The sequence below is a fragment of the Streptomyces sp. MMG1121 genome, from assembly GCF_001280015.1.
GTDB lineage: Bacteria > Actinomycetota > Actinomycetes > Streptomycetales > Streptomycetaceae > Streptomyces.
On record NZ_LGDV01000194.1, the window covers coordinates 1 to 57,671 of the forward strand.

41 protein-coding genes (1 of these 41 running past the window's edge) are annotated in these 57,671 nt (G+C 68.5%); 31 read left to right on the plus strand and 10 right to left on the minus strand.

Annotation, left to right across the window (positions count from 1 at the left end):
* Nucleotides 1-811: 811 nt before the first annotated feature.
* The 4 genes from ADK64_RS22330 to ADK64_RS22345 all read left to right on the plus strand — a co-directional run bounded on the left by ADK64_RS22330 (nt 812) and on the right by ADK64_RS22345 (nt 6,819).
* Nucleotides 812-2,659: a DUF262 domain-containing protein gene (locus ADK64_RS22330; protein WP_234384670.1), complete on the plus strand. Its 1,848-nt coding sequence runs from the start codon at nt 812-814 to the stop codon at nt 2,657-2,659.
* On the plus strand, nt 2,643-3,701 hold the full coding sequence (locus tag ADK64_RS22335) for a CBS domain-containing protein (RefSeq protein WP_053661621.1): 1,059 nt from the start codon (nt 2,643-2,645) through the stop codon (nt 3,699-3,701). The genes ADK64_RS22330 and ADK64_RS22335 overlap by 17 nt, the downstream gene beginning before the upstream one ends.
* Before the next feature lie 1,826 nt (nt 3,702-5,527).
* The gene (locus ADK64_RS22340) at nt 5,528-5,857 is read left to right on the plus strand and encodes a transposase (protein ID WP_053661622.1); all 330 of its coding nucleotides are present in this window, start codon (nt 5,528-5,530) and stop codon (nt 5,855-5,857) included.
* The gene (locus ADK64_RS22345; protein ID WP_159046316.1) at nt 5,845-6,819 is read left to right on the plus strand and encodes an IS3 family transposase; all 975 of its coding nucleotides are present in this window, start codon (nt 5,845-5,847) and stop codon (nt 6,817-6,819) included. Before ADK64_RS22340 ends, ADK64_RS22345 begins: the two co-directional genes overlap by 13 nt.
* On the opposite strand, the gene ADK64_RS43290 is transcribed toward ADK64_RS22345, so the two are convergent.
* Both ADK64_RS43290 and ADK64_RS22350 read right to left on the minus strand, forming a co-directional pair.
* On the minus strand, nt 6,755-7,000 hold the full coding sequence (locus tag ADK64_RS43290; protein ID WP_078992781.1) for a DUF2283 domain-containing protein: 246 nt from the start codon (nt 6,998-7,000) through the stop codon (nt 6,755-6,757). The two genes, ADK64_RS22345 and ADK64_RS43290, sit on opposite strands and share 65 nt — an antisense overlap.
* A gap of 39 nt (nt 7,001-7,039) precedes the next feature.
* Entirely contained in the window at nt 7,040-7,801 is a 762-nt protein-coding gene (locus ADK64_RS22350) for an IS5/IS1182 family transposase (protein ID WP_053661623.1), read from the minus strand.
* Nucleotides 7,802-7,997: 196 nt separating this feature from the next.
* On the opposite strand from ADK64_RS22350, the gene ADK64_RS22355 reads away from it, so the two are divergent.
* The 4 genes from ADK64_RS22355 (at nt 7,998) to ADK64_RS22370 (ending at nt 12,964) form a co-directional block, all read left to right on the plus strand.
* Nucleotides 7,998-8,774 (plus strand): class I SAM-dependent methyltransferase, encoded by a 777-nt coding sequence (locus ADK64_RS22355; protein ID WP_053661664.1) that lies wholly within the window; start codon nt 7,998-8,000, stop codon nt 8,772-8,774.
* A 430-nt stretch (nt 8,775-9,204) separates the two neighbouring features.
* Complete coding sequence (locus ADK64_RS22360) at nt 9,205-11,421, plus strand: SUMF1/EgtB/PvdO family nonheme iron enzyme (RefSeq protein ID WP_234384671.1); 2,217 nt, start codon at nt 9,205-9,207, stop codon at nt 11,419-11,421.
* On the plus strand, nt 11,418-11,684 hold the full coding sequence (locus tag ADK64_RS22365) for a hypothetical protein (RefSeq protein WP_053661624.1): 267 nt from the start codon (nt 11,418-11,420) through the stop codon (nt 11,682-11,684). The genes ADK64_RS22360 and ADK64_RS22365 overlap by 4 nt, the downstream gene beginning before the upstream one ends.
* Before the next feature lie 17 nt (nt 11,685-11,701).
* Entirely contained in the window at nt 11,702-12,964 is a 1,263-nt protein-coding gene (locus tag ADK64_RS22370) for a hypothetical protein (RefSeq protein WP_234384672.1), read from the plus strand.
* Between the two features lie 184 nt (nt 12,965-13,148).
* On the opposite strand, the gene ADK64_RS22375 is transcribed toward ADK64_RS22370, so the two are convergent.
* Nucleotides 13,149-15,539, minus strand: coding sequence for a UvrD-helicase domain-containing protein (locus ADK64_RS22375; protein WP_063789935.1), 2,391 nt, complete (start codon nt 15,537-15,539; stop codon nt 13,149-13,151).
* Nucleotides 15,536-22,612 (minus strand): DEAD/DEAH box helicase, encoded by a 7,077-nt coding sequence (locus tag ADK64_RS22380; protein ID WP_053661627.1) that lies wholly within the window; start codon nt 22,610-22,612, stop codon nt 15,536-15,538. Before ADK64_RS22380 ends, ADK64_RS22375 begins: the two co-directional genes overlap by 4 nt.
* 158 nt (nt 22,613-22,770) lie before the next feature.
* Here ADK64_RS22380 and ADK64_RS47470 point away from each other — a divergent pair, with 158 nt between their 5' ends.
* Nucleotides 22,771-22,911 (plus strand): hypothetical protein, encoded by a 141-nt coding sequence (locus ADK64_RS47470; protein ID WP_234384673.1) that lies wholly within the window; start codon nt 22,771-22,773, stop codon nt 22,909-22,911.
* 193 nt (nt 22,912-23,104) lie between these two features.
* Here the strand turns inward: ADK64_RS47470 and ADK64_RS22390 are convergent, their stop codons facing one another.
* From ADK64_RS22390 to ADK64_RS22415, 6 genes are all read right to left on the minus strand, one after another.
* On the minus strand, nt 23,105-28,627 hold the full coding sequence (locus ADK64_RS22390) for an Eco57I restriction-modification methylase domain-containing protein (RefSeq protein ID WP_053661629.1): 5,523 nt from the start codon (nt 28,625-28,627) through the stop codon (nt 23,105-23,107).
* Between the two features lie 52 nt (nt 28,628-28,679).
* Nucleotides 28,680-31,760, minus strand: coding sequence for a DEAD/DEAH box helicase (locus ADK64_RS22395; protein ID WP_053661630.1), 3,081 nt, complete (start codon nt 31,758-31,760; stop codon nt 28,680-28,682).
* 184 nt (nt 31,761-31,944) lie between these two features.
* Entirely contained in the window at nt 31,945-33,288 is a 1,344-nt protein-coding gene (locus ADK64_RS22400) for a serine/threonine-protein kinase (protein WP_053661631.1), read from the minus strand.
* A gap of 190 nt (nt 33,289-33,478) precedes the next feature.
* Nucleotides 33,479-33,751 carry a hypothetical protein gene (locus ADK64_RS22405; protein ID WP_234384674.1) on the minus strand — a complete coding sequence of 91 codons (273 nt, stop codon included), beginning with the start codon at nt 33,749-33,751 and terminating at the stop codon, nt 33,479-33,481.
* A gap of 200 nt (nt 33,752-33,951) precedes the next feature.
* Nucleotides 33,952-34,368 (minus strand): hypothetical protein, encoded by a 417-nt coding sequence (locus ADK64_RS22410; protein ID WP_053661632.1) that lies wholly within the window; start codon nt 34,366-34,368, stop codon nt 33,952-33,954.
* Nucleotides 34,369-34,990: 622 nt separating this feature from the next.
* Nucleotides 34,991-35,668 (minus strand): HAD family hydrolase, encoded by a 678-nt coding sequence (locus ADK64_RS22415; RefSeq protein WP_053661665.1) that lies wholly within the window; start codon nt 35,666-35,668, stop codon nt 34,991-34,993.
* 114 nt (nt 35,669-35,782) lie between these two features.
* On the opposite strand from ADK64_RS22415, the gene ADK64_RS22420 reads away from it, so the two are divergent.
* The 22 genes from ADK64_RS22420 to ADK64_RS22525 form a co-directional block, all read left to right on the plus strand.
* Nucleotides 35,783-36,994: a helix-turn-helix domain-containing protein gene (locus ADK64_RS22420; RefSeq protein ID WP_053661633.1), complete on the plus strand. Its 1,212-nt coding sequence runs from the start codon at nt 35,783-35,785 to the stop codon at nt 36,992-36,994.
* 95 nt (nt 36,995-37,089) lie between these two features.
* Complete coding sequence (locus tag ADK64_RS22425) at nt 37,090-37,467, plus strand: hypothetical protein (protein ID WP_159046317.1); 378 nt, start codon at nt 37,090-37,092, stop codon at nt 37,465-37,467.
* Nucleotides 37,468-37,577: 110 nt separating this feature from the next.
* Nucleotides 37,578-38,420 (plus strand): DUF6415 family natural product biosynthesis protein, encoded by an 843-nt coding sequence (locus ADK64_RS22430; protein WP_159046318.1) that lies wholly within the window; start codon nt 37,578-37,580, stop codon nt 38,418-38,420.
* Between the two features lie 110 nt (nt 38,421-38,530).
* Nucleotides 38,531-38,992 carry an ATP-binding protein gene (locus tag ADK64_RS22435; protein WP_199829688.1) on the plus strand — a complete coding sequence of 154 codons (462 nt, stop codon included), beginning with the start codon at nt 38,531-38,533 and terminating at the stop codon, nt 38,990-38,992.
* Nucleotides 38,993-39,387: 395 nt separating this feature from the next.
* The gene (locus ADK64_RS22440) at nt 39,388-40,608 is read left to right on the plus strand and encodes a hypothetical protein (protein WP_234384675.1); all 1,221 of its coding nucleotides are present in this window, start codon (nt 39,388-39,390) and stop codon (nt 40,606-40,608) included.
* A complete protein-coding gene (locus ADK64_RS22445) occupies nt 40,605-41,531 on the plus strand; it encodes a lactate/malate family dehydrogenase (protein ID WP_053661636.1) in 927 nt (308 codons plus the stop codon). The genes ADK64_RS22440 and ADK64_RS22445 overlap by 4 nt, the downstream gene beginning before the upstream one ends.
* Entirely contained in the window at nt 41,528-42,664 is a 1,137-nt protein-coding gene (locus tag ADK64_RS22450; RefSeq protein WP_078992782.1) for a hypothetical protein, read from the plus strand. Before ADK64_RS22445 ends, ADK64_RS22450 begins: the two co-directional genes overlap by 4 nt.
* A gap of 373 nt (nt 42,665-43,037) precedes the next feature.
* Complete coding sequence (locus tag ADK64_RS22455; RefSeq protein WP_078992783.1) at nt 43,038-43,532, plus strand: ATP-binding protein; 495 nt, start codon at nt 43,038-43,040, stop codon at nt 43,530-43,532.
* A gap of 465 nt (nt 43,533-43,997) precedes the next feature.
* Nucleotides 43,998-44,360: a hypothetical protein gene (locus ADK64_RS22460; RefSeq protein ID WP_053661637.1), complete on the plus strand. Its 363-nt coding sequence runs from the start codon at nt 43,998-44,000 to the stop codon at nt 44,358-44,360.
* A complete protein-coding gene (locus tag ADK64_RS47480; RefSeq protein ID WP_234384676.1) occupies nt 44,348-45,211 on the plus strand; it encodes a hypothetical protein in 864 nt (287 codons plus the stop codon). Before ADK64_RS22460 ends, ADK64_RS47480 begins: the two co-directional genes overlap by 13 nt.
* Before the next feature lie 227 nt (nt 45,212-45,438).
* Nucleotides 45,439-45,993 (plus strand): SAF domain-containing protein, encoded by a 555-nt coding sequence (locus ADK64_RS22470; RefSeq protein WP_234384679.1) that lies wholly within the window; start codon nt 45,439-45,441, stop codon nt 45,991-45,993.
* Nucleotides 45,990-46,847 (plus strand): hypothetical protein, encoded by an 858-nt coding sequence (locus tag ADK64_RS22475; protein ID WP_234384677.1) that lies wholly within the window; start codon nt 45,990-45,992, stop codon nt 46,845-46,847. The genes ADK64_RS22470 and ADK64_RS22475 overlap by 4 nt, the downstream gene beginning before the upstream one ends.
* Nucleotides 46,841-48,193: a CpaF family protein gene (locus ADK64_RS22480; protein WP_053661638.1), complete on the plus strand. Its 1,353-nt coding sequence runs from the start codon at nt 46,841-46,843 to the stop codon at nt 48,191-48,193. Before ADK64_RS22475 ends, ADK64_RS22480 begins: the two co-directional genes overlap by 7 nt.
* A complete protein-coding gene (locus tag ADK64_RS22485) occupies nt 48,193-49,107 on the plus strand; it encodes a type II secretion system F family protein (RefSeq protein WP_063789937.1) in 915 nt (304 codons plus the stop codon). Before ADK64_RS22480 ends, ADK64_RS22485 begins: the two co-directional genes overlap by 1 nt.
* Complete coding sequence (locus ADK64_RS22490) at nt 49,104-49,994, plus strand: type II secretion system F family protein (RefSeq protein ID WP_078992784.1); 891 nt, start codon at nt 49,104-49,106, stop codon at nt 49,992-49,994. The genes ADK64_RS22485 and ADK64_RS22490 overlap by 4 nt, the downstream gene beginning before the upstream one ends.
* Nucleotides 49,995-50,029: 35 nt before the next feature.
* Entirely contained in the window at nt 50,030-50,224 is a 195-nt protein-coding gene (locus tag ADK64_RS22495) for a hypothetical protein (protein WP_053661640.1), read from the plus strand.
* Nucleotides 50,225-50,227: 3 nt separating this feature from the next.
* On the plus strand, nt 50,228-50,641 hold the full coding sequence (locus ADK64_RS22500; RefSeq protein ID WP_053661641.1) for a TadE/TadG family type IV pilus assembly protein: 414 nt from the start codon (nt 50,228-50,230) through the stop codon (nt 50,639-50,641).
* Nucleotides 50,642-50,691: 50 nt separating this feature from the next.
* Nucleotides 50,692-51,072, plus strand: coding sequence for a TadE/TadG family type IV pilus assembly protein (locus ADK64_RS22505; protein WP_053661642.1), 381 nt, complete (start codon nt 50,692-50,694; stop codon nt 51,070-51,072).
* The gene (locus ADK64_RS22510) at nt 51,069-51,518 is read left to right on the plus strand and encodes a TadE/TadG family type IV pilus assembly protein (protein WP_234384678.1); all 450 of its coding nucleotides are present in this window, start codon (nt 51,069-51,071) and stop codon (nt 51,516-51,518) included. The genes ADK64_RS22505 and ADK64_RS22510 overlap by 4 nt, the downstream gene beginning before the upstream one ends.
* Before the next feature lie 41 nt (nt 51,519-51,559).
* Entirely contained in the window at nt 51,560-54,364 is a 2,805-nt protein-coding gene (locus ADK64_RS22515; RefSeq protein ID WP_053661644.1) for a BTAD domain-containing putative transcriptional regulator, read from the plus strand.
* Between the two features lie 901 nt (nt 54,365-55,265).
* Nucleotides 55,266-56,345 (plus strand): AAA family ATPase, encoded by a 1,080-nt coding sequence (locus ADK64_RS22520; protein WP_199829691.1) that lies wholly within the window; start codon nt 55,266-55,268, stop codon nt 56,343-56,345.
* A gap of 91 nt (nt 56,346-56,436) precedes the next feature.
* A protein-coding gene (locus ADK64_RS22525; RefSeq protein WP_053661646.1) for a VWA domain-containing protein crosses the window boundary here: on the plus strand, nt 56,437-57,671 show its 5' portion. The gene runs 589 nt beyond the window's last position; the window shows 1,235 of its 1,824 coding nt (coding positions 1-1,235); the start codon lies at nt 56,437-56,439; its stop codon lies beyond the right edge, outside the window.

The window sequence follows — 57,671 nt, forward strand, 5'->3', positions numbered from 1 at the left end:
CGATCAGGGCGCGGGCGCGGGTGAGCTGCCAGTTTCTGGAGGCCTCGGGGTCTTGGAGGTCTTCGGTGGAACAGCGTCCGGCGAAGGCGAAGCGGATCACGTGTGGTCAGACCCCCGGCGATTGTGGTGTGCAGCGTGGTGCGGGTGTTATGTGGCGGTCTGTCGTACCTCGATTTGGGTGAGAAGGGCCAGCCGGTCGTGCCCTTTCTAGGCATCTCCGGGGTCGGGGCGTGACTGGTCGGGATTGGTGATCATCGCCTGAAGGAGTTGCAGGAGGGCAATAGCGACGAAGTCGGTAACGGCGGGTGGCTCTTCGGGGAGGGCCACGTGGATCTTCTGGGAGTTGCTTGGACTTGGGTACGGCTCGGATGGGGGCTGGGGCATGCGCTGCTGAGTGTCGGGGGCAGAGGGGCTCGTCGGTGCTGACACATCCGATATAGAGATGGTGCACGTCGTTTTTGCCGTCCTGTGCCAGCCGGTGACCGTTTGGGCAAGGCGGCCGACTGCGGATTTCGTTGGTCCCTTCCGGCTCGGACTGAACCCGGCGTACAGCCCGACTCGTCTGCCATCTGGGCCCTGACCAGGGGAAACGACCTGGTCGGGGCCTTGGTGCGTCTGGGTGGAGTGCCCGCCTGTACCTGCGGTTTCCTGGGAGTTCCCGGGCGATTGTGCACGGGGTGTGCACGCTGGCCGGTGCCCGCGCCCGGAAGCGGCGCAGAGTCCCGTCACGACCATGCGCCCCTTGCAGGCCTGCCACTAACATGTCTTCCCTGTGACGCAGAGGCGCGTCCTTGTCACTGGGGGGTATGGGGTGGCGCTCGACGGGCCCAGCCTGGGCAAGATGCTGGACGATGTTGCGGCGGGGAGGATCCAGCTCCCGGACTTCCAGCGACAATGGAAGTGGGACGACGATCGCATTTCTGCTCTATTGGCGACGGTGACGCTCGACTATCCGCTGGGTGTCGCCATGACTCTGGAGACCGGTGGCGAGGCCCAGTTCAAGGCTCGTCCGCTGCATGGCACCGAGGTCGGCCCGCTTGTCGTCCCGGAACAGTTGCTGCTCGACGGGCAGCAACGGCTTACGTCTTTGTTCCAGGCGCTCAAGTCGGACCGTCCTGTGGAGACGACCGGCGCGCGGAACAAGCCGTTCAAGCGCTGGTACTACATCGACATCGCCAAGGCGGTGGATGACAGGGCGGACCGGGACGAAGCGATCCTGTCTGTTCCGGAGGACAGGATCGTGCGCGGCACGTTCGGCCGTGGCACGGCCTGGGACCTCACAACTCGGGAGAAGGAGTGCGCGGGTGGCCTGTTCCCGTTGAACCTGATCTTTGAGCCGGAGCAGACCGGCAAGTGGCAGCGGAGCTACGTCAGTGCTGCCGACGATCGCTGGGACCTGTGGTCGGCGTTTCAGGCCCGGGTCATCGACACCGTCAAAGGGTTCAAGGTGCCGCTAATCCGGTTGCCGAAGGAAACGCGTAAAGAAGCAGTGTGCTCGGTATTCGAGCGGGTGAACACCGGTGGCGTCGTCCTCAACGTTTTTGAGCTGCTTACGGCGACTTACGCGGGGGACACGCAGTTTGCGGAGCGCAACGGGGGCGAGGACTTCAGCCTCATCGAGGACTGGCGGTCCATCAAGGGCAAACTGTGCTCGGACTACCCCGTGTTCGGGACCCTGGACAAGGATAGCGGTCAGGAAACCGGACTCACGAGCCTCGATTTCCTTCAGGCCATCGCCCTGGTGCGGACGTACCGACGCAAGCACGAGTTCTTGGCGGCACATCCCGGGGCGACGAACGCGCCGGCGGTGAGCTGCAAGCGCCGCGATCTACTGCATCTGCCACTCTCCGACTACACGCAGATTGCACCGAAGACGGCAGAGGCGTTGTCCTGGGCTGGCCGGTTCCTGGCCTCGCAGTACGTGTTCCGCGAACGCGACCTGCCATACGGATCCCAGGTAGTGCCCCTCGCGGCAATCGGTGTCATTCTCGGGGACGCGGTGCAAGAACCGGGCGTCCAGGAAAGGCTCGCACGCTGGTACTGGTGCGGTGTGCTCGGTGAGCTCTACGGGGGCGTCACGGACACCCGGTTCGTCCGGGACGTGGAGCAGGTGGTCGGCTGGATCCGAGACGGCGGTCAGGAACCCGACACCATCACGGAATCAACCTTCCAGGAACAGCGCCTGCACCGGCTCACCTCTCGCAACAGCGCCGCCTACAAGGGCATCCACGCACTGTTCCTTAAGGAGGGGGCGATCGACTGGCTCTTCCACGGAGAGCCGATCAACGAGCAGTCCCTGATCGGGCAGTACGTGGACATCCGCCAGGTCTTCGCGAAGGCCTGGTTCGAGCACAACGGTGTGGACGGCTCCTGGATGACCAGCATCGTGAACAAGACCCCACTGTCCTACCGGGCGCAACAGACCATGGGGACCAGTGCGCCCTCGGCCTACCTGCAGTCCTTCGAACGGCATACCGGCAGTCCGGGCGACTGGCTCGACGACATTGTCGGCACCCATCTCATCGACCCCAAGACGCTGCGTGCGGACGACTTCGAGGCCTTCTACCAGGACAGGACGGCAAGACTTCTGGAACTCGTGGAACGGCAGATGGGCAAACCTGCGGTCCGCGAGGGGGCAGGCGATGTCGATGCTGGATGACGCGACTGTCAAGGGGCTTGAAGGTGCTGCCCTGTCGATCCGAAGCCTGCTGGACCTGTGGGGTTTCCGGGTCCGAGACCACGCGTCCGTTCCGCAGATCCAACTCGATCTGAAGGGCTTCGGCCTGACCACGGTGCCTGACTTCGCGTCCGGTTCTCTGGACGACGAGGTTGCGATCGTCCCCGTCCCTCATGAGCAGGAGACGCCCGCCGACACCGTCGCTGCGGACAGCGGCACTGAACCGAGGCCGGCCGACGGCGCCGAGATCCCTGAGGATTTCGAGGATCTTGAGGAACCAGTCGGCATGTTCCCGCAGGCAGCTATGCGGGTCCACGACCTGCCGTGCGCTCACGGTGTCACCTCGATCGCGCCTGACGATCCTCTACCGCTCGCGATGGGGAGGATGGCCGAGCACGGATACTCGCAACTCCCCGTGATCGATGCGTCAGGGACTCTACACGGGGTCGTCACGTGGGCGTCGATCACCCACATGCATGCGACCGGACGCAAGCCCTGCCTGACCAGTGCGATCAGCGGCGAGTACGAGATCGTTAACGCCTCCGCGCACCTGTTGCCGGTGTTGCCACTCATCCGTGCCCATGAGTTCGTTCTCGTCCGAGCCGCGGATGGGAGGGTGAGCGGCATCGTCACATCCGCTGATCTGGCTGGCGAGTTCGGTACGGTCGCTCGGCCCTTCTTCACCCTGGGGGAGATCGAGCGGCGGTTGCGGCGTTGTCTGGGCCGGGTCTACAGCGAGGCAGACGTCCAGAAGGTGCACAAGAAGAAGAGTTCCGTCGACGAGATGATGTTCGGTGAGTACATCCGGCTTTTGGACAACGAGGAACGCTGGAACAAACTCGGCTGGCCTGGTGTAGACAGGGTTCACTTTATTGGGCTGCTCAGCCGCGTGAAGGACGTCCGTAACACGGTCATGCACTTCAATACCCCCTCACTCAGGTCTGAACAACTGGACCTGCTCGACCGCTTCGTAGGAATGCTGCGGCTCTACGATCCGGACTACGGAATGACCACAAGCGCGTGAAGGCGGATCGTTGTTAATGCAGAGGGCAGCAAAACTCGCTGCCCGGTCTGGCTGTCGGGCGGCCCGGGAACATCCGGCGCCTGACCCATTTCGTGGCTTCGGGGCAGGGAATATCGCCGTTGTCGACACTGCACAGAGCGCGGAGCGCCATCGGATGCATGTCCTGGGCCAATGCTGCATCGCGGACTGTCGGGCGGCCCGCCGAGGTGAACGGCGCCCAGAAAGAAGCGCGTCCGCGGGAAGCGGAATGGTATGTGTAGGTTCGGTCGTCCCCCCACGCGAACCTGACCTGCGCCGGAGCGGGCTTCCGAATGGTGTCGCGGATGCGGCGGCCGAGGCCCAACTGCCCCTCTGCGGAGCATGGAGCCAGCTCGGTGACGGCTCCGGAACGAGCTTCTCCCGGCCGATCGTGCTGCCGTTCCGGGTGATGATGACTTCGCTGTCGTCGATCGTGTAGCGGTAGGGTCGTTCCGCGCAACGCAGCCGTCGTCGCCTTCCTCCGCTGTCATGGCCAGGCCCGTGCTGGGACGTCTGATGAATTTCCCGTAGTAGTACAGGTGATCGCCCGGAGTCCGGCACAGGGTGATCTGCTTGTTGTCCATGCGGTAGGTGCGGACCAGTGTCGCTTCGCCGCCCGGCAGCGTCTTTGCGATACGGGCGGGACGCGAGTGCGCGGCCAGGCCGGACGTGGGGGATGGGCGGGCCTCGATGGCGGACGTGAGGGCGGACAGGCAGCTCGTCACCAGCTTGGGGACGAAGAACAGGACGCCGGCTGCGATGGAGCAGCCCTTGAGCCAACTGCGGCTGCGCTTCCTGTCGACAGGGACACGTACCGGCGCTGTCCGGGGGCGGGAGCCGCAGCCAAGGACCGGTCGTACGACACCCGCTGTAACCTGCGGAGATTTGCTCATCATTACCGTGTCGGCACGTCGATCGAAGACGCGTGTCGTTTTACTTGGTGACCCAGGTCGTCCGAACTGCTTGCTCCACCGGCGGGCCGGTGGAGCCCCTCCATCTACAGCGGGGAACCTAAGAGACCGGGACGACAGCGTTCGCGGCCCGTCGACGCCGTCCAGCCAGAGGGAGTGAGACGGTGGCGTGAACGTGAAAGGGAGCCGAGACGGGACAGGGAGCAGCCAAGAGGAGACAGGGGATGGCGAGCGGGAGAAGCCGGCTCTGCCGCCGGGCGATCGGGCTCGGACGTCTTGGGGTGACGGCGAAAGAGGTGATGCGGGAGCGCTTCCAGCGGTAGTTGGCTGCCGGACGGGTGTCCGGTGACGCGGAGCCGGATCGAGTGGCGGGCCGAACAACTACGGCTGGGTGGTGCTGGCCCGCTGGCGCCGAGTGGGCAAGACCCCGAGCACGGTGGACTGGGCGCATATGAACGGAATGCCGGCTCACTGATGAGGACCACCCGACTCGGATAGGTGCCAGGTGGTGGTCCGGCAGGGTGATGTGGAAGGAGACGTGATCACCGTCGGGGTGCAGGCGGATGACGAGCTGAGTGATCTCAAATAGGCGCCGCAACAGCTGCTCGGGCGCGTCTGTGAGATGACTCGCGAGGAAGGGCAAGGCGCTGAGGAGTCCAAGGATGGCGCCGGTCGCTTCGGCGGGGTCGGCCGCCGTGAAGTTGTGGAGCCTGGCGAGTGTGTTGGTGCGCTGGACTTCGAGGTCGTTGTAGGTGCGGCGAAGGGCAGTGGCGTAGGGGTCGTCGGCGGGGCAGTTTTGCGCCTGCTGCAGGAGGTTGTGCTGGCGGCGCGTGTAGTCGTCCAGCTGAAGGTCCCCTCGTAGCGTGGAGTCCGTGATTGCAGGGGATGTTGAGGCTCATGGGGTCCAAGCAGCAGAAGTACGACACAGAGTTTCGTGAGGGTGCTGTACGCATCGTGATCGAGACGGGAAAGCCGATCCCGGAGGTCGCCGAGGAGTTGGGCATCCATTCCGGGACGCTGCACAGCTGGGTGTCGCGGTGGCGGCGCAACGGCTCGGCTTCCTCCGACCGGCCCACGCCGGCCGAGGCGAGTGGTCGGCTGCGGGAGGCTGAACGTGCCGAGCTGGAGCGGCTGCGGCGGGAGATGGGCGAGAAGAACAAGCGGATCCGTGAGCTGGAGATGGAGCGTGATGTCTTCAAACGCTGCATGGCCTTGTGGGTGAAGTAGCTGCCACGGCCCCGGCCCGGCTGGCCGGGGTGATCAGCGACTGCAAGGCCGAGGACAACATTCCGCACAGCCTCGCGTGCCGCGTGCTGGGCGTGAGTGAGTCGTGGTTCTACAAGTGGCGGGACCGGCCCGTCACTGCCCGCGAGGTGCGGCGCGGCCAGCTGACTGACGCGATCAGGCACGTCTTCGACGGCTCGGGCGGCACCTACGGCTCCCCGAAGATCTGGATCACGCTGATGCGGGAGGGTTGGCGCGTCTCGGTGAACACCGTCGCCAAGACCATGGCCGAACTCGGCCTGGCCGGACGGAAGATCCGCCGACACCCAGGGCTCACCCGGCCCGGCCGACGGGCGGCGGCTCCGGACTTCGTGCGCCGCGACTTCGGCGCTGACGCGCCTGACCAGGTCTGGGCCGGCGATATGACGGAGATCGTCACGAGCGAGGGAAAGCTGTATCTGGCCACAGTGATCGATCTGTTCTCGCGCCGCCTGCTCGGCTACGCGATGGGCGCCCACCACGATGCCGAACTCGTTGTCGCCTCCCTGCACATGGCCAACGCCACCCGCGGCGGCGACGTTAGAGGCGTGATCTTCCACAGCGACAGAGGCTCGGAATACGTCTCCCGCCGCTTCAAGCGGGCCTGCCGCCGGCTTGGCGTGACCCAGTCCATGGGCCGCGTCGGCTCGTGTTTCGACAACGCCGTCAGCGAGGCGTTCAACAGCGTCCTCAAGGTCGAGTACGTCCACCGGCACACCTTTGCCACCCGCACCGAGGCCCGGCTGAAGATCGCCACCTGGATCACCGGCTTCTACAACACCCGCCGACTACACAGCGTGAGCCTTTTCCAGCCTGATCCGGTGGCTTTGCAGGGCAGCACTCGCCGGGCTGCTCCCGGGCTCAACTTCCCTCGGGATCGAGCCGCTCGGCGGCTTGGAGCACGTACTCGGGGAGCTTCGACGTAGCGGCCAGGACCTCGATGCCGATAAGACGGCCCTGCTCGTCGAAGTCGAGGTTGATCATGCCGTCGACATCGATCGGATCGCAGGGATAGGTATGTGCTGATCTCACGCTGACCTGCGGGTCGGTGAAGTATATGTACGCCGCGTTCGCGGTCTTGTCGTAGGTGACTTTGACGTCAGGCACGATGCTGGGGTCCCTTCTGTGTTGTTGATCCCGGTCTCGTCAAGGCGCTGCGAGTTGCAGGGCGAGGATGGCCTTGACGATCGTGGTGATGCGGGTCGTACTGCAACGGAGTTTGCGCAGGAGCCGCCAGGTCTTGAGGGTGGCCATGGCCTGCTCGCCGAGGGCTCGGATCTTGGCGTGGGAGGTGTTCAGGGCTCGCTGGCCTGCGGAGAGTTTGTCCCAGCGACCGCGGTAGGGGACGCGGATGGTGCCGCCGGCTCCTTGGTACGCCTTGTCCGCCCAGCAGCGGACGCCGGTTTGGGTCAAAGCGGCGGGGATGCCGTGGGTGCGGGCGGCCTTTATGTCGTGGACCGCTCCCGGTAGTGCCGGCGAAACCCAGAGCAGGCGGCCGAAGGGGTCGGTGATGACCTGCACGTTCATGCCGTGCTTCTTGTGCTTCCCGGAGTAGAAGGGGCGGTCGGCGGCGATGCGGTCGATCGGAAGCAGGGTGCCATCCAGGATCACGAAGGCTTTCGTCGCCGCGGTGCTGACCGCTTGTTCGAGCGCGGGGGCGAGGGCAGCCAGGACGTCGACGGCTTCACGGATGTAGCGGTAGACGGTGGCGAGGCCGACGTTGAACGCCGCGGCGAGCCGACCGTAGGTGTCGCCGCATCGCAGGTGCGCGAGGGCGAGGAGTGCCTGACGTCCCGCTGGCAGGCGTCGCCACCGGCTCCCGATCTCACGGCGGCGCTGACCCAGGTGACGGGCGAGGAACCGCAGGGTCGAACTGGACAGGTCGATCCCGGACGGGTAGACGAGCACGGAAACTCCTGGCGGACAACGGGTGATCTTGGTCGTGAACCCGTCTACCAGGAGCTTCACCGCGTTGTACAGACCTCCGCGGCCAACCAGCCACCCTCATCACGAGGTTGGAAAAGGCTCACTGTTGCCGCATGAACACGCGCGATAGCCTGCCTTGTGCCGTGTGCGGCACAACCAGCGACACACGAGGGGGATCGTGGAGCGGCGCGATGCGCGAGGGCATTACGAGGAGCTGGCAGCCGAGTACGACGAGCACTGGGTCTACGGTCCGCACTACGTTCCCTGGATGTCCGGCCGGATTGCCGAGGCACTGCGGCTCACGCCCACGGACAGGATCGCCGACGTCGGCTGCGGGACGGGCCTGTTTGCCAGGGAAGTGGCCAACCAGCTCAAGCCTCGACATCCCATTCTGTGCGTCGATCCCTCCGAGGCGATGCTCCGTCAGCTCGGCACGCCGCCTCCGGCTGATCTGAGTCCGGTCGTCGCATCGGCTGAGGACATTGCCGAAGGTCGTACTCGTCTGCCGTACGAGCGGCTCGACGCGATGTGGCTGAAAGAGTCGGTGCACCACGTGGCCGATCCGGCACACACGCTCCGCGGCTTGGCCGACCGGCTCACGCTCGGAGGCCGGCTGTTGGTGGTGATGCTCCCGGCCACCATCCAGTACCCGCTGTTCGAGGCGGCCCTCGCGCGCTTCGAGGAGCTGCAGCCGGACCCGGCCGTGATCGAGGGACATCTGCGGGCGGCTGGGCTGGAAGCCGGTCTCAGTCACGTCGAGCATGAGCTGCGCATCGACCGGGACAAGTACCTCGGCATGGTGCGCTCCCGCTACATGTCCCTGCTCTCCACCTTCAGTGACAGCGAGATCGACAAGGGCATCGAAGAGATGCGCCTGGCTCATCCGGAGCCCGTGCTGGCGTTTCCCGATCGGTTCGCGTTCATCCTCGGCCGGCGATGTGGGGAGTCCGAGTGAGCACGATGGTCGATGAACGGCTGCGACGCCTGCGGAGCGAACTCGACGACCACTCGCGGATCGCTGATCGACTGGGGCTCGATCTGGAACGGCCGTTACGGTCCCTCAACGACGGCTATCCCGAAAATGCAGTTGCCCTGGTCGGAAAGCTCACCGAGAAGCTTCTCAAAGAGTTGTGGCGCCACCACGATGTCGAGGGCGATCCTTCGACGAAGGCCCTGAACGATCTGGTCAAGCGCTGCCGTCCGTACATTCGCAGCAGCACGGTTCTGGACGCACTCGACGACATTCGACGGCTGCGCAACCGGTCCACACACGACGGATACGACATCAGCGACGAGGATGGGCTGCTAGCGGTCCGCAGGCTCGTCGACGTACTGGTTGGTTCACCGACACCGGAAGCGCGGCGCTCCTCGGCAGTGAGCCCGACATGGCCCCCGAGGTCGCCCGCCGCTGCGAGTTCCTCGCAGGGCTGTACGTCACCCTCGGCTACCGGCAGGCCAAGCGATTCGTCCTCAGCCCTGACACCGTGTACCAGCTGTTCTGCCGTGAGTCGGGGATGCGCCTGGAGTACGTGGAGTTGATGCTCTCCCGAGACGCCGACGACCTGAGCACTGTCCTAGCCTCCAGTGACGGGGAGCTGCTGCGCACCCGGCTGCCCAAGCTCACACGGTTCGTCGTCCTGGACGACGACGGTGCGGAGCCCGGCGCCCTCCACCGAATGCTGGGTCTGGACTTCCGGATCGTGCGCTACGACGGCTTCGTCGACACCATCGTCAACCTCGACACCCACCTCGCCGAACTCACCTCCCCCGGCGACCCGGCGGAGCCGCAGACCGCTGTAGCCGCGGCGGCGCTGACCATCGACCCACGCACCGGCGAGTCGACCATGGAGCAGTCCAGCGATGCGGCGAAGCTCCTGGCACGCCTGGCGTGCGGCAGTGCGAACGTCTTGGTCACCGGCCGTCCGGGGAGCGGCAAGAGCACACTTCTGCGCGCACTGGCTACCAACCCCGAGGTCCGCCGCTTCCGCTTCTACTTCGACCTCGGTCTTAAACCGAAGGACGAACCGTTCTCCGAGTACGCGGCCCGCCTCCTCGCGCCAGCCATGACGTCGGACCGCTCGCGCTCCTACGACCTCTTCCTCTACCTCATCCGTTCCGGGACCGCGCTATGCGTGCTGGATGCTGTCGACGAAGGCGTCGACGAACCAAGCTCTGCCGGCTTCCTACGCCTGTTCACCGATCTCGCGGCCGTCCTGTCCGCCGAATCAGCAGTCGTCATGAGTTCACGAGTGTCCTTCCTCGCGGACTCACCGCAGGTTCGTCAGCTGCTGGACAGCGGTGCGGGCCGTTCCGAGCAGCTGGTCGAGCAGATGTACGCCAACGGCCTCGACCCCTCCCGCGTACCGCACTTCCACGTCGTACGCCTGGCCGACCCCGACGCAACTCCGCTCGAGAAGCGTCTCACCAAGGCGCTGAACCTTCCCACGGGGAAGCCACTCGCCGACATCCTGAGCGCTCACATCACGCGGACGTTCACCGAGTGCGGGCAGCCCGATCTGGAGCAGCACCTTCCCGCCACGCTCGGACACGCCTTCCTCACCGACCGCACCGTGTTCTCCCTCCTCGACCTGCACCGCCAGCTGGGGGCCGACGCCTTCAAGCGCGGACGCCTCCATCTCGACGCTTGTGTCCTCGCACCGCTGCTGCGACCGGCCGGGCCCGAGCACGTCGCCTTCGTGCACACGGCGTACCAGGAACTCCTGGCCGCCAGGTTCCTGACCGAGCCGGCGAACCGGGACCTGGCAGCCGACCTTCCCGGCGGCGCCTTCCTCACCGAGCAGGTCCGCGCCTTCCTCGCCGGTGTGTCCAACAGCCCGGAGACCGACGACTGCGTGCTGCCCGCAGGGGCATACCTCGTCGGGCCCGCCGAACGGCTGCTGATCCGCCGCGTCGAGCGCCCCGTACGCTTCGACCGCCACGCCGTGACCGTCGCGCGCTACCGCCGCTTCCTCGACGCCCTCGACCCGGACGGCACCTCACAGTGGGACCACCCCGACCAGCCGGCCGGCGTCACACACCGCCCCTGGACCGACCGACTGCGGCGGCCCGACTACTACGAGAACCCGCGCTACGACGCCCACCCCGCCATCTGTGTCAGCTGGTGGAGCGCACACGCCTTCGCCGCGTTCGAGGACAAACGCCTGCCGACCTCCCTCGAGTGGGAAGCCGCTGCCCGCGGCACCGATGGGCGCCTGTTCCCCTGGGGCGATGCCCTCGACGGTGCCCGCGTCAACTGCGCCGACACGTGGGTCGGCCGGCCTGTGGTGACGTATCAGGCGTGGTATCGGGACTTCGCAGGTGACGCTGTACGGCGGGCCGGGGCGACTCCCGTGGACGAGCGACCGGGCAACCGCTCCCCGTTCGGCGTCGTCGACATGGTGGGCAACTGCTGGGAATGGACATCCACCAGCCTGGACGACCCCGGCGAGGCCGTCATCTGCGGTGGCAGCTACGACAACCCGATGCGAGCCGTGCAGAGCAGCAGCAAGGGCATCTACCGAAAGCGCGGCGCCAGCAACGCAGTCGGCTTCCGGTGCGTGCAAGACCCCGACACGTCCCAGACAGAGGAGATGACGGCATGAGCGGAGGCGGGCCGCGTCAGGGAACCATTGTGGACAGGCGACCAAGCGGCGGAGGGATAAGCGGTGCGCTCGGCTCCTACATCGTCCGGGACGACGAGGACGAGCGGTACTACAGCTTCGACTACCGGCAGATCGTAACCGAAGGATTCCGGACCATCCGCACCGGCGAGCACGTCCGCTTCCACGTCAGCACCGAAAGTCCCGACCGCGCCGAATTCGTCATTCGTCTCAACCAGCCCGACCCAGCCGAGTACTACCGGTGAACCCTCACGAAGCTCCAGTGCTTGAGGAGGTCACGGGCGCGCGCCAGGAGCTGACGGTCGTCCTGCCCGTGGGGCTGTTACGTGTCCCCGACTGGTTCGAAGGTCCCTTCCCCTTCGAGCTGGGCAGCCGCTGCACCGACGCCCGCACCCGGTCCACCTACTTTGCCCCGGCCTCTGCCCGCGCTCTCTACGGGTCACCCGGGCGGCCACGTCGCTGGCACCTGCCGCTGGACGTCAAGCAAGATGGGCTGCATCTCCTGGGCATGGAACTTATCCGCGCGGCCACTGTCCACAATCCGGAACACGCACTGGCCGTCCTGCACTTGAGCGCGGAGAGACCGCTGCTGCCCATACTGCGGGTCCTGGCCGGACGACGGCTGAACCCCATAGACGAGCCGCTCACCGGGCCCTTCGACCCGGCCAAGCTGCTCGCCGGCATCGCTGACGTCCGCGCCCCCAACGCACCCTCCGCCACAGCCCAGCCCTACACCATCGCCTTCATGACCCCGACGCCACAGCAGACCCCCGCCCTCCGCTCCGGGCCGGAAGGGGCGCTGCCTGCGAGCGCGGATCGCTGGCTGTGGCAGCTGGCGTCACGCTCCACCCCGGAGGACTTTCCCCTGCCCCCAGAGACTGCCGGCGAACAGCTCAAGGACGTCGTCAGGATCTCCGCAGACTGGAGTGCCCTCGTACTACGCCAAGGGGCAGCCTTCCTTGGCCACCGAACCGACACCGGCGCGGGCGACTTCTTCGAATTCGCCGCACTGCACTCCCGTACCGTCTACCTCGATGCTTTGCTCCTCGGCGCGCTCCAACGCGATCACATCGACGAGCTCACCGACGAGCTCTCCGAGGTCTTCAACTCATCACAGCTGGCACGCCGGGTTGCCGCACTGGAGAGGAACATCGCCGTCTTCCGCAGCACCTACTGGCGACAGCACCTCACGGCACACGGGGCAGCGAACGATCTGCTGCTCGCCTTCCAGAACCAGCACCGACTCCCCGCGCGCTTCCACGAAATCCTCGCTGAAGCAGCCGACTACAGCAGACTCGTACAGACCCAGGAAGGCCAGCAGATCAGCGGCGCCCTGGGCGCCCTCACCATCCTCGGCTTGCCACTCGGCACAGCCCTCAGCATCCTGCAAGTCCTCGGCGACAACTCCGTGGCACATCTGCTCATCGCGCTGACACTGTCAGTCGCCGCTGCAGCCGGTGCCCTCACCACACGCTACGGGCGCCTGGTCCTGTCATCCCTACGGGGTGGGGACAGCAAGGGGTAGGGCTTGCAGAGAATCAACACGGAGCTCGTCTGCTATTTGGGCTCCTGACCACGAGGAAGGGCCTGGTCAGGAGCCTGGAGCGTCTAGCTGGGGTTCGTGCTTGTATTTGGTTGTGCACTGGGTGTACATGCAGGTCCCGGATGCCAGGGGTATGCCGTCGGGCTGTCGCGACAACGCCCGCATGTCACGCGGCGTTCGAACCCGACGGAGGACCGTCGTCCGTCAACAGGGACGTCGCACGGCTGGCATCGCGGTCGGCGTGCTGGGGCAGGTAGCGACTCGCCCTGCCGTGCCAGGTCACGACCAATTCGTCCCGTGCCCTGGTGGCCGCGACGAACAGCAGGGAACGGGCCCGCTGTTCCTCCTGGCGATACCGGTCGGGGCTGCTCAGCCGGAAGGCTTCGATGCGCTGATGCGGTACCAGGCCTTCACTCACACCTGCCAGGAATACCCGCTGGAATTCCAGCCCCTTGAACCGGTGCATGGTTCCGATGCGTACGGTGTCAGTGTCACGCGGCCCCTCCCGGCCGATCTCGCTCGCGGGGATCAGGAACGGCTTGCACGCCAGGGTGTAGGCGAGTTGTGTGACGGCGGCGTTGTCCGGGACGCTGACGGCCATGGCCGCGTACGGAGTGCCGTAGCGCTCATGGCGCTCCTTGAGCAACGTGGCGATGGCTCGCATTTCGGTCTCCCAGTCGGGAGCACGCCAGTACTGGGGGGCCAGTCCGGTCAGGACGGACCGGTACCCGTCCAGCGTGTCCGGACCGTCGTCGAGATCGTCGAAGCTCTCACCGCGCACGAGACCGTGCGCACTGCCCAAGATCTCCCGCGTGGTGCGGTAATTCAGCGTCAGCCGCCGGGAGGCCCGTCCAGGAGTGCTGATACCGAGCCTGCCCAGTACGACCTGGTGCGAGTAGATGCGCTGATGGGCGTCGCCGACCAGGAAGATGTCGTTCGGCCCGGGCGCCACCATCGCGCGCAGCATCCGCCAGTGCGAGGCCGACAGGTCCTGGGCCTCGTCCACCACGATGTGCTGGTAGCGGGGCTTGAGCCACATGCCGCTGCCAGCCTCACGATGAATGAGGTCGAGGCCGCCGTGCTCCTCCTTGTAGTGTGCCTGCTCGGCGGCCTTGGCCCTGCGGCGTTCCTCAATCCGCGCGGCCTCGTCGGCGATCAGCGCATAGGTGGTGCGCCGGGGTGGACCGTCCAGGAGTGAGCGGTATGTCTGAACCAGCTCCCACACCCGGCTCCGGTCGGCCCGCTGCAGCACACCCCGGCCTCGGCGTTCAGCGCGGAGGTACATGCGGGCGGTACCGCAGCCCTGGGCGAGGATGACGTGCTTGAACTCCGAGTCGAGAAAGTCGGCGTCGTAGTCGAAGACACCGGCCTCGGCGCACGCCCTGTGCCAGAGCGTCATGGCCTCCTCGTCGCCCATGGGCGAACCGAGCACGGAACTCGGATGCTGCTCGACCACTTCCCGGGCGAGCTGGTCCACGGACTTGACGTCGACCCGGCGCACGAGTGCGTCACCGCCGAGCCGGGACAAGCGCTCCTTCAGATCGGCGGCGAGGTTGGTGTTGTACGTGGTCAGCAGTACGGGTCGGGTCTGCCCCGGCGACAGCTGGGCGACGAGGTGCCGGACCCGGTGGAGGGCCACGACGGTCTTGCCGGTGCCCGGCCCGCCGGTGACCTTCGCCGATCCCTTGAACGAAGCGGTGGCGAGCCTGTGCTGTTCGGGGTGGAGGAAGAGTCGCCAGGCATCGAAACTGTCCCCGAGCGCGTCCAGGACGGCCGAGTCCTCCGTACTGACCTGGGAGACGGGCCGTCGCGCCGCCCGGGCCCAGTCCTGCTGATCGACCTCTTCCTCGGCCCGCCACTGGTCGGTAATGAACCTGCGGACCTCGCGCGGCTCCATGCCGTCGTGCAGTGCCAGCAGCACCTCCCGGGTGAGTCCAGGGAGGTTGTGACCGAGTACGGCTTCCAGCTGGCGGCTGTTGGTGACCCGCCGCATGGTGGGCAACAGGGAGGCGATGACACCGAGCCCAACCAGCTCCTCGTCCCCGTAACGGGCGAAGAGAGCTACCGGCAGGGCGGCCGGCGTGGTCTCGGAGGCGGCGGCCTCCGCGCCAGAACCGGTCGCCTCGGCAGCGGGGGACTCCTCGAGCGCGGTTCTCGGTTCCGGACCAGGCTCCGGGCGTGCCGGCATCGCCACCACATTGGCGCTGACCTCGCTCTGGTCGACGAGCTCGACACCGCCCGAGACCGCGTTGATCTCCACGGTCAGCCGGGCGAGTTCGTCTCGCGCCGCCGGGCCGACCCGGACGGCCAGCAGACTGAAGCGGTTCTCCTCGGCCTCCAGCAGCAGCCCCATGCGGCTTCCGTCGAGCGCGGCGAGGAACAGGCGCCCGTTTCCGCCCGCCTCACGCAGAAAGGTCAGCCGCAGCGCACGGTTGGACCGGTCGGCCCGCAGTCGGCGGACGAAGTCGCCCACTGCGTTCTTCGTGGCCGCGTCAAGGCGTCGGATATCTTCGTTGGCCTGCGGTGTAACCGCGACCTGTGTCCTGACATTGCTCATCGCCGGTCCCCTTCCTCTCCGGATGCGCTCTGCTGCCAGTCGCCGAGCAGGGCGACGAGCTCCTCCTCGTCCCAACCGCCCGGGGCCCGGACTTGCCACCCCGCCGCTGCGCACTCCGCCATGTAGGCGTCGTCGGCCGCGTCCTCGTCCAGGACCACCGCGATCCTGCGGTCCGGCCAGGCCAGTTCGAGCGGCCGGGAGACACCGACGGCGTCCCAGCCCGCCTCGGCGGCCCGCACGTCCCCACGCTGCGACAGCGCCTGGGCGAGGGCCTCGATTGCCGGATCACCCACGTACGACAATTCGCGCAGGACGAGTTCCCAGGCGGCGCGTTCCAGCGCAGTGGGGGCCGCGGGGGTCTCGACGGCTTCGGGCGTCGGCCATGCAGGCGCCTCGGCGTCCGCCTCCGGCTCCGCATCCCGGTGTCCCCGCTCCGGCATCGTCACGACGAGCCCCGTGCCCGGGAGCTCTTCACGTAGGGCCGTAAGCAGACCGTCCGCTCGTACGGCGGTGGCCGCCAGCAGTCCTGCGTCGAAGGAGTCCAGCTCACTGCGGGCGAGTTGGAGACCATCGGCCCGGCCCGTCCCGGTCGGATCCAGGAATTGGAGCACGTTCCCCCAGCACAGCCACGCCTTCCAGCATCGCCGGTGCATGGCGCTGTCACCTGCGACGGCCTCGGCACGATCGTCGAGCACGGCCAGCGCGCTCAGCCCCTGAGGTTTCACCCGGGGGTCGCCGATCAACGCCAGAGGCAAACCAGAGGCGTCACGCACGGGATAGAGCTTCAGCCCCTGACCGCTGACCGGGGGCCGGGCATCACCTCGCAGCGTCGCCTCGATCCACGGCACGGCGGCCACGGGGGAGGCGTCGACGACCTCCTCCCGCTTCGCCAGCTGGAGCAGACCCCCGACACAGAGCCTGGCCATCGCGTGCCAGCGTCGGAGATCCGGGTCAGCGAGGAAGGCGAGCAGGGCAGGGATGGCACCGGCGAACAGTCGGTCGATCTCGGCCGGATCCTGCCGCTGCTGTGCCCAGCGCGCCCGGGCCCGACCGCCCGGCGTGACATCGCCCTCGACGGCGTACGGCGGCCACGCGGCCTGCGCCCACGGGCCGGCGAGGGCAGGAGTGAGTACCTGCGCGGCCTCATCCCCGTCCGCCGCCGTACCCCGCCCCGCCCGGGCTCGCAGCTCCTTCTCCCAGGTCATGACGTCGTCCCAGGTGATCTGCCAGACCAGCGTGCCGTCGGCACGCAACCGGGCCCGCTTGGCGGCGTCCCCCGAGATCCGATTCGTCGCCGCGGAGGCGTGCCACCGGTAGCCGTCCAGGTAGATGGCTACCGGCATGGGCGGCGCGCCGTCCGAGGTGGTCTCACCCGCGACGGGGCGCAGCAGCAGATCCGGCACGGTGCCCTGCGCATACAGCGGCTTCTGCGCCACAGACTCCCAGCGGATCGGCGAGCCGTCCCGCCGGCGTAGCGTGAACTGCTTGCCCTGGCGGCCGGTCGGAGTCTCCTCGTGTTCCACTTCCGCCTGGTTGGCGGGATCGGCGAGCCATCGGTCGAGGCAGTCGATGAAGCGCCGCTCAAGGTCGCTCTGCGCCTGCCGGGCGAAGCGGCGCCGGTCCTCCTCCTCAGCCTCAGCGCGGCCCGCCCGACCCTTGCCGACGGGCTTGACGGCCCACCGGCTGCGGCCGTCCTCGCCGAGCACGTCGTCGAGCATCCACAGTGCCTCCCGGAGGTCGAGGAGCCCGTACTCGCGCTCCGGCGCGTACCCCAGCAGGCACAGGTGGCACGCGCGGCGAGACCCGTCCCTGCACGGGCAGTCGCGCAGATACTCCTGGGCAGCCGCCAGCACCGCCCGGAACTCCTCGCCCACACCCTCGACGAGCCGCTGGAGATATCCCGTGCCGCCGGGCAGCGAGTCGTAGAGCACCAGGTAGTTGCGGGTCAGCCCGCTCTCGCGGTCCGGCTCCGTGCTGGGGGTGGACCGGATGTGCGCCGGATCCCCGCCGTAGCGCAGCGCGAGCCCAAGGTGCAGGGCGGCGGAGAAAGAGGCCAGTCGTTCCGGCACGTGCAGGGTCGCGGCGGGGAGCAGGATGCGCAGCGCCTCGGTGTGGTGCTCGGTGGCGGTGATCACCCGCCGGTCCTGTGCGTGGACGGACCGGCCGCGGCGTCGTGTGGGACACCAGGGCCGGTGGTGGGCCAACTCCGGGCGCCCGGCAAGAGATTCGGACAGCTCCTCCTGCACGGGAGCGTGTCCGGGCTCGCGGTCGGTGGCGCCGCCGCACAGCGGACAGAGCACAAAGGGCGTGATGGTGACCTCGGCGCCGGCGAAATAAGTGTCCGGGCGGCGGCTCAGCTTGGCGGGCCCGAGATTGAACCTCCTGATGACCGCCTCGCGCACGTGGTCGACGCCGAAAGTGGCACCCGAGTGCCGCCAGCTCTCCTTGATCGCAGCCGGATCGATGTCCACCGCCGTGGCCGTCGAGTAGTAGCGCCGGTTGCGCGAGTCGTGGTCGTCGATGATCCGGGCGTCGTCCCGTTTGTCCCGGGAGGTGACCTTGTGCGGGACGATCACGTGGTGCAGTGCGGCACGGCCGCCGATGCCGGGTCCAGCACAGCGGGGGCAGGCAGAGGTGTCGGTCTCAGCGTTCCTCGTACGGACGTATCCGCACTCTCGGCAGACCCGCCAGGCGACCACAGTCGAACGCGGGTCCTCCTCGTCCTCCTTGGGGCGCGGCCCGAGATCGAAGCCGTCGATCGTGTGGTGGTAGCCGAGGACGTAGTACGAATTCCCGGGTGCCAGCTCGGTGAGCGCCGACTCGGAGGGCCGCTTGTACGTCCGGGTCTCGGTGCGCCACTGCGACGCGGGTACCTCGTCCGCGTCGGCACCGCGGGCGCGCCGGGCGGGCTCCTTGCGGGTCAGTGAGGCCTCCAGCCGAACGCCGTCCTCCACCAGGCTGTAGTTGGGCAGCAGGCCCCATTCGACGAGGAAGGCCTGTGCCCCCGCCTGCGCGAACTCCTGCTGCTGTTTGGCGACGGCTGCCGCCTCCCGGGCGAGGTTTCGCTTCTCCCTCGCTTCGTCCTCCACGTTCTCGTGCAGTGCCTCCGCCGCCTCGTTGATCAGGGCGCGGCGGTCCACGAGTTCGGCGCGCTCCGCCTCCCACGCCTCCTCAGCGTCCCGCAGGGCGTCGGCCAGCTTCCCCGCGGCATAGCGATGCAGGGCGGCACGGGCATCCCGGGAGACGCCCGAGTCCGGCACTCCGTCGATCTCGGGGAACAGCTTCAGAAACTCTTCGACCAAGTCCCTGCGCCCGGTCACAGCCTGCGCGAACCGCCGCAGCCAGCCGACCCTCCCGAACAGGGCCGTCACCCGGTCGGGCAGTGGGATCACGCCCTCCAGTCGGCCGCGCGCGGCCAAGTCGACGAGATGAGCGACGAACTGGCGGCGCAGCAGCTCGCCCGCCGACAGGAAGCAGCCGGGGGGCAGGATCCGCCCCGCGATCAGCTGCCGCGGCTCGGACAGGTGATACAGAGCGCGCGGGCTGGTGTCGGCCAGCGACACCAACAGCGCGTTTCCCGTCGACCGGCCCGCCCGGCCAACCCGCTGGACGTATCCGGCCGTGCTTGGCGGCAGCGAGGCCAGGACGACCGCCTCCAACTGGCCTATATCGATGCCGAGTTCCAGAGTGGGCGTACAGGAGAGCACATTCGGGTCGGTGTGCCGGACACCTTGCCGGAAGCCCTTCTCGACCTCCTCGCGCTCCTTGCGGCTGAGTACGCCGGTGTGCTCAGCGGCGACCACGCTGTACGGCCCCGCCTCCCGGTACAGCCGCCGGTAGTAGTCCAACCGGTAGTCCCGCCCGGCCCGGCCGGGAGCCTGAAGGGAGGGCACCGCCAGCTGCCCCGCGCAACCCTTGAGCGGACAGGCCAGACCCTGCCACACCCCGACCCGCTCCGGCGGCACAGTCTGCGTCCAGCCGCACTCCGGACAGGCCAGCGCCGCGTGCGCCGTCTGCTCGTCGGTCAGCGGCCGCACCCGGATGTGCCCGGGAGTGAGCCCGTAGACCCCGTGCCCCTTGCCGCTGCCGCCGCCCTTGTCCTCCCCGGTACGCCGGTAGGCCAGGGCGCCGACCTCGCCGTCCGCCAGCCGCGGCAGCAGTTCGGCCAGGTAGCCGGCGGCGAGGGCCCGGTCCATGCCCAGACAGCGTTCGGCGAAGTCGGTGTACCAGCTCTCCCTGGTGTCGACCCGCTCGAAATCCGTCCTGCCTGAGCGTGACCCGACCAGGACGAAGGCCGGCGCCTCCGAGTTACGGCCGAAGGCCTGCATACCCTCGGGGCGCCCGCCCCAGACCGTGTACCGGTTGCGCCCCTCGGCGTCGATGAACCCGTCCAGCCAGGCGTGCCGAATGCCGCCGCTGATCCGCACGTGTTCTAGGAGTCCGCGCACGAACCCCTCGAAGCGCCGTAGCCGGTCCGGCCCGGACGCGGGCAGGACCGGCTGTGCGGCCTCTTCGACTGCCTCCTCGCCTTCTCCCGCCTCCTCGGGTTCCACCGGCAGTTGCCGCCGTAGGTGCTCCTCGTACAGCCCTTCGGCGAGTCGCGCCGCGCGTTCTGGGTCCGGCAGGAACACCTCGGCCGCCACCGTGCGTGTGAGCTCCAGGGTCCGGCCCAGCCGCGAGTCCAGCCCGAACTCCAGCAGGGTGTTGAACGCCAACCGCTCACCGACCAGGTCCCACGTCCCCTTGGGCAGCCGCTTCTTGCCGGCCAGGAGCCGCTTCACCCGGTCCACGTCGTGCAGGTCTGGCGGCACAACCGAGGCCAGCAGCTTCTCCTTGTCCACGGAGGCCCGCTTGACCAGCGAGGCGATCAGCTCGTTGAGCGGTACGCCGTTCTCGGCGAAGCCCGTTTCCTCCGCCGAGCGCTCCGTCAACTGCTCCTGGACGAGCGCCCGCAACGAGAACTTCCAGGCCCGCGATGCCACGAACCCGGCCCGGTGGGCCGCGTCCTGCACAGAGTCGTTGAAGATGAGGGTCTTGCGCCGGTCGTTGCCCTCCGCGTCCTCCTTCGGTAGTTCCCCGCCGGTGAACAGCTGCGTGACGGCCACTGAGGCGAGCGGGGCCACACCGGCACCGAGGAAGCGGATGCCCTGCGCCTGCCCGCATGCCGGGCATCGGTCCTGCTTCGCGTACTCGTCCCGGTCGGCGTTGTCGAACCACGTCTTGACGAACACCCCGTTCTCCGGCGCCTCGGCGATCGAGCCGTCGGCGCGGAACACCTCGTCGGGGTCGATCCGGCGCAGCGCCTCCCCGCTGTCCTCGAGGACCAGCACGGTCGCCTCACGGGTCGCCGCCCGCCGCCCGCGCCGCATGCTCCGGGCGAGTGCCTGCCGCGCCTGCTCGGCCGCCTCGGTGGGAGTCGCCGCGATGAGAGCCCGTACGCGGGCCTTGCCGGTGCCGCCGCCCGCGCTGAGCCGGTAGATGTCGTCGGGCGCGGTGACTAGCGAGTTCGGGTTCCGCTCGGGGCTGATGGCGCTCCAGCCTGACCGCCCGCAGTGCCGGCAGTACGCGGACGGCAGCCGCCCGGCCCGCGCCACGGCCCGGCGCCGCTCCTCTTGCGCGGCCGAGGCGACGGCGGCGGTGGCGGCCTGGTCGGCGTCCGTCCAGGAGAAGACGGGCTTCGGTGAGACGAACCGCAGGACGCGAGAGAGCGAGCGCACCCACAGGTGTGTCTCGACGAGCAGCAGGGGCCGTTCCTGATCGTCGGGCGCTCCTGGGTCGCGGGCCACCGAGATCAGTGCGATGAACCGGGCCAGCGCCTCTGTGGCGGCCTCTGGGTCCTGGGCCGCCGTCACGCGCCAAGCGGAGCTGGTGGGGAAGGCGGCCAGGATCTCCTCGGCGGTGAGCGGTTGGTCCACGTCGGCGGTCAGTAGATCGTGGGTGATCGGGTGCGCGAGGAGGCGGCGCCCCATCTCGCGTGCGTCGGAGGTGTCGCAGCCGAGCACCGCGTGGGCGACGGCGTCGAGCCCGCCGTCACCGGCGGCGGGATCGGGAAGGGCCACGAGATCGTCGGGGGAGGGCAGCGGCAGCGTCAGGTCGACGGGGGAGAGGAAGGAGTTCAGGTCCCGCCGGTCCTCCCCGACCACCGAGTCGTCCGGGAACCGCACGCCGAACACTTGCGAGGCCACGTCCAGCATCGCGCGGGGACCGCCCGCGCCGCCCTGGTCCTGTCGGTCGCGTACAGGCGACTCGCCGAGGGTCGCTGAGGTGGCCACCGGGCAGATCGAGCCCAGCGGGCGGCCTTCCTCAGCGGCCCCGACGACCGCGCCGAGGCGCCGCAGAAGCATGGCGACGTCCGTGCCCTGGGCACCGTCGTAGGTGTGGAACTCGTCGATCACGATGTACGCGAGATCGGCGTCGGCCCACAGCGGGGCGTCCTGCTGCCGCTGGAGCAGCAGATCCAGCATCTTGTAGTTCGTGATCAGGATGTCCGGCGGATTCCGCCGGATCTCGGCCCGGTCCACCGCGACCCGCCCGTATGGGGAACCGTTCTTTGTGGAGCTCGCCTCACCGATGTAGAGCCCGGCGGTCACGTCCTCCAGGCGCTCGTCGCGCAGCAGCTTGCCGATCCGGTCGGCTTGGTCGCCGGCCAGGGCGTTCATCGGGTAGAGCAGTACGGCCTTGATCCCGTGCTTGCCGGCCGCCTTGGCGCGACGGCAGTGGTCGATGACAGGGATGAGGAAGGACTCTGTCTTGCCGGAGCCAGTGCCGGTAGTGACGAGCGTGGGCTGCGGGGTGTGGCCGCCCTTGGTGGTGAGCCGGGCGAACGCCTCAGCCTGGTGCGCGTACGGCCAGAAATCGCTCTTCCACCAGTCGAGGTGCTGCTGCCATCCGTTCTCGGCGGCTCGGAACGGGCGACGGATCCGGAGGTAAGGCCCACGGAACAGCCCGTTGGCTGGGTCGGTGAGGAAGTCGGTGAGCGCATTCTGGGTGGCGGGCTCGGCCAGCGCGAACGTGGTGGTCAGATACTCGACCGTGGTGTCGCGCAGTGCCTGCGCGGCGAGTGTGGGTCTCATGGCGCCCGCCGGCCCTCCCCGTTACGTCCTGCTCCGGTACTGCCCCGGACTCGTGTCACCGATCGTGGGTGATAGCTTCGCCCCCGATCTGGACCACTTTACGTGTGGGGTCCGACAGCGGGGTCGGATTCGGACGGGAGGGGCTGGTGAGAGGGGGCGTGAGGCCCAGAACGTACGTCTCGACCATGCCGCGCGGATTCGGACTCATAGAGATCCACGAGAGCGCCACAGCCAAGGGAGAGCGCGGGTTCTACCTCGCCCGCGTGATCAGAGCCGACAACTACCCCATCGAGTTCTGATCCCGGACCGTGACCTTCGCGCTGGTCCGGTGCAGTAGCGAGTTCAGGCTGCTCTGTGGGCTCGGGGGCGATCAAGGAGCCTTGCTGAGCGGGCCGACGGCAATTATCCGTTCCGCAGCTCGGCCGTCCGTCCCGCCCCTGAGGGGAGGCGGGGCGGACGGTGCCCGCAACCGCGCGGGTTTCGGCGCCCGGCCTACTGCTGTGCGGATCCCGGAGGCTCCGTGTCCCCGGGCTCCCAGCCGACGGCCCGCATCCGCCGTGTGAACTCTGCGTGCGCGACCCGCATCTCCTTCACCCTATCTGCCCGGTAGAGCGGCCCCTCGTATCCGTCCGGGAGGTTGGCTTCGAGCGGGAAGTCCGCATGCGAACTGAGCTGCTGCCAGGCGTCCTTCGGTTGACCGTACCCGTGCACCTGATGGCTTTTAGCGATGCGCCTCCCCGACGCATCGAACCACATACGTTCCTCTTGCTTCTGCATGGCGGAGAACCGGGCCCGGTACATCGCCACTAGTTGATCGGCGCTGATGCCCAGCCATACGGACACGAGGGCATCGATTTCAACCAACGCAGCGCGACGAGAAAGTTCGGATCGCAGCGGGCTATTGAAGTGCCATGCTGGGCTGACACCGTCTGTAAGGGGGGCGACGCCGGGCCAAAGGGTCGCCCATGAGTCCTGGCTCCAAGCGTGTGTATAGAGCTCAGCCCACAGGTGTCCGTATGCCGCTGTCTGGCAGTTCAGCCGGATGGTACGCAACGTGAGCGCTTCGGCGAGCGGGTGTCCCGCGGTAGGCGCTGGCATGGCCTCAGCTTCGCCCACACGTAGGTCTCCACGCTCTGTGATGCGAAGAAAATACTCCAGGGGTAGGGATGACCAGAAGCCTGCCACTTGCACGGTTGTGAGGTTGTCTCGGGCGATCAGGCTATGTACTTGATCGACGTGAGATGGTCCGGGAGGTACCAAGGCTGGCGTAAGCGATCTGGCATAGTCGGAAGGAGTCCTACGCCGCCATACCATGCGATAGAAGGACGTCCATGGCCGAGTGGCCCAATCGTGAAGCACCCCATCAACGTCCGCTGCCGTGGATGCATTTTCTTCAGCAGCGAAGGCGGCTGCGACCGATGCTGCCAGTTCGTCGGTGCGCAATGAGTGGAGAAGCTTGTAATCGAGCCACTCGCGCTTGCGGAGTCCGTGGCTGTATTTCTTTCGGTTACTGGTTGGTCGGTAGTGGGTGCGCGGCACAGCGTTGGGTGCGAGGTCCGAGTGTGCCCACGGTTCCATGTCGGCAGCTACCCGCGCATCTGGGATTGGTTGCGCGGTAAACGGCGTAGCAAGGCTGAAGAATCGAGGCTGAAGGATTACATCGTGCCAGGATGTCGCAGAGCCAGAGCCCCACGTGAAGTAGCCAGCCGTCCGGTCGTTCTTCTCGTGGAAGCCAGGGCTAATACGTGGGCGCAGCGAAGCTAGCCGGTGGGGCCACTTGGCGAGAGCGTAAATAGCGGACTCTTCGGAACGTGTGACAGGGAATAGGGCCTTTGCCTGTTCCGTAGGGGATCCGCTATCGCCTGCCAGGGCGTGCCATGCTGACAATTCTTGTTGAGTGACAACAGAGATGCGAGAAAGGTGCGGGCGTACATCCCACGAGTCCTGGTCCACTCGGACAATGCCAGGTGCATCTCCAGAGCCGTCGTGTTGTACAGACTGCGCGAGCGTCGCTGGGTGAAACAACCAGCTAACGTGCTCGAAGTGGACCGGACTCTGGCGTCCGTAGACGTTGATGCTGAAGTGTGTGCTGTGGTGGACGGGAGGCGCAAAGAGCCGGAGCTCATTAGCGAAGTCGGCGTGCAACCTCAGGTGGTGGTAGGCCGTGCGTCGGAGCATCCCTTCCTTGGCGCCGGTGAGGTGCGTGGCAGGATGAATCAGCCCCGCCACTCCCCGAGCACCAATTGCCCGCCACGACAGCAGCATGAATGCCCGATACAAGTCAGGCTGTGTCCCCACTAGCTCGCAATAGGTGTCCACCGAGGCCAAGTACCCCGACATCGCTGCCGAGTCCGCCAGCTCACCCATGAACGCTGATCGTGCCACGGCCCCACCCAGCACCGCCGCCTTGCGCTCCGCCCACGCCTCATTGCTCGGCTTCTCCGCCAGCTCGAACCACGGCTCGAACTCCGCGAGAACCCCGCTCTCCTTCCACTCCTGCTTGACCCACGGCGGATTCCCTACCATCAGGTCGAACCCACCCCCCGCAAACACATGCGCGAAGTTCAGCTCCCAGTGGAAGAATCCCCGCTCCTTCGCGATCCGGACCGCCGTCCCGTGCCACGGGAAAAGATGACCCAGGTTCGCGAAGTCCACCCAGCCCGAGATCTCAGTCATCTTCTCGTCGAGGGCCTCTTCGAACTTATCCAGTCCCTTAAGGCCATTGACCTTCGGGATCTCGAACAGCGAGCCAGTGTCCTTCCCCGGCTCCACATCCACCCGACCGACGACCGACTCCGCGAACTCGATCCACTCGTCTAGGTTCCGCAGCGCCACCTTACGGTCGAGGCTGCCCTTGCTGAGCTTCTTGAGGTCCTGCGGGCCGTCGAAGTAGTCCGGTGCCGTGCCGTCGAGGAGCGAGACCTCCTCCAGCGGCCAGAACCACAGCGCGCACCACGCGTCCATGACCTGCTTGAGCCGCCAGTACGGGCTGCCCTCCACCTGGAGGGCCTGACGGACGGCCTCCCGGTCCATAACCGGGGCAGACCGCTCCCCACGACTCTCCGCACCCCACACCGGGATGTCACGAGAGATCTCCTGTTCCGATAGCTTAAGCCGTAGCTTGACCAGGTCCCACAGGTACTCCACCCGCTCGGCGAGGGCCCGCAGGCGCCCTGCCTGCCCGTAGGAACCGTCGTCCGAACTGGCGTCTACGCCGGGTCGCGCCTGGGTCGCGCGCTTGGCGGGAGCCAGCGCCGGGGCCTCGGCTGGCGGCTCCGCCGAGAAGTCGAACCCCGACTGCTCCCAGATCTCCAGGCCCAGGTCGAGCGCACCCTGCCCGGTGCGTGCCTCCCTCTTCAGCGCAGTGGCCTGGGGCGTCGGGGCCTTCTCCGACGGAGACGACTTCTTCTCGCCCCTCGGTGCCCGGCGGATGCCCGAACGCCACTTCTTCATCGCCTCGATGAGCTGAGGGTCGAGCCAGTCGGCCACCGCCCCGGCCACCACGCTCTGTCCAGTGCTCTTCCGCACCGACACCGAGTCGAAGACCGAGCCCCAGCCCAGGGCTGGCAACAGGAACTGGTGCACCGGCCGGTGGACGCCGGTGCCCGTCAGCTTCTCGGTCAAGGGGACAGCCTTGGGCGCCTGCTGGTCGGAGGTCTTCAGCCAGCCGCCCTTATCCAGTGACTGACCCGGGTATACCTTCCGCGCCGCCCCGATCAGTGAGTTACCGCGGTGCAGATGCAGGCCGTACCAGGGGGCCCGCATGCCGGGGTACATGGTGTTGAGCCACAGCGAGATCTCCGCCAGCTCCACCGCCGTCTTGTTGAGGTCGACGCCGTACGCGTTGTGCAGGGCGATGTACGCCTTGGCCTTCTGCAGTTCGCGCGGGTACTCCTCCGGGTCGATCTGTTCGCCCCGCTCGTGCTGCGCCAGCTTCAGGTACAGCTCGGCCAGCTGGTTGACCGCCTCGTTCAGGAACGCGCCGGAGCCGAGCGCAGGCTCGCACACCCGCCAGCGCAGCACCTCCGCCGCTGTGACGTCCGACTTCTCCGGTTCGCGCGGGTCCACGCGGCCCTCGTCGTCCAGCCGGAACCGGAGCGTCTGCTCGACCGTCGCCTGGGTCAGGGATTCCGGCGTGTAGTAGGAGGCGCTCGTCTGCCGGTCCCGACCGGCCAGCCGGTACACGTACGAGCCGACCGGGTGGACCACCGAATCCGGTTCGCCAGTCTCCGGGTTGACGCTGTCCTCCTTGACGAACACGCTGTCGCCCGGCGCGTCCGAGTACAGCCCACTCCGCACCTGGTCGGTCGTGATCAGCCAGGACCCGCCCTCCGGGTTGCCGCCCTTGGCGACCTCGTACATCGGCTCGGTGGCGATGAAACCGGTGTACGACATCAGGCCCTCGTACACCGCGCCCAGGTGGTTGATGCTGAGGTTGGCGTAGCTGATGAACCCGCCTCGGCCCTTCCCCCGGCCCTCGACCAGCGTCAGGTGGCGAAGGACCTGGTGCAGCACCTTGTTGCGCAGCCGCAGGTCCAGGGGGCTCGCCGGGGCCGGCGAGCCGTCGGGGCGGGTCGGTTCCGGGTAGTCGATCCGCTTTCCGACGAGCCTTATCGACTCGGGGTCGAAGAGCCGGGAGCGCAGCGCCTCGATGCGTACGCTCTCGTGGCCGTCGTCCTCGGTCAGCTCGGGCGCCTCCTCGACTGGCGCGCTGCGGTCGGTGACCGTGTTCGCCACCGGGTGGCCGGTGAACACCTTCTTGAAGAGCAGGGCCAGCGACTCGTGGAAGTGGAACCGGTCCCGGGACGCGCTGCCGAGCTTGTCCTGGACGACGAGCTCGCGCAGCCGGGCCACGCTGTACCCGGTCGCGTACTCCTCGCTCTTCACCGGCAGGATGTCGAGTTCCGGCCGGGCCTCCGCGTACAGCAGGAACAGGATCCGGTACAGGTAGCGCAGCGACTCCTCGGTCAGGAGGCGCGGCAGGTCGCCGGGCTCCTTCAGGGTGTCGGGCAGCCATTCCGGCAGGTCCTCGGGGTGGACTCCGGACTCCTCGCGGGCTCGGCGCAGCACCTCGTTGGCGATGAGCTGGACGGACTTCTGGAGCCCGACCCGGAGTTCGGCGGTCACGCCCACCGAGTGGTCCCGGGACTCGGCGACGAGCTTGGCGATCTCGTCGTCCGAGCCGTCCTCGCCGGGCCGTAGGGATGAGGCCGCGAAGATCGCCGCGATCAGGTCGATCTCGTTGGCTTTAGTCCCCTTCGCTGCCTTGCGAGGCAGGGCGGTGTCCAGGTTCACCGCCAGATAGCGGCCACGGGAGAATGCCTGCCGGTCGGCGAGGATCACCATGCCGCCGAAGAGGAGCAGTGCGTAGCGCGGGGCGTTCTCCGCGTTCAGCACCCATGAGGCCAGCTCGCGGACGGTCGTCAGCGTCTTCGAGGCCGAGAGACGGACCGGGGCGGGAAGGAGGTTCGCGTGCCCGTCGCCCCGGGTGGCGTCCAGGTCCTCCGCGAAACCACCGGTCAGGACGAGGACACCGGCCTCCGAGTGGGCCACGGGCACGGCCACTGGGCCGGTCGGGGTGTGGGCGGTGAAGTGCCCCGGCCTCGGGGTGAAGCCCAGGGCCTTCAGTAGGCGTTCGTGCCACCCGGCCAGCGCGGCTCGCCACTCGCCCTCGGGTGTGGTGTCGGCTTCGGCTTCCGACGGCGCTGGCTGGAAGGCGGGCGGTTCCGTGTCCGGGCCCGCGGCCTTCAGCGCGATGGCGGCCGCCTCCTGCGCAGCGACGGCCGGCGCGTACGGCAGCGCGTTGTACTTCTCGGCTTCCGGGCCGAGTACCGCCCGTACGTCCATGTAGGGGCGGGTCAGGTCGCGCAAATTCTGCCGGGGCGTGGCCCGGCCCTGGCGCTCAAGGGCCGACCACGCCTTGAGGGGGCCGCTCGTGAGCTGCTTCGGCAGGATGTCGTCCAGATAGAAGGACGGGAAGTATTCGCGTTCGTTGATCAGGGAGTCGAACGTCACGCCTGCTGCTCCTGCTCACTGTTCATGGGGGTGCGGTCGAGGGGGCGGGGACTCATGCGCCGGGCTCCAGTACGGCCAGGACCCGGACCATCGGGTCGCCTGAGGTCCGCAGCTGGGCGGCGGCCTCGGCCAGGCGGTCCGCCGCTTCGTCGCGGGTGGAACGGGTGAACCCCGGGAGCAGCTCCTGCCGCCAGTCGCCGACTTGCTTCTCGTACGCGCGCAGCGGGGCGTCGACCTCCCTGTCGGCGATTTCCCGCAGACCGTCAAGCGTCCGCCGGGTCTCGGCCACGGCCTTGGGGACCAGCAGCTGAAGGTCCTCCAGGGGGCCCGGGGCGTAGTGGTCGGGCATGTCTGGTCCGATGCCCAGTTCGACGAGAAGCTCCGGGGTGAGTTCCCGTACCCGGGGCTCCGGCTCGTTGAGGCGGTCGATCGCGAGCCATGCGACGAGGGTCGGCCGCCCCTCGGCGTTGGACCACACGCCCTGGGTGAGGACCACCGGCACGGGTGCGACCCGGGGATCGACCTGGAGGACCTGGGCCTGCTGGCGACCGAGCTGGACGAGTACCTTGTCGCTGATCCACTCGACCACCGGGTGGAGTTCGCCGACGTAGTGGGCGTCCGGCCATAGCGAGGACGAATCGGAGTCCTCGCGGGCCCTCTTGAGTGAATCAGCCGCGTCCTCGCGGCTGAAGGTCAGCTTCATCCGGCGGGCGATGTTCTGATCGCGCAGATAGCCGGGTGGCAGCACGTCGAGCCGGTCGGCCAGGTCTTCGGGAGTGTCGAAGCTGAGGTCAGTGCCGGTGAAGACGGTGTTGAGGTGGAACGACTCCAGCTTGGCCAGTTCGTCCAGACCCGTGCGTACGTACAAGAGGCGATTCCGCTCTGGGGCGGGGTCGAACAGGCGCAGCTCGTCCACGGTCGGGATATCGGAATCTTCCGTGGTCGAGGTGGGACCGTCCTGCACAGGGTTGGGTTCTTCCAGAGCATCGGACCCGTAGTCGTCCAGGTCCACGTCTAGGTCGAAATCGAAGTCGGCGTCGGAGCCGGAGACGTCGGCCTTTGCTTCCACCGGGGCCAGGCCGGTACCGAACTCGCTCATCGTCTGGCGGGCCACGGGGAAGTCGGCGGACAGACCGCCGCTTTCGGCGAGCGCGTCCACATCGACGGCCTGGAGGTCGGCGACCGCGTCCTCGGGAGGAGCGTCGCGGAGCAGCGCCTCCATCACCCGGCGTTCCTCCTTGCCCCAATCGTCCTCCTTCGTAGCAGCCTCCACCGCACCCAGCACCTCGTGGACCCGCGCCTCGCGAGCGAGGACTTTCTCCGCGACCGTCCGGTCGTCCAGGGCGCCCTCGACCTCGCTCCGCAGGATCAGCGCTCGGAACTCGGGGTTCTCGGTCTGCCCGTAGCGGTCGATACGGCCGTTGCGCTGCTCGACCCGGATCAGGCTCCACGGCAGATCCCAGTGAACGAGGTGGTGGCACTGCCGGTGAAGGTTGACGCCTTCGGAGGCGCCGTCGCCGGTGAGCAGCAGTCGCACGTCGCTGCCGGCCCGCGCGAACTCGTCTACGTAGTCCATTTGCACCGTATCGGAGACCTCGCTGTGCATCACTTTGACGGCGGCTTCACCGTCCTTGGGCTTCTTCCAGCCCAACAGCGCAGGCAGTACCGACCCAAGCCAGTTAAGGGTCTCGCGGCGTTCAGAGAACACGACCGCGCGGGTTGAGCTACCCGGTCCGACCTTGATCTGGCGGAGATAGGAGACGAGAGCGGCGAGCTTGGCCGTGGTCACGGCTCCAGCCGCCGATGCCTGATCGATCTCGCGGGCGAGTTCCGTGAGCCGGAGCAATGAGGTGACCTCCGGCATTGCCGAGTGCGCCTCCGCGATGGTCAGCGGCGGATCGGTGACGTTCTTGTGCCCTTCCGGAAGGGCGTGGCCGAGGCTGGCCAGTTTCTTGCGGGCTGTCACGAACAGCGCGCGGTGAGAGGACAGGAAGGACTTCAGCAGCACGTAAGGGAAGAGGCGATCGGCCTCGTGCGGGTCAGGATTCCTCAGCCAATTCTCGGTCAGCTCGGCGAAGACGCGCTCCTCCAGCTCGCCCGCCACACAGGGGATCGGCTTCGACTCGCCGCGAGGCGCCCACGAGCCTTCCAGCGCCTTGGCCACTTCCGTGCTCACCTTGGTACGGCGCAACATGAGGTGGTGTAGCTCGGATGCCTTGGGGTTCTGCTCGTGCTTGACGGCCATCGGGTCCAGGAGCCGGACCAGGCCGGTGAAGTCCCGCATCACACCGTTGTGCGGGGTGGCGCTCGCGAGGATCAGTGCGTCGGTCTGCTTCGCGAGCAGCTCGGCCAGGATGCGGCGGTCGCTGCCACGGTTGATCAGGTTGTGGGACTCGTCGATCACGACGGCGTCCCAATCGACGCCCTGGAGCCAGGCACCGTAGCGCTTGGCGTTTTTCAGGGTGTCCATCGAGATGATGACGCGCTTGTAGTACGTGAACGGGTTCCGGCCGACCGGGATCTTCCGCTCGATCCTGGAGATTCCCATACTGTCCAGACGGACGAGGGGCAGCGAGAAGCGGGTCCACATCTCGTGCTGGAACTGCTCGAGCACCGGCGCCGGCGTGACCACGAGAATGCGCTCGCCGCGGCCCCGACGGATCAGCTCACCGAGCAGGATCCCGATCTCCAGGGTCTTGCCGAGGCCGACGACATCACCGATCAGCAGGCGCGGCCGCAGCGGGTTGGCGAGGGCCTTTTCGGCGGGCCGCAGCTGGTAGTCCATGCGATCGAGCAGAAAGCCCTCGGTGAGCGCGAGACGGCGCTCGATCTGGGGAAGCGGGGTTTTGCGCAGCACCGCCTCCAGGAAGAGCCGGCTGAGTCGGTACCCGTCGGACGTGTCGTGGACGAGCCGGGTGTTCTCGGGGCGGAGAACGCGGGGCATGCCGTCGAGCGAGGTGAGGAAGCGCGCCCGGTGCCCGCGGACCAGCTCGGATGCGCCGGTCGCCTCGATCAGGAATTCGCCGGGGCGGACCTCGTCGCTGTTGGTGACCAGCCACTCCTCGTCCCGTACCTCGATCACCGTGCCCGCCGGGGGCGGGCCCGAGAGGAGGTCGGACGCTGCGTTGGGCATGGCGGGCGGTTCCTTTCGACAGGACGGTGGGACGCACGCCCGGCCCGGGCGCACTAGGTTCTGTTTCTACCGGTGAAGGGGACAGCGCGGGCCCCTGTCGAAGCCTAAACGGACAAAGGTCCTCGCGATCCGGGATCTGCAAGCTGCTGTCGCCGGCCCGAGTCAAGACCCATGCCGCGACAGCTCAGAGGCGCCCGCTGTGGGCGTATGCCTTCCGCAGCCGTTCGGCAGCCCGCAGGGCTACGGGCGGAGTCACGGCGGCTTCGGGCGTCGCGGGGGGCTCCGGCGGCGCGAGGCGGTAGCTGGTCACGGTGGGCTGCGCGGGGACCGGTGCGGCGGGCCCCGGAACGTGGTGCGCACCGGGGTCCACCACGGTTGGGACATACCCGGCGGGGTTGGGCGCGGGCTCGGCCGCCACGTCCAGGGGTTCCAGGTTCTGCGCTTCGGCCTCCAGGAACTCGTCGAACAGGTCGGGTGCCCACGGACTGTCCGGAGCGGCCCCCTGGTCGACGGCCTGCTGCGCCGCTTGCTGGACCTCAGGGTCCGCCAGGTCGGAAAGAGCGTTCGCGGGGAGCTCGGGGATCAGTCCGGATTCCGTCACGAGGACTCGCAGCTGGTCCGCGGCGGCTTCTTCCGTCAGCCCGTGACCGGCGAGCAACTGGCGTAGGTCGCTCTCGATCTCGTCGAGCGACGGCCGCTGTGCCGCCACCTGCACCAGAATCCGGCCCAGCAGCGGCAGGTACGGCGCGTACATGCCGTCCCACTTTGGTGCGGTGAGCAAGGGGGCAAAGGGGTACGGCGGCCGCTTGGCGGCCGCGAAGAACAGCACCGCCCCCAGCGAGTAGATGTCTGCCGGCTCCTCGACGTGCTTGGCGTCGGTCGCCTGCTCCAGCGACATGTAGGACGGGGTACCGAAGCCGACACCCGTCTTGGTGAGAGCCGCGTCGCTGTCCCGCTCGGTGAGGACGGCGAGACCGAAGTCGAGTACGACGGGGCCGTCGGGCCCGAGAGCGATGTTGCCCGGCTTGAGATCCCGGTGCAGCAGTTTGGCGGCGTGGATGGCTCGCAGAGCGTCCACCAAGGCGAGGCCGAGCGCACCGTACGGGCCCACGGGCAGGGGACCGCAGGCGTGGACGAGCTTGTGGAGGGTCGGCCCGTGGACATAATCCATGGCCAACCAGGGCTGCTCGGCCTCGGCATCGGCGCCGAGCAGCCCCGGGACCCGCGCACTGGCTACCGTACGCATCGTCTCAATCTCTTGTGCGAACCGCGCCCGGGCTTCCGCTTCGGAGTGCTCGGAACTGTCTCGCAGCTTCGACGGCTTGATCACCTTGACTGCCGCCAGGGTCGGATGAGCCGACTCCCTGAACTCGGTCAGGTGGTATCCCGTCTCCAGCTCGGGACCGAGGTTCTGCAGCGGGAGCCTGCGCCCGAGATACGTACGGCCCATCCCGCCCTGTCCGAGCACGGCGAGCAGTTCGAACGGGCCCAGTACCACCGGGTCCTTCTCATCGTTCAGCTCGTACATGGCTCGTGCCCCCCACCCGTGTCGAACGCTGGACCTCGGTTTCGTCGGCAGTGCGTGCGGCTCTGGAGGAGTCGGGACGCTCGGGAGGGCCGCGTCCGGCCGACGGCGCACACAGCTTGTCGGCCAGTCTACGGCGGGAGATCCGCTTCGCTGCCGGGACCGGAGCAGGTCAGGGAGCCGAGCGGCCAGATCAGATCGCGTACTGGCCGAGAACCGACCTGCGGGGCCGGAGGATCGGCTGAAGCTCCTGGCGCAGCAGATCGGCGTCCGGTTCCGGCAGCCTCAACGACGCGCGGCGCATACGGGCACTCCAGCTCTCAAGCTTCGGGAAAACCTGAAGATGAGGGACGAGGTCGGCGAGGACCACCCCCTCGTGGCGCGGGGCGAGTCCGTGCACCTTGAGGGTGCATCCGGAAGGGAAGTCCCGGTCGCCGAAGGGCACGGGGTCCGGAAGCGCTGACACCTCGGAGGTGACGGTTGCCAGGCCCATGATCCGCCCGCGGTCGCGCTGGGGTTCCGGTATCAGCCTCTGGTTGTATAGAGGAGGATCTCGTCACTTCTCCGGGAGTCCGGTGGTGCGCCCGGCGGGGAAGGCCATCCTCTCGTTCTCCAGCACCCAGGCCAGGGGCTCCCGGTCGCCGATGATGATCAGATGCGTCGCCATCAGGCCCCGCCTCGCAGTTGTTCACGGAGGTCCTGAAGATGGACCTCGGGGTATTCCTTGAGGACGTACTTGCCGTAGCCGTTGATGTCGACTCCGGTCTGCGCCTTGAGCGCGGGCGAAGGCTTGGAGAACTCGCGGCCGTCTTCGATCTTGAGCCAGCCGTCCGCTGTCACCATGGCCTCGTGTGTCAGGCCGCGGCGCGGCTGGACGTGGATCAGCTTGTCCCCGGCCTTCAGCAGACCTGCCCTGATGAAAGGCATCAAGTCACCGGGCCGACGCTCCGCCGTGGCTGTCGGCAGTCGGCCGGAGCCTCCGAGGAGCAGGCGCCGCAGTACGTCGTTAGGTGTGTCCACCAACGGCTCGCACTGGCTCTGCAGGAACGCGAACACCTCGTCGTCTATCTCGATAGAGCGCATGAGCGCGAACGATCTCCAATCATCACTGGACACCTTAAGTCTCTAAAGTTTGCCAGATTACAAGTTTTCCTGCAAGGGTTGGCAGCCGGGGTCGTGAGCCATGCTGACGCGGTGTCCGGTCGATCGCTCAGAGCCTTGAGGTCCCCGTAGGCGAGGAGTCCGGCCGAGTCGAGGCTGCGGCGTGGTGATAGGAGGGGCGCCGGGGCGGCGAGGCGTGATGCCTCTCGATCGAGGCGTCTGGACTGGAGGCTCTCGTACCCTTGGAGGCGGTTCAGACCTCGATGACAGTGGCGGGTCCGCCGCACGGTGCGTTGAGATGGAGCTGCGACACCGCCAGCGGGTCCGCGCCGCGGACCGCATCCGCGTAGCCTGCACCACCTGCCCCCTGCATAACGCCGCGCAAAATCAGAGTCGGCTGGAGATCGTCCAGATCACATTAGGCCTGCTGGCCTGGATGGCGATGCTCGCCCTCGCCTGTGGCTCTCGGCTGAGGGGACCCCTGCGCCTGCTGCTGTGGCGGCGGACTCGCTGGACAGTCACAGCGCTGCGAGGGGCTGTGCGAGGCTGTCGGCTCCAGAGAGACTGGTCCGGTTGGCGCTTCGTGTGCCCGTGCGACCCGCACCTATGGGTTGCTGTCGGTGACCAGCTTCAACAAGCCCATAATGTCTGTTAGGTCGGGGATCACGACGTGGGCACCTGTCGCGCGCAGTTCCTCGGCGGAGCTCCGTCCCGTGGCGACGGCGATGATGCGGACGCCGGTGGCGAGACCGCCCTCGACGTCGGCGGGGGTGTCGCCGATAAGAACCGCGTCTGGGGCCGCAACGGATGCGCGGGTGAGCGCCATTTTCACGAGTCCTGGCCGAAGATCGGCGTCCTCGCCGTAGGCGCCGCCGTCCCAGTGGATGTGGGTGTCCAGGCCAAAGACGTTGAGCTTGATCTCGGCGACCGCGCGTACGTTTCCGGTGACGACGGTCTGTCGGAGTCCGGCGGCGGCGAGCGCGTCGAGGGCGGCTGCGGCGCCGGGCAGTGCGTGACCTTGCTCGCGTAGTTCGCCAGCGTGCCGGATGTGCTGGGCCGTGAGTGCCGCCGCGAACCGCTCGAAGTCGGCTCGGTCGGTGGTGAGGCCGTGGAGCTTGGCGGTCTCCCGGAAGATGACGGCTTCGGTGATCCCGTCGATCTTGGCTTGTTGGCGCATCGCTTGACCGGTCACTTCCTCGAAGGCCGCGGCGGACAGCCTGCGTCCGACGCCGCGCGTGTCGATGAGTGTGTGGTCGATGTCCCACAAGACAAGCTGTGGCATGCGACGAGCCCTTTCGAACTGGACGTCCAAGCAGTTGCGCTGAGTCCCCAATCGTTGCGGAAAGTGTCCGCGACGCGGAAGACAGCCCTACCCTGACGAAATACGGGAGGCCCGATGGTCGATTCACCGAAGCTGCCCATCGGGCGGCAGGTCAGGCACTACAGGCGCAAGAACGGTAACCGCTCGCAGGCCGCCATCGCAGGCCTGTGCGGGATCACCGAGCGATACCTGTCCCTGATCGAAACCGGGAAGAAGACACCGTCGCCCGATGTGTTGGCCCGACTCGCGCGTGAGCTAGGCGTGCCGATGTCGGCGCTGCTCTCGGATGAGCCTCACCCCGAGTCCGGCGTCTCACTGAGCACCGTGCCCGACATTGCTCGTGCCTTGATGGGGTACACGGGAGTCCGGGCCGGCGCCGCCGTGACTCCGGCGGAACTCCGGGACCGCGTTGAAGAAGCCTGGAGGACCTGGCAGACCAGCGAGGAGCGATTCAGCGAAGTCGAGCAGGTGCTCCCGCAGTTGATCGCTGACGTAGAGTGCGCCGTCCGCGCATATCGCACAGGAGAGGAATCCAGGGCCCGCCGCGAAGTGCTGCGTACTTCGGCGGACTTGTACGGCCTGCTGCGGTCGTATTGCCGGCGCACGGGACGCCTCGACCTTGCGCTCATGGTTGCGGACCGCGCTCGCCGCGCCGCGGAGGACGCGGACGACCCGATCCGCCTGGCCGCGGCACACTGGAATTTCGGGCACTGCCTGCTCTCCCAGGAGGGCGGTGCCGATGAAGCGGGGGAGATCGCCGAGGCGGCTGTCCAGCAACTCCAGGATGTTCCGGACAGTGATGAGAAGGCGGCCATGCAGGGCGCCCTGGAACTCGTATGTGTGGTGGCTGATGCTCAGAGCAGGCGGTGGTGGCATGCCCGCCAGCGGCTGGAGGAGCAGGCGGCTCCCTTGGCACAGCGAGCGGGTGAGGCCAACATCCAGTGGACGGTGTTCGGGCCTACGAACATTCATCTGCACGCGCTGAGCATCGAGATGCTGGCAGGGGAGGGCGCTGAAGGACTTCGCCTGGCCGACGAGGTAGACATCTCCCGCCTGCCGAGCAGGGAACGGCAGTTCACGTTCACCCTGGAAGTGGCGCGCTGTTATGACCTGCGGCGCGATGACGCCGCGGTCCTCGTCCACCTTCTGGACTTGGAGAAGCTGAGTCCGCAGGACATGGTGCGCAGCAAGTTGGCCACCGACATGGTGTTGGGCCTGCTCGATCGTGTTCGTCCCACGTACCGCCGCCAGACCCTGGGGCTGGCGGAGCGCCTCGGGGTTGTCTGACCCGAACCGGGAGTTCCCCCGAACTCACGGTTCGGGTAACCGCGTTCTCCAGGTCCTACCGTCTCGGCAACAGTGGCGACGAGATGGGGCGCACCGTGACGACAGAGCGTTCGTGCATCCTTCCTTGCCTGCCTGACCTGGCGCGGGAGGGATGGGAGGCGATCCGGGTCGACCGTTACTACGGTCTGCAGGCTCTGGCTCGGATGCACACTCCCGGAGCTGTGGCGATCGACCCGTCCACCATGCCGAGCGTGTGCTTCTTCGTTCAGGCCGGTTCGGCAGCGAAATGGCCGCAGGCACCAGCGATCAGCGTGATGACGTACTTCGAGCTGCCACCGGCTGCGCGGCAGACGCCGCCGGGAACGTACTGGCTTGTGCCGCCACGGGGCGGCACCCTCCGGCTGACCGACGAAGGCGCCCTGTTCATCGCACTCACCGAGGTCATCCCCGATTGGGCAGAGGCAGCATCGTGACCAGAAGCGCGTCAATGAAGGTCAGAGAGGTCGTGTCGGCGTCAGCCGGTGAGGCCCGGGAGGACTTGGGCCGGAATCGTGTTCCCTCGAAGGGCGAGGGGTTACTCGACGTGGAGAACTGGCTGTTGCCGGCGGCCGTGTCGGACGCCGACCGGGTTCGCACCGAGTGGGAAACGCAAGGGGCAGCCGTACTGCGATGCGGCACTCGGTTCTGCGCGATCTGCGTTCCGTTGGACGTGGCTGAGGCTGCCGCGGGTTGCACCACTCCGGACGAGGTGGACGCCTACCTGGCGGGGGCACTGCTCCGGGCGCCGGTCATCCGGTCCCAACTCGGGCAGTGGCTGTTCGTCCTGTGCGAGCCGGACACGGTCAAGGACTGGAAGGTACCGGGCACGGAGTGCCTGGGGGACGGACACCTGTTGGGAGTGCCTCGGCCGGACATGGTCGGGCTCCCAGGCCGTACCACCTCGTGCTGGGCAGTGCCGATGCGCGAGCTGGGGGCTCTGGGGAGCGGAAAGGCGGTGTCGCAACTCGTCTCCTATGGCCGCTACCGGATGTCGGACACGGTCCCGAACCCGCAGCACTCTTTGAGCGGGCCCCCGCGCCTCGATCTGGACCGCGTCCGCCAGGTACGGGACGAAATCCTGCACCTGACACGCGACCTGCCGGAACAGGTGCCACGGCGAGCACAATTGGAACCGGCGATCACAGAGCTGGAGACGTACCTGGAGGACCTGGCCCGCTGGATCGAGCCGGTCATCGCGGAGGCGAACCCCGCTGATCGGCAGACAGTGCGGTGGCTTCTCGGCCGGGTGCGACAGCTCCTGTCTTCCGAACCGCCGTCCACTGATCGGGAGGCCGCCACACAGGCCGAAGATCTGGCGCTGTCCTGCCGTGCGCTCCAGGGGGTTTATGAGCGTCACAGCTGCCAATGGCGAGGTGTGATCCGGTGACTGACACGTTGCCGCGGCGCAAGTCTGACTGTGCCCCGCGTTGGCGAGCAATGGTGGCTGAGGACGGGGCGACAGTGATGTCAGCTTGCTTCCCGCGGGTGGGCGCGTCAGTGCCCATCGCACGGCGGCTGGTCCGTGAGGCCGTGGTGGACTGGGACTTGCCAGACGTGGCGGACGCGGCCGAGCTGGTCGTTTCGGAGCTGGCCTCCAACGCCGTCCGGCATGCGCGCCATTGGGGGTTCAGGCTGACGATTCGGCGTCTTGCTCACGGGGGCGTAAGGGTTGCCGTGACCGACAAGAGCCGGGTGCTGCCGGTGATCGGTATCTCGTGCGCTGAGAACGTCACCGGCCGGGGCTTGGCGCTCGTCGACGCCGTTTCGCAGGAGTGGGGGATCGTCCGCCTTCCCTGGGGCAAACGTGTCTGGGCCGACGTCGCGACGTCCGACGTTCTCGCCGACTTCGGCCCCGCCCCCGAGATGCGCGTGTTCGCCACCCCGACAGCGCAGATCATCTACGTGCTCATCGTGGTGGCGCTCGCAGCCTGGCTCGGCGTACTGATCGCCGGCGGGTAGCGGCGGTGAGTCGGACCGGTTCAGAAGTGCAGGCTGCACGCTTCAACCACCTGAGCGCCGGCTGCCTCGCCGAAACCGAGGCCGGGGTCGGCGGCACTTTCTGGCGAGTCACCTCGACAGCGTCTTGTCTCGGTGGTCTCTATCAATGACGCCGGACTGGATTCCGGCCCGCACTGATGGCTGGACCGGACAGGAAGCCTGGGGGTGTAGCCGGCACACCACCGTCCCGCCCCTGACCGGGGACCATGTACGCGCTCCATGACCCGCGTCCCGTCCGCGCACTGCCCGGGACGACCCACCGACCCCTCCCTCCTCGTTACCCCGTTGGGGAGGGAGGCCCGCTCTCCGACTGGAGTGCGGCCCCGCACGGATAGACGCAGCCATAGGAGGCGTCCGTGACCATCAACACCGTTGCCTGCCCGTCCCTTCGCCTCGCGCCGCCCCGCGTCGCGGACGTCTTCGTGCACGAGGCCGCGCGGATCCATCGAGCCGCCGCCGAGATATGGCCCGGCGAGCCCGTATGTCTGCAGAGGCACATCCCCAGCGTCACCGGCTACGTGCACCGCGCCCGCGTCGGCGAGCGCACGTTGTACGCGAAGACATCGCTGCTCGGCGTTTCCCTGGTGTCGCTGCTGCGTGGGGTGTACGGCCCCTGGCACGAAGTGCAGCGAGCTCAGCGTGCGTACGAGGAGCAGCCGAACGGGCTGCTCCAGCGCGAGGCCGCGCAGTTGCGGCTGCTGACCGAGCTGGGCGGCCCGAGGGTCTGTCCGCTGGTCGGGCTGAGCAGCGGCGTGATCTTCACCGAACCAGCGCCTGGCCTGACGTTGGGCGAGCTGCTTTTGGAACGGCCAGGTGACACCCGGGTTCTGCTCGACCGTACCTTCGCCGAGCTGCGACCGCTGCACCGCCCAGGTGCCGTCCGCCGGCTGCCGACCGCCAGCGTGATCGAGGAGCGAAGCATCCCGGGCACGTTCCTCCGCAAGTTCAACGGCTTGTCCGGGACGCTCTACGCCGACCGGCTCGATTCGGAGCGATGCGAGGCTGAGCAGCGACAGGAGGTCCTACGACTGGTCCATCGTTCCGTGAGTCGTCTACGACGACTACGTATGCGCCTGCCCTCGGCGGACGGCACGTCCCTCGCCTACGGGGACCTCAAGCCTGATCACGTGGTATTCCCGTATGGCGCCGATGGGCGGCCCATGTTCCTGGATCCGGGGCTGCTGCGGGCGAGCCGCATGGTAGACATCGCGAAGCTGATCAGCCGTACGGTGCTGACCCTCGCTGCCCGCCGACCGGGAGCGCCGACTGCGCATCAAGTGCTGTACGGCCTGGATGACTTCGTGAAGTCGCAGGTCTCGATGCTGTCCGGCAGGGACCGGCGCCTCTGGCTGCAGAACCTGATGACGCTGTGGCCGATGGACACCGTGAACATCATGACCACGTATCTGTCCGCGCCCTCGGCGCTGCCTCTGCCCCGTGTCGGTGCGGCGCTGATCGGCCGGGCTGTGCCGGTCTTCTCGATGGTGGAGTCGATAAGTGCCGACCTGGAGAGCGGCACGGCAGTGTGCGGCACATGGGAAGGCGCCCTGGACGCTGCCCTGGCGGTGGCCTCATGAAGCGACCGGGCCTGCGCATCGGCGTGGTTGGCGCCGGGGCGGTCGGTCAAGCCGTCGGCGCGACGTTGATCCTCGCTGGGCTGTGTGACCAGCTGCTCATCTCTTCCCGTGTGGTCGAGCAAGCCGCGGCGCTGGCGGCAGACCTGGACGACATGCGCTCGGCGATCGGTTCGCCGGTCGTCCCGTACGCCATCGAGGTGCCCCGGCTGTGGGACTGCGACGCCGTCGTGATCGCCGTACGGGCTCAGTTCACGAACCCGCGCAGCAGCGACATCCGTATGGGCGGCCTGCACGCCAATGCGCGTGTGATCACCGGGCTGGCCCGCGAGCTGAGCCACTACACCGGCACGGTGCTGATGGTCACCAACCCGGTGGATCTCATGACGAGGTTGTTCGCCGAGCAGTCAGGATGCCCGCGAGTGTTCGGGATCGGCTCCAGCCTCGACACCGCCCGCTACCGGCACACCCTTGCCCGGCTCATGGACGTGCCCGTGGACGCGGTTCAGGGGCACGTCATCGGCGAGCACGGGGACAACGCCGTGGTGTGCGTCTCCTCCACCACCGTCCACGGCAGGCCGGTCACCGTCCCGGTCGAGCAGATACGGGAGGAACTCGCGCGGCGGCCGGGCCGGATCAACGCCGGCATCGGCCGCACCCGGTCCGGGCCTGCCGGGGCCGTGGTGTCCGCACTGCGCCTGGCCCTCGGCCTTACCGACGGGCTGGTCGAACTGTCCACCTTGCACGGGGGCGGCTACCTCGGTGTCCCGCTCCGGTTCTCCGTCGGCCTGCCGCGGCCGTGCATGCCGTCATTGGACGAGGACGAGCAGCGGCAGCTGCACCTCGCCCGCAACAAACTTCGCACCGCCTACCAGGCCGTGTGCGACGCCCTGTCCAACTGCTCTCCATCAGTGAGGAATCCGTGACCAGCTACGCCACCCGACTGCAAGCCGCCGAAGCGGCCGTGACCGTCCTGTCCGCCGACAAAGCTGTCACCGACTGGTCCACCCGGTACTTCGGACCGTGGTGGAACGCGGTCGACGCGAAGCCCGAGAGCGTCTGCGAGGGGCCGCTCGTGGTCGCCGAGGTCGACGAAGACGCCTACGGCGAGGCGTCCCTGGCGGTCACCCAGGCTCCGCACACGAGCACTACCTACGCCAAGGCCCAGACTCTGGTAGCCCGGGACGCCGCGGCCGGCGCCGTCAGGGCCGTCTCCCCGGGGGAACTGCTGGCCTACCGGTCCGAGCCCGCCTCGGGGACGCTGACGATCTATGGCTGCGACACCGAGACGGTGGCAACGGCCACGGCTCGCCTGGCCCGGGAGATGGTGCGCGGCGTACTGCTGCGGGCCGGCTGGTGCGTGCTGCACGCTTCGGCAGTCGTCCAGGGCGGCCGCGTGGCCCTGACATTCGGCAGGAAGGGTGCGGGCAAGACCACCACCGCGCTGGCACTGGCCGCACGGCACGGGTGGGGGCTGCTGGCCAACGACCGCGTGTTCGTCCGCCCCGACGACCGCGACGGAGTGGACGTTCTGCCATGGCCGTCGGCCGCCGCCATCGGCCTCGGGCTGCTCGACGCCCTCAACTGGTTCGACATGGTGCGGGAGAGGCTGCAGGCCGGCGAGGCCCTGCACCCCACACAGGACCCGCGCGTGAGCCGAGCACTCCTCGCGGGTGCCCGGACGCCATTGTGGGACGGCGGGAAAGAGCTGAAGGCCCAGGTCTTCCCCGACCAGTTCGGCAGCTGGTTCAACATTCCGCTGGCCGCCGGGGGAGAGGCTGCCGCCCTTCTCTTCCCGCACATCCTCGCCGGGGCTGCTCCCGCCGCGAAGGGAGAGGCCCGAGGCCTGGACGACAGCGACTTCATGAGCGGGGCGACCGAAGACCGCTACCCGGACGTCTTCGACCTGGTCCGTGTCGACGGAGGCGGCAGCGAGGAATCTCGGCACGAGGTCGCGCACAGACTGGCGGCGCTGCCGCACCACGCCATGGTCCTCGGGCATGACGTCGCTGCCAATGCAGACCTCCTCGCCAAGCTCGTCGACCTGCCATCGCTCTGAACCGACCCAGCCCCACCTCTGTCGCCCCGGCCATGCCTCGGCCGGGGCGATTCCGGTTCTGCTTTCCGGGAATGAGTCAGGACCGCTCAGAGGCTCCAGCACCCCCGCTTGGGCCGTCGTCGAAGTACTCGAAAGACCTGGTGAGAGGGGTATTCCGCTCTTCGGAGGACCACGGTGTGGTGGTCGCGACACAGTCGCGATCACCGGGAGGTTCTGCCGTGGCGCCGATTCTATTCACCGCTGTGCTGCTGCTGCCGTTTGCGACGGCAGCAGGCCCGTTCGCGCTGCGGGAAGCGCGTGACTGCGCCCGCCCGGGCCCTGGCCGTCACCGCCGCGTCATGCGCGGGCGTCACGCGGCCCGGGGAGGACGGCGATGACCGCCCACGGCGCCACGGGCACCACCATGTGTGTTCTGTTGCGCTGGACCAGCTGTACTCCCGACGCTGCAGCCCGGGCTCGCGCCACGCTGCGGTGTGCCCTCGATCAGCTCGGCTACGACGGCGAGGTGATCAGCGATGCGGTGCTGGCCGTCTCGGAATTCGTCACCAACGCCACCACGCACGCCGTCGGCCCGTACGAGATGCGCCTGCGCCGCACCGATACGGGGATCATCTGCGAAGTCGAGGACCACGATCCGCGCATCCCAGAGGTCCCTGAATTCCCCGCAACGCCGCCGTACACCCCTGCCGAGGAGAACCGCGGGGGCGGCCTGGAAGCGCTGTGCACGCTGCTGTCCGAGCACGGGCGGGGCCTGCACATCGTGCATCAACTCACCGAGGGTGCATGGGGATTCCGAGGGCAAAGGCGGACGAAGGCGGCGTGGTTCACGGTCCCGTCCGCTCGCGGTGACCGGCACAAAACTTCGTAGCGCTCTGGGGCTGTGGCCATGAGTTGAGGCGGGTGGTTTATCGGGCAGGCGGATGAGCCTTTGAAAGTGGTGCTCGTCGCTCATTCGAGCGACGAGCACCACTTTTTGGTGGGGAAGTGGGTTATCGAAGCGGAACGCCTCGGAAGTAACGGGTCGAAATCGGGGTGGAATTCACCCTCCCGTCGTGATTGGTCGGAGCGGCACCGGGTACCTCCAGTCGCATCTGGTCACTGACGGTTGTCGTCCGGGTGTAATAGGTGACGGAAGGTGGGGATGGTGAAGACACGACGGTGGACGAAGGTGTTTCTGGTGGCGCAGAGCGCAGTGGTCACGGGTCTGTTACTGGCGACTGTTGCGTGTAGCTCAGCCAATGGTGCTCCTTCGCCGCCCGCGGCGGCTGATTCGAGTCGGCCCGCAACCACTTCCACGTCTGCCGGGAGTGATGCAGTCGCGGCCTACCGGGCCATGTGGAACGACACGATGATCGCTGCTCGTACATCGGATGCCGAGAATCCGCAGCTGAATGACCACGCCGAGGGCGGCGCGTTGCAGCTCGTGCGCCACATGATGCGGGAGGACGCGAAGCAGGGACTGGTGACGAAGGGGCAACCGACCTTCGCACCGGTGGTCACGAAGGCCGGGCCCGCAACCGTCGTCATTCAGGACTGCGCTGACGGCAGCCGTTGGCTGCAGTACACCAAGGACGGTTCGCTCAAGGACGACATGCCTGGTGGGCATCATCGAGTGGATGCGACGGTTCAGAAGCACGGTGACCGCTGGCTGGTCGAGTCGCTGTACATCGGCGAGGTGGGGACGTGCAGCGCGTGAGCCGTGGCGCCGTGGTTGTGCCGACGGTGCTCGCTTTGACTGCTGTCGGGACCGGTCTGTTATGGGCGCCGAGGGCTTCGGCGGGAGACGGATTCGGTATCGGCGCCGACGTGAAATGTGCGGGGGATGGGTGCGACCTGAATGCTTCCCGCACGATTCCGTCGCGACGCACCAATGCGGCAGTGCCTGTGCGAAGGAGTGGCGACGGTGGCCTCGACGGTGGGGGAGGGCATGGCGCGCCCGTTGTGACGCCGACGGTTGTTTCCGACGGCTGGGAGTACGACCTGGGCAATGGGATGGGCATCCTGCCGCGGTTCGATGGAGACAAAGGGGACAAGAAGAAACCTGCTGACCCGGGTAGCCCGCAGGTCTCCGTGCAAGAGGTTGCCCAACAGGCCGTCAGGCGGCTGCGTTTGCCCAAGCCGGTGATTCACACAAGCCCTGGCGAAGACTACGTCCAGGTCGTTCACGTGCCGACCTGGATGTGGGTGGAGCGGTCAACGTGGGGGCCGGTGTCGGCGTCGGCCGCTGTGGAGGGCGTGAGTGTGAAGGCGACGGCTCGGCCGCGGACGGCGGTGTGGTCGATGGGGGAGGGTGGCCAGGTGGTGTGCCGGGGGCCGGGGACGCCGTATTCGGACGCTTACAGTCCCAAGGCGTCGTCGCCGGACTGTGGTTACACCTATCAGCGGGCTTCGCTGTCCGCGCCGGGCCGGGCTTACAGGGTGTCGGTGCAGGTGACATGGGATGTCGAGTGGCATGGGGGCGGGAAGGCCGGGGTTGTGCCGGGGCTGGTGATGGCCGCGCAGCGGCGGCTGGTGGTGGATGAGGTGCAGACCGTTGTGACGCGCTGACGGATCGGAGCGCGGGCGCGGCCCTGGCGTTGGGCTGGGCTGGGCTGGTGGATGTTGGAACTCTTCTGATCGTGAGGTGAGTTGTGGGTACCTCCATGTCTTCTCCGGGTCTCAAGGGCGGCGGAGCGCGGGTGCCGGGAGCACGTCGGTCCGGACCGGAGCAGCAGCCGGCGGTGACGGGCGCCCGGCGGCGCAGGGTGGGCTGGGTGTGGGCAGGGGTGGGCGCGGTGGTCGTCTCGGCGGTCGGCTTCACCCTGGTCGCGCAGACGATGGGGGAGCGAGCGCAGGTTCTGGTGCTTGCCCGCGATGTGCCGGCCGGACAGGTGCTCAAGCCGGGCGACCTGCGTGTGGTGAAGGTGGCGGCGGAGACGGGCGTGGTGCCCGTCACGGACCGGGCCAGGGTGCTGGGACGGCAGGCGAGGGTGCCGTTGGTCGCCGGGTCGCTGCTGGCTCCCGGCCAGGTGGGCCTGAGTGCTGTCTTTCCGCCGAAGGGATTCTCGCAGGTGGCGCTTGCCGTCGAGCCTGGCGGTGCGCCACCGGATCTCGCTCGCGGGGAGCGCGTCGCTGTCCTTCCCGGGCCGGCCGGCACCGCGCTGACGGGTGACGAGGAGCAGGCGGCATCGACGGTGGCGGGGACGGTGACGGGGGTTAGGGAGCCGGAGTCGGCGGGCGGGCCGCGTGTGGTCTCGGTGCTGGTGGAGACCGCGGCGGCGCGGCGGGCGGCGCAGCTGGAGCATCCGCGTGTGGTGGTGCTTCCCGCGGAAGGGCGTGAGGCTCCATGAGGCGTCTGATCGTCGTGGGGTCGGTGACGGGGGCGCCGGGGGTGACGACGACGGTGCTGGCTCTTGCCGCCGTGTGGCCGTCGGAGGCGGATGGCGGGGTGCGGCCGGTGCTGGTGGAGGCGGATTCCTCCGGTGGTGATCTGATGATCCGCTTCGGTCTGCCGTCGGCTCCCTCGTTGCTGGATGTCGCGGCGGCGGCGAGGCAGCCGTACCCGGGTTCCTTGCTGGGAGCGGCGAGCGAATTGCCTTGCCGGGTACGGGCGGTGGTTGCGGTGCCGGGCCGTGGGCCATGCCGGGAGGCGGTGCGGCTGCTGGCGGGTGAGGCTGGGCGGCGCGTGCTGCTGGGAGACGAACACGACCGGGGCACTGTCCTGCTGGACGTGGGGCGCCTCGGCGAGGACGTCGAGCCGCTTCTCGAAGCCGCTGACCGCATCGTGCTGGTGGCTCGGGGAGGCGCGGAGCCGCTGACCCATGTGTCCGCGTACGGCGTGGATGCCTACGCATCTGCGGGGCGGGTGTCGCTTGCCGTGATCGGGCCGTGTCCGTATCCGCCTGAGGAGATCGCACACACGCTGGGGATCGAGTCGGTGGTCTTCCTGCCGTGGGACATCAAGAGCGTGGCCGCGATGAACAGCTCCAAGCAAGGCGCGCTGCGTGCATCGGGCTTCCGGCCGCCACCGCTGATGACCTCCGTACGGACACTGGCCCGTCGGCTGGCCGCGCCGCCCACGGACGAGACCAGGGCGGCAGACGCGGATCGTGGGCGCGTGCTGGAGGGCGGCCGTGAGGTTGTGATGGAGCCCATCTGGAGCGGCCTGATTCAGGTACCGGGAGTCGAGGAAAGCGGATGGTGAGCGAGCAGCTGGTGGCACCGGGGATGATTCCCGGTCGTGGTGAGCGGGCGCTGGCGCAGCTGGTGCGGCAGCGTGTATCGGCCCGGCTGGCCCAGTACGCGGGCGAGCGCGAGTCGGCAGGATTGCCGGCGGAGGACGAATCGGCGCGGCGGGCCACCGTAGGGCTGGTGCTGGCCCAGGAACTGGGCGAACAGCGCCGCCTGGCGCTCGCCCAGGGCGCCCCGGTGATCGATGCCGAGGCGGAGGAGCGGATCGCGCAGGCGGTCAAGGACGAGCTGTTCGGCACGGGCCGCCTGGAGCGGCTGCTGGCCGACGAGCGAATCGAGAACATCTGCGTCAACGGCTGCGATGCGGTGTGGATCAAGGACGCGGCAGGCGCATGGCACCGTGAAGCACCGGTAGCCGCCTCGGATGAGGAACTGGTGGAACTGGTCCGCACACTCGCCGCCCGTACCGGTGGGGAGGAGCGCCGCTTCGACCGGGGCATGCCCCGCCTGAACCTGCAGCTGCCGGACGGGTCCCGGTTGTTCGCCGTGATGGCGGTGACGGGCCGGGTGTCGCTGACGATCCGCCGCCATCGCTTTCCCGCAGCCTCGATGGCGGAGCTGGTGCGGCTGGGCGTGTGTGACGGGCAGCTCGCCGGGTTCCTGCGAGCACTGGTGCGGGCACGTAAGAACATCGTGATCGGCGGCGGCACCAATGTCGGCAAGACCACCGTCCTGCGGGCCTTCGCCCACGAGATCCCGCCCGCAGAGCGGCTCGTGACGATCGAGGACACCTTCGAACTCGGCCTCGACACCGACCCGGTGGCTCATCCGAACGTGGTGGCCATGCAGGCCAGGGAGCCGAACATCGAGGGGCAGGGCGGCATCGATCAGGCGGAACTGGTGCGGTGGGGACTGCGTATGTCCCCGGACCGGGTCATCGTGGGGGAGATCCGCGGGGCCGAGGTCATCCCGATGTGCAACGCCATGAGCCAGGGCAACGACGGGTCCCTGTCCACGATCCATGCCTCCACCTCGCGTGGGGTGTTCACCAAACTCGCCTCCTACGCCGCACAGGCTCCCGAACGCCTCACGCTGGAGGCGACGAACCTGATGGTGGCGTCCGCGGTCCACTTCGTCGTCCACCTGGGCTGGGACACGGCAGGGCGTCGGGTCATCGACTCGGTACGCGAGGTCGTCGACGCGGACGGGGCGCAGATCGTCTCCAACGAGGTCTACCGCCCGGGCCCGGACGGGCGCGCCGTACCCGCCACTCCACTACGCACCGAAACCCTCAACGACCTCGTCGCGGCCGGACTTGATGCCCGGGACGCCGCCGGCCAGTGGTGGGGAGCGGCCTGATGAACAGCCTGGTGGGCCCCGGTGCCTGGACCGGCATCGCGGTTTTGTGCGGGACGGTCTTCGGCCTCGGCCTGGTGGCCATCGCCTACGGCGCGGTACGGCGCGCCCGGCACGAGCAGCGGACCGGCCTCTGGCGTGCGCTGGTGGCACGGCTGCCGGCCGACTGGACCACACGGCGCGTGGTCATCGCGGTCATGGCCGGATTGGTTGCCGGGGCGTTGACGACGTGGCCGGTGGCGGCAGTGCTGACCACAGTAGCGGTGCTCACTCTTCCCGGGCTGCTGGGCCCGGACCGGGAGGCTGCACGGCGCACGGAACGGATGGAGGCGCTGGCCACGTGGACGGAGATGCTGCGCGACACCCTCTCCGCTGCGGCTGGTCTGGGACAGGCCCTGCTGGCCACCGCGGACATCGCCCCCGCTGTGCTGGAGCCCGAGATGAAGGAACTGACCGCCGCCGTCCGCGCCGGACATTCTCTGCCCGCTGCGTTGCGGGCACTCGCCGAACAGGTCGATGACCCGCTGGCCGATGTGGTGGTGGCCGCGCTGGTGATGGCGGCCGAGCAGCAGGCAAGCCACCTCGCTCCGCTCCTCGGGGAGCTGGCGGAGTCGGTGCGCGAGCAGGTGGCCATGCGGCAGCGCATCGACGCAGGACGCGCGAGCGTGCGCACCGGAGTACGGGTCACGGTCATCGTCACCCTGGGGATGACGGTGGGGCTCGTGGTCTTCAACCGCCCCTACCTGGACCCCTTTGACACGCTGACCGGACAGGCCGTGCTCGCCCTGGTCGGTGTCCTGTTCACCGTGAGCTTCGCCTACCTGACCGCGGTCGGCAGCATCGAGGAACCCGTCCGCCTCATCAGCCCGACCGCACCCCGCACCACAGCAGGTTCCGCACCGGGAGGCAGCAGGTGATCGTCATGCTGCTCGGCGCGCTGTTCGGCGCCGGAGCGACCGCTCTCGTCTACGGACTGCGTCCACCCCGGCCCGTCCTGGCCGACGTCCTCACCGCACTCAACACACCTGCACCGCCCGCGGTTTCACAGACAGGTGAGGCGGAGTGGGCCACCCGGCTGGGCAGACGCGCCGTACCCCTCGTGCGCGCGCTCGGTTTCCCCACCCCCTCACTGCGGGCGGACCTTGCCGTCTGCGGCACCGACGAGGAACACCACCTGGCGGGCAAGGCGGTCTGCGCGACGGCTGGCCTCGGCGCCCCCTGGGCGGCGGTGCTCGTGCTGCGCCTGGGAGCCGGTATCGAGGCGGGCTGGTGGGCGCCGTCAGCCGGCGCACTCACCTTGGCCGTCGTGCTGTTCTTCGCCCCCGACCTGGCCGTACACCGGCAGGCCGAGCAGCGGCGCCGCGAGATGCGGCACACCCTCAGCCTCGTCCTGGACCTGACCGTGATCGCGCTCGCCGGCGGCGCAGGAATCCAGCAGGCTCTCGCCCAAGCCGTGGACGCGCCCCAAGGGTGGGCGGCAGCGAGACTCCGGCACACCCTGCACGTCGCACACCTCACCCGCACCAGCCCCTGGCCCCACCTGGCCGATCTCGGACGGCACCTCGCCGTGGCGGATCTCACCGAGCTGGCCTCGACGCTGAGTCTGGCCGGCAGCGAGGGCGCCAAGATCCGGACCTCGCTCGCGGCCAAGGCTCGGGCGATACGGCGGCGCAGGATCGCGGAAGCCGACGGAGCCGCCCAGGCCGCCACCGAACGGATGTCGCTGCCCGTGGTCGGCCTGTTCGCCGCGTTCCTCCTGCTGATCGGCTACCCGGCCCTCGCCCACGTCATGTCGATCACCTGACCAACCAGCCACACCAGCCCCACAGAGAGACCGTGATGTTCCCACTCGACACCCTGATCCGCCTGGTACGCGCCCACTGGGCCGAACTGCGCCGGCACGCTCGCTCGGACGCGGGATACACCACCGAGACCATCGTGGTCACCGCCCTGCTGGCGATCCTGGGCCTGACCGTCGTAGGCATCATCGTCGCCAAAGTCACCGCCAAGGCCAACAGCATCGACCTGGGTTAGTTCGTGACCACGTCCCGCCGCAGACTGCACAGTGACCAGGGCTCGGCAAGCACCCAGCTGGTGCTCGTCGTCCCGGCGCTGCTGCTGACCGCCTTGTTGGTGGTGCAGTTCGCGTTGGTCTGGCACGCACGGCACATCGCCCAGTACGCCGCCCAGCGGGCCCTGGCCACTGCCCGCGCGCAGGGAGGCACTGCGGGGGACGGCCGGGCTCAGGCGCTGCGCAGCCTCGCCGCGCTGGGCAGCCGCGTCCTGACCGCGCCATCCGTGACCGCCGAGCGCACCGCCACCCAGACCACCGTGCGAGTGAAGGGGACGGCGATGCGCGTACTGCCCATTCCCGGACTGGTGCTGCACGCCTCCGGTACGGCCTCCGGCCCCACGGAGAGGATCACCACCCCTACCGGAGGCCAGCCGTGAACCAGCAGACCCACCGTGCCCGAGGCCATAGAGAGCAGGGTTCGGCAGCGGTGGAGATGGTGCTCATCACGCCACTGCTCGTCCTGATGTTCCTGGTCGTCGTGGCCTTCGGGCTGCTCGCCGATGCCCGCCTGGTCGTGGTCGACGCCGCCCACCAGGCCGCCCGCGCCGCATCCCTCGCCCGCACCGAGAAAGAGGCCCGCACCCAAGCAGAACGGGCGGCCGGCGCGGCACTGCGCGAGGCAGGAGCCTCCTGCACCCGCCCGAGCGTCCACCTGGCCACCGGCGGACTCACACCGGGCGCCACGGTAACGGCACGAGTCTCCTGCACCGCCGACCTGGGCACTCTCACCCACACCGGGCTCCCCGGCCACGTACCGCTGGCCGACACCGCCTACTCCGCCGTCGACACCTTCCGGAGCACCCCGTGAAACGACGCATGCGCGTGCACCTGACGCAGGTCCGGGTTCGGAGGGCGGCCGGGGATGACCAGGGACAGGTCACGGCGTTCGTCGTCGGCGTCTTCGCCGCGCTGTGGTTGTTCGCCGGCATCGTCGTAGACGGCGGGCTCGCCCTGACGGGCAAGGCACAAGCCCTGGACGTGGCACAGGAGGCGGCACGCACTGGCGCCCAGCAACTGGACGTCGGCCGGCTGCGGCGCGGAGAAGAGGTCCGGCTCGTACGCGACAAGGCCGCAGCGGCGGCCCGCGCCTATGCCGCCTCCACCGGCGACAGCGCCACCGCCTCCGTCACAGGCGAAGCCGTCACCGTCCACGTCACCCACCGCCAGCGCACCCAGATCCTGCAACTGATCGGCCTGCGCACCCTCACCGTCCACGCGACCGGCACCGCGCACGCCGAACGCACCACCCCGTAAGGACCGTTCACCCTGTTCCGGCCGAGGAGAGCGAACCGGTGATGTACCACCCTCCGCAGCTGCGCCAGCGCGTGACCGCGGCTGCCACGGCCGTCGGCACTCTGGCCGTCACGCTCTCCCTGCTGGCCGGGATGCCCTACGTCCTGTGGCGGGCCGCTGGCCTACCCTGGCCCGAACACGTTGCCTCCCTCAGCGAGTTCGCGCAGCGGTTGGCGCAGCCGGTCAGTGACCCCATGGTGATCGACCTGCTGGCGCTGGTCGGCTGGGTGTGCTGGGCCGTCTTCGCCTACACCGTGGTCCGCGAGACCGTCTGGTACGCCACCCATCTCCCGCAACTGCTGCGCGACCGGCACACACACCATGAGCACCTGGCCGCCCTCTCGGTGAAAGGCTCCCTGGCTGCGTTGTGCATCGGCACCCTCGTCGTCGCCCTGATCGGCCTGTGTCGCCCTCAGACGCTCACCGGCCAGCAGTCGTCTCCGAGAGAGGCACGGCCGCACACGGTGGCGACAGCACCCCTGCTCCCCTCTCAGACCCGTCGCCCCGCGCCTGTGCTTGTGGCCGAGACAATGCCGATCCAGGAAACGGCGGCAGCACTCCCCCCGGCCCCGGCACGCGTTACGCCACCCGGGGACGCGGAAACGGTCCGGCACATCGAGTACACGGTCATCGAGGGGGACACACTGTGGGACATCGCTCATGCGTATATGGGCGACGCGCTCACATGGCCGCGCATCTACGCGCTGAACAAGGACCGTGTCCAAAGCGACGGAGCCCGACTTACCGACCCGGACCTGATCCGGCCCGGCTGGCGCCTGACCATCCCCGTCCCCCGTGAAGCCACATTGCCGCCGACATCTGCCCCCGCTCCGGCACATCAAGCACCGGACACCACACCCACAAAGAAACCCCCCGAGAACCCGTCGGCCCAGCCGACTCTCAGCCAGGACAAGGACGTCGGCCGGCAGGACCGCGGCCAGCACACCCCCTCGCACGCGGACCGGCACAACGAGGTCACCGCTCACAAGGCGGGTGCGCAGACAGGCCCGGCCACGATCGGTCTTGGGGAGGCGAGCCTGATCGGCATCACCACCGCGGCCGGCCTGCTGGCCGCACGCCGCTATTGGTACTGGCACCAAAACCGCCGACGTGACCCGGACCAGGAGACAGAGATCCCCTCCTTGAGCCCGCTGGTGGACAAGGCCGCCCAAGCGGCCCACGCAGCCACACTGCTCCGCCAGTCAGAGGATCCCGACGTCCTGGCTCCCCGCCGTATCCCGCCTCAGCCGCCCCGCGCGAAAGGCACGGTCACCATCGGTGTCCGGCAGGACACCGAAGTCCCCCTTGATGAGCTGGCCGTGCCTGGAGGCTGCGCCTGGACCGGCCCGGGTGCCGAGGGTGCCGCACGCGCCCTGCTGGTCGGTGTCCTGACCGCCGCCGAACGCCGGCGCCCCAGCCCTGCGCACGTGACGGCGGTCGTCCCCCACGACGTGGCCGAGAGTCTGCTGCCCGGACTGCCCGCCCAGTTCACCGTCCTCAGCCAGAGCGCCGACCTCGACGAGGCGATCCGAACCGCCGAACAGCACCTGATCACGCACGCCCGCACCCACGACGAACACGACACCATGCCCGCGACGACCGGGCAGGCGAGCGCCGACTTGGCCCGGAAGACCGAGCCGGGCACCCTTCTCCTGCTCGCCGTGCCGGACGCCGCCCACACCGGACAGCTGCAGGCCCTGGCCGCCCGCAGCAGACCCGAGATGCTGATCGTCCTCACACTGGGCGCCCCGCTGCCCGGTGCCACCGCCTGGCACATCGACGCCGACGGCTCCGCCACACCTGCCGGACCGCCCGGTCAGCACCCCGGCGCACTGAGACTGTTCCACCTTGCGCTCGACGCCGCACGCGACGTGACCGACGTCCTCCTCACCGCGCACGGCCAGCGCAGGCCATTGCGCATCCTGCCTGCACCCAGCCCCCAGCCTGGCGCCGACCAACCTGACACCCCGGCCGAGCCACCGCCGAAGGGCACACCGGCGCACGCGAACCCAGTCGAGACCTGCCGGCCGGCTCAGGCCAAGCCCGTACGTCTCCACGTCCTGGGCCCCGTCACCCTCTACGTCCGTGGTCACCAAGACCCCGTCGGCACCAACCTGCGCGGTGAAGTCCACGAATTCCTCGCTCTGCTCGCCGCCCACCCCACCGGACTCCTCGCCTCCGACATCGCCGACAAACTCCACCTCGACCCAGGCAGCGACCAGAACGCACTGAAAAATCTCCGCCGCTCCGTGAGACGCGCCCTGCGCGCCGCGACCGGAATCACCGCACAGGAATTCATCCTTCTTCAAGGAGAGCTCCACAAACTCCATCCGGAACTCGTAGAAACAGATCTCGCTGATTTCAGTCACAGCCTCAGAGAGGCATTCCCCGCCTCCGACAGCGGCGAGGGCCTGAGTGATGCTCTGGCCGCCGTGCGGGCCGCACTGGCCCATTACTGCGGCCCCTTTGCTCAGGGCGGCGACTACCTCTGGGCCGACACCGTCCGCGAACACCTCGCCATGAAGGCCACCGACGCAGCCGTCCGCCTGGCCCGCCAGGCTGAGCGCGCCCACGCCACACCGCGCGAGCTGGACGACGTGCTGACGCTGCTGGACCACCTGGGCGCCATTCACCCCGACCACGAACGTCTCGCCCAGCACACCATCCGCCTCTACCAGGCCTCCGGACGCCACGACACGGCCCGGCACACCTACACCCGCCTGGCAAGGCACCTCACCGAACTCGGCCTCGAACCCGAGCCAGCCACCCAAGCTCTCATCGCCCCCCGGACCCGCCAGACTCGATAAAACAGCAGGCCACCGGACCTGCCTGCCTCGGCGGTCGGCTCGCTGGCTCGATGGCGTCCGCCCCGTCGCATCCGTTAGCGCATCCGCCGTCGCTTCTGCGTGCGCGCTTGGATACGACACCCCACCCGGCCTCGAACACGCAGCCCAGGGGCCCTGCGAGCCACCGGCGGGTGAGGGCGACTGTATATCGGTGCAGTAAAGCATCCCGATCTCCAACCCTGCGGCTGCCCGGCGCCTCCCCTCCCGGCACCGGCACATCTGCTGCTCTCACCAGCGACCGACCAGCCTGGTGTCCGCTTACTCCACTTCACCAATCCCACACCCAGGCCGGCGTCCTCCCCGTCACCGGCCGCCCTGACCGAAAAGGCCACCCAGGCGGCGCACCGCCTGGCCTGGATCCGCACGCGTACTCGAACGAGCAGAATTTTCAGGCGTGTTGGGTTCCTGCGTATCGGTCGTACGCGGCGCAGGTCACGACGCTTTGTATCGCACCGGCGGGAAATCCCCTGAAATCCCGTCGTGAATTCACGAGAATTCCAGCATTATCAAGCCGGAATCCCGCTTCAGGTGGGGTGCAGGTCGAGCTATATTTGAATTGTTCCCGGGGGGCCCGGGAAAGGAAAACCCTCCAATGGGGTCCGCCCGAAAACGGATGACGGGTGGAGTGTGCCCTGATGGCGGTCATTTCCGAATTCGAATAGCCGGTTTCCGGTCTGGTAGTGAAAGGAATTCACCGATGACGAGCCCTGCCGCGCCTGCACCTGCATCCGCCCCCGCGCCCGAAGCTCCCGCCCCGGCATCCGGGCAGGCGGACTCCGCGCCGCCGAGCGCGCCGACGCCTTTGGCGGGGTCGCTGTCCGGCCCGGTCGGCAAGGCCCGCCCGGGCGAGCTGCGGGCGAGGATCGCGCAGATCCTGGCCGCCACCCCGAGTGTCGGGTTCACGGTGACGGAGCTAGCGAAGGCCCTGGGGCATTCGGGAGGAGCGGTCGGCAACGCGTGCGAGACGCTGGTGTGCCGGGGCGAGGCAGAGCGGTCAGGTTCCAAACCCCGTACCTACCGGGCGACTTCACTGACCGGGGCCGTGGCCCAGCAGGCCTCAGGCCCCCCGCCCGCACCGAGCCCGACTCCTTCGGTGCCGCGTCAGTCGGCCGGGAAGAGCGCTGTACCTGTGCCGCCGGGCGGGCGGCCGGAGCCCATCACCCGCCCCAACGGGCAGAAGTACCACCCCAGGGCTCTGGCGCAGCTGCCCGATGTTGAAGCACTACGGCGGCTGCGGCAGGCACAGGTGCCGGTGTTGCTGTACGGGCCCCCGGGCACGGGGAAGACCTCCCTGATCGAGGCGGCCTTCCCGGACCTGATCACGGTGGCCGGAGACGGCGACACCACGGTCGGCGACCTGATCGGCGAATACACCCAAAACGCCAGCGGGGGCTACGAGTTCATCTACGGCCCCCTCGTCACCGCCATGCAGGAAGGCCGCGCCCTTCTCCTGGACGACGCCACCCTCATCTCCCCGAAAGTACTGGCCGCCCTGTACCCGGCCATGGACGGGCGCAGGCAGATCCAGGTCAAGGCGCACAAGGGCGAGACGGTCACCGCCGCCGACGGCTTCTACGTGATCTCCGGACACAACCCCGGCGTGCACGGGGCAGTCCTCACCGAAGCGCTCGCCAGCCGGTTCAGCGTGCAGATCCAGGTCGGCTCTGACTACGACCTGGCCGCCGCCTTGAAGATCAACCGCACTGCGGTACGCATCGCCCGCCACCTCGCGGCCAGCCAGCAGGCCGGAGACGTCGGCTGGGCCCCGCAGCTACGGGAGCTGATCGCCTTCCAGAAGATCGCCGACGTGCTCGGCGCCGAGGCCGCCTTCGCCAACCTGGTCGGCATCGCGCCCCTGGAGGACCGCGACACGGTCGCCGAGATCGTCACCAAGGCCATCGGCCGCCCGGTCACCGCCCTCGCCCTGGGCCGCCAGCTCTGACCAACGCGCACCACACCCGGGGGCCACAACTCACCCGGCCCCCGGCACCCAAACCACCTGCCAACTCCTCCCGGAAGGGGCTCGATCAGCCATGCCCGCACCCGCTCACCTCCTGCCAGCACCGCCCCCGCTGACCGAGACGGAACACGACCTCACCCGCTGGGAAGACGACGGCGGACCCGCCTACGAAGCGCCCCCCCGCCCGCACGCCGCCCAGTGGCTGCGGATCTCCGCCGCGCTCGGGGAGCGGCTGCCGGAACTGGCAGGCCGCGAGGACGTGATCGTCACCTGCGATCACGGCACCCGCTCCGGCGCCCCGGCGGCCTTCTATCGGACACTCGCCCAACTTGAAATCGACGCAGGCCTGTTCGCGCCGCTCAGGCCCGCCACCATCCACCCCACCCAGGTCGGGGACGAGGCGCGCTATCCGGTCGCCTGGGGAGCGTTCACCCACGAGGCCGCGCACGCCGCCCACAGCCGCTGGAGCACCCCACCTGCCCTGCGCGGCACCGCCCTGGACACGGCCGCCCAACTCCTGGAAGAGGCCCGCGTCGAGAAGGCACACCTGGCCCGACGCCCAGGCGACCGGAGTTTCCTGCGGGCCGCCGTGCAGAGCCTGGTCCTGCCCGACTTCACCACCCAGAACCCCACCGACTCCTGGCAGGCCGGGGCGGCAGCGGGCCTGATCCTGGCCCGCCGGGACGCCGGAATCCTCGACCCCGACGAAACCCAGCCCCTGCACGACGCCGTCACCGCCATCCTCGGCCCCGACCTCCTGGACACACTCACGCAGATCTGGACGGCTGCCCACGCCACCTCCGATGACGACGCCCAGGCGATGATGAGCCACGCCCAGGCATGGTGCCAGGCCCTGGGAGCCAGCCCCGACGCACCGCAACCCACCCCCGACCCGTCCGGATCCGGCCGCAGGGGCGAACTCGCCGACGTCATCGGCAAGGTCACCGCAGCGGTGGCGGCAAACGAAGCCGCCAGCCAAGCCGCCCAAGCGCGCGCCAACGCCGCCCAGACCTCCCGCGCCCGGGCGAAGGCCGCCCATGCCGCCCGCGCCCGGCAGGCGGCCGAGATCGCGAGCAAGGTCTTCACCCCTGGCGCACGCCCCTTCACTCCCGAAAGCCAGCGCAGCAAGTACCGCAGCGACGCATCGCCGGTGACCGGGACCCGCCCGCCCACTGCCGGGGAGAAGGCTGCGGCCGGACGACTCGCTCGGGCGTTGCGGGCGGCGGCCTACCGGGAACGCGCCACCACGGTCACCTCCTCAGCCGTCCCGCCTGGGCGGCTGAACATGCGCGGCGCTCTGGCCCGGGA

Coding starts and splice junctions, on each gene's coding strand:
- ADK64_RS22335 (WP_053661621.1), top strand. CDS start 2,643: ATGTCGATGCTGGATGACGCGACTGTCAAGGGGCTTGAAGGTGCTGCC.
- ADK64_RS22340 (WP_053661622.1), top strand. CDS start 5,528: ATGGGGTCCAAGCAGCAGAAGTACGACACAGAGTTTCGTGAGGGTGCT.
- ADK64_RS22360 (WP_234384671.1), top strand. CDS start 9,205: ATGGCCCCCGAGGTCGCCCGCCGCTGCGAGTTCCTCGCAGGGCTGTAC.
- ADK64_RS22365 (WP_053661624.1), top strand. CDS start 11,418: ATGAGCGGAGGCGGGCCGCGTCAGGGAACCATTGTGGACAGGCGACCA.
- ADK64_RS22375 (WP_063789935.1), bottom strand. CDS start 15,539: ATGAGCAATGTCAGGACACAGGTCGCGGTTACACCGCAGGCCAACGAA.
- ADK64_RS22380 (WP_053661627.1), bottom strand. CDS start 22,612: ATGAGACCCACACTCGCCGCGCAGGCACTGCGCGACACCACGGTCGAG.
- ADK64_RS22395 (WP_053661630.1), bottom strand. CDS start 31,760: ATGCCCAACGCAGCGTCCGACCTCCTCTCGGGCCCGCCCCCGGCGGGC.
- ADK64_RS22400 (WP_053661631.1), bottom strand. CDS start 33,288: ATGTACGAGCTGAACGATGAGAAGGACCCGGTGGTACTGGGCCCGTTC.
- ADK64_RS22410 (WP_053661632.1), bottom strand. CDS start 34,368: ATGCGCTCTATCGAGATAGACGACGAGGTGTTCGCGTTCCTGCAGAGC.
- ADK64_RS22415 (WP_053661665.1), bottom strand. CDS start 35,668: ATGCCACAGCTTGTCTTGTGGGACATCGACCACACACTCATCGACACG.
- ADK64_RS22420 (WP_053661633.1), top strand. CDS start 35,783: ATGGTCGATTCACCGAAGCTGCCCATCGGGCGGCAGGTCAGGCACTAC.
- ADK64_RS22445 (WP_053661636.1), top strand. CDS start 40,605: ATGAAGCGACCGGGCCTGCGCATCGGCGTGGTTGGCGCCGGGGCGGTC.
- ADK64_RS22455 (WP_078992783.1), top strand. CDS start 43,038: ATGACCGCCCACGGCGCCACGGGCACCACCATGTGTGTTCTGTTGCGC.
- ADK64_RS22460 (WP_053661637.1), top strand. CDS start 43,998: ATGTGGAACGACACGATGATCGCTGCTCGTACATCGGATGCCGAGAAT.
- ADK64_RS22475 (WP_234384677.1), top strand. CDS start 45,990: ATGAGGCGTCTGATCGTCGTGGGGTCGGTGACGGGGGCGCCGGGGGTG.
- ADK64_RS22480 (WP_053661638.1), top strand. CDS start 46,841: ATGGTGAGCGAGCAGCTGGTGGCACCGGGGATGATTCCCGGTCGTGGT.
- ADK64_RS22485 (WP_063789937.1), top strand. CDS start 48,193: ATGAACAGCCTGGTGGGCCCCGGTGCCTGGACCGGCATCGCGGTTTTG.
- ADK64_RS22495 (WP_053661640.1), top strand. CDS start 50,030: ATGTTCCCACTCGACACCCTGATCCGCCTGGTACGCGCCCACTGGGCC.
- ADK64_RS22515 (WP_053661644.1), top strand. CDS start 51,560: ATGTACCACCCTCCGCAGCTGCGCCAGCGCGTGACCGCGGCTGCCACG.